Annotated in this window: 60 protein-coding genes and 1 pseudogene (2 of these 61 cut by a window edge); 31 read left to right on the plus strand and 30 right to left on the minus strand. The window is 73.3% G+C overall.

What is annotated here, in order from left to right; genetic code table 11:
• On the minus strand, positions 1-106 hold the 5' end (the start) of the coding sequence (locus tag ACFHW0_RS13170; RefSeq protein ID WP_416607564.1) for a Ppx/GppA phosphatase family protein. It extends 839 nt beyond the left edge of the window; 106 of the gene's 945 nt are visible here — the first part of the coding sequence; the start codon lies at positions 104-106; its stop codon lies beyond the left edge, outside the window.
• A gap of 74 nt (positions 107-180) precedes the next feature.
• Between ACFHW0_RS13170 and ACFHW0_RS13175 the strand changes: the two genes are divergently transcribed.
• On the plus strand, positions 181-990 hold the full coding sequence (locus ACFHW0_RS13175; protein ID WP_416607565.1) for a hypothetical protein: 810 nt from the start codon (positions 181-183) through the stop codon (positions 988-990).
• Between the two features lie 56 nt (positions 991-1046).
• On the opposite strand, the gene ACFHW0_RS13180 is transcribed toward ACFHW0_RS13175, so the two are convergent.
• Positions 1047-1730: a response regulator transcription factor gene (locus tag ACFHW0_RS13180; RefSeq protein WP_088998216.1), complete on the minus strand. Its 684-nt coding sequence runs from the start codon at positions 1728-1730 to the stop codon at positions 1047-1049.
• A 23-nt stretch (positions 1731-1753) separates the two neighbouring features.
• Positions 1754-3040, minus strand: a complete 1287-nt coding sequence (locus ACFHW0_RS13185; protein WP_416607566.1) for a sensor histidine kinase — start codon at positions 3038-3040, stop codon at positions 1754-1756.
• Positions 3041-3239: 199 nt separating this feature from the next.
• Between ACFHW0_RS13185 and phoU the strand changes: the two genes are divergently transcribed.
• Positions 3240-3893 carry a phosphate signaling complex protein PhoU gene (gene phoU, locus ACFHW0_RS13190; RefSeq protein ID WP_416607567.1) on the plus strand — a complete coding sequence of 218 codons (654 nt, stop codon included), beginning with the start codon at positions 3240-3242 and terminating at the stop codon, positions 3891-3893.
• A gap of 60 nt (positions 3894-3953) precedes the next feature.
• On the opposite strand, the gene ACFHW0_RS13195 is transcribed toward phoU, so the two are convergent.
• Positions 3954-4721 carry a phosphoglyceromutase gene (locus ACFHW0_RS13195; RefSeq protein WP_416607568.1) on the minus strand — a complete coding sequence of 256 codons (768 nt, stop codon included), beginning with the start codon at positions 4719-4721 and terminating at the stop codon, positions 3954-3956.
• A gap of 150 nt (positions 4722-4871) precedes the next feature.
• Between ACFHW0_RS13195 and ACFHW0_RS13200 the strand changes: the two are divergent.
• Together ACFHW0_RS13200 and ACFHW0_RS13205 are read left to right on the plus strand one after the other, a co-directional pair.
• Positions 4872-6179 (plus strand): annotated as a pseudogene (locus ACFHW0_RS13200) (MDR family MFS transporter); the annotation flags it as partial.
• 227 nt (positions 6180-6406) lie between these two features.
• The gene (locus ACFHW0_RS13205; RefSeq protein ID WP_416607569.1) at positions 6407-7882 is read left to right on the plus strand and encodes an MFS transporter; all 1476 of its coding nucleotides are present in this window, start codon (positions 6407-6409) and stop codon (positions 7880-7882) included.
• A 558-nt stretch (positions 7883-8440) separates the two neighbouring features.
• Here ACFHW0_RS13205 and ACFHW0_RS13210 read toward each other — a convergent pair.
• The 3 genes from ACFHW0_RS13210 to mshA all read right to left on the minus strand — a co-directional run bounded on the left by ACFHW0_RS13210 (position 8441) and on the right by mshA (position 11681).
• Complete coding sequence (locus ACFHW0_RS13210; protein ID WP_416607721.1) at positions 8441-9304, minus strand: hypothetical protein; 864 nt, start codon at positions 9302-9304, stop codon at positions 8441-8443.
• A gap of 303 nt (positions 9305-9607) precedes the next feature.
• Positions 9608-10135: a YbjN domain-containing protein gene (locus ACFHW0_RS13215; protein ID WP_416607570.1), complete on the minus strand. Its 528-nt coding sequence runs from the start codon at positions 10133-10135 to the stop codon at positions 9608-9610.
• 181 nt (positions 10136-10316) lie between these two features.
• Positions 10317-11681, minus strand: a complete 1365-nt coding sequence (mshA, locus tag ACFHW0_RS13220; RefSeq protein ID WP_416607571.1) for a D-inositol-3-phosphate glycosyltransferase — start codon at positions 11679-11681, stop codon at positions 10317-10319.
• 181 nt (positions 11682-11862) lie between these two features.
• Between mshA and ACFHW0_RS13225 the strand changes: the two genes are divergently transcribed.
• Together ACFHW0_RS13225 and ACFHW0_RS13230 are read left to right on the plus strand one after the other, a co-directional pair.
• Positions 11863-12624, plus strand: a complete 762-nt coding sequence (locus tag ACFHW0_RS13225) for an SDR family NAD(P)-dependent oxidoreductase (protein WP_416607572.1) — start codon at positions 11863-11865, stop codon at positions 12622-12624.
• Positions 12625-12646: 22 nt separating this feature from the next.
• Positions 12647-13450: a class I SAM-dependent methyltransferase gene (locus ACFHW0_RS13230; RefSeq protein ID WP_416607573.1), complete on the plus strand. Its 804-nt coding sequence runs from the start codon at positions 12647-12649 to the stop codon at positions 13448-13450.
• Between the two features lie 165 nt (positions 13451-13615).
• On the opposite strand, the gene ACFHW0_RS13235 is transcribed toward ACFHW0_RS13230, so the two are convergent.
• A complete protein-coding gene (locus ACFHW0_RS13235) occupies positions 13616-14707 on the minus strand; it encodes a UDP-N-acetylmuramate dehydrogenase (protein ID WP_416607574.1) in 1092 nt (363 codons plus the stop codon).
• Between the two features lie 70 nt (positions 14708-14777).
• On the opposite strand from ACFHW0_RS13235, the gene ACFHW0_RS13240 reads away from it, so the two are divergent.
• From ACFHW0_RS13240 to ACFHW0_RS13275, 8 genes are all read left to right on the plus strand, one after another.
• Positions 14778-15539 carry a maleylpyruvate isomerase family mycothiol-dependent enzyme gene (locus ACFHW0_RS13240; RefSeq protein ID WP_416607575.1) on the plus strand — a complete coding sequence of 254 codons (762 nt, stop codon included), beginning with the start codon at positions 14778-14780 and terminating at the stop codon, positions 15537-15539.
• A gap of 239 nt (positions 15540-15778) precedes the next feature.
• Entirely contained in the window at positions 15779-17080 is a 1302-nt protein-coding gene (locus ACFHW0_RS13245) for an ABC transporter substrate-binding protein (RefSeq protein ID WP_416607576.1), read from the plus strand.
• Between the two features lie 76 nt (positions 17081-17156).
• Positions 17157-18167, plus strand: a complete 1011-nt coding sequence (locus tag ACFHW0_RS13250) for a carbohydrate ABC transporter permease (protein ID WP_416607577.1) — start codon at positions 17157-17159, stop codon at positions 18165-18167.
• Entirely contained in the window at positions 18164-18997 is an 834-nt protein-coding gene (locus ACFHW0_RS13255; RefSeq protein WP_416607578.1) for a carbohydrate ABC transporter permease, read from the plus strand. The genes ACFHW0_RS13250 and ACFHW0_RS13255 overlap by 4 nt, the downstream gene beginning before the upstream one ends.
• Positions 18994-20364 carry a GH1 family beta-glucosidase gene (locus tag ACFHW0_RS13260; protein WP_416607579.1) on the plus strand — a complete coding sequence of 457 codons (1371 nt, stop codon included), beginning with the start codon at positions 18994-18996 and terminating at the stop codon, positions 20362-20364. Before ACFHW0_RS13255 ends, ACFHW0_RS13260 begins: the two co-directional genes overlap by 4 nt.
• Before the next feature lie 17 nt (positions 20365-20381).
• Positions 20382-21386 (plus strand): LacI family DNA-binding transcriptional regulator, encoded by a 1005-nt coding sequence (locus ACFHW0_RS13265; RefSeq protein WP_416607580.1) that lies wholly within the window; start codon positions 20382-20384, stop codon positions 21384-21386.
• A 56-nt stretch (positions 21387-21442) separates the two neighbouring features.
• A complete protein-coding gene (locus tag ACFHW0_RS13270; protein ID WP_416607581.1) occupies positions 21443-21856 on the plus strand; it encodes a RidA family protein in 414 nt (137 codons plus the stop codon).
• A gap of 1 nt (position 21857) precedes the next feature.
• Positions 21858-22754 carry a GNAT family N-acetyltransferase gene (locus ACFHW0_RS13275; RefSeq protein ID WP_416607582.1) on the plus strand — a complete coding sequence of 299 codons (897 nt, stop codon included), beginning with the start codon at positions 21858-21860 and terminating at the stop codon, positions 22752-22754.
• Positions 22755-22816: 62 nt separating this feature from the next.
• Here the strand turns inward: ACFHW0_RS13275 and ACFHW0_RS13280 are convergent, their stop codons facing one another.
• Genes ACFHW0_RS13280 through ACFHW0_RS13290 form a run of 3 tightly spaced genes read right to left on the minus strand, consistent with a single transcriptional unit; the run spans position 22817 to position 25021 of the window.
• Positions 22817-23650, minus strand: coding sequence for an EI24 domain-containing protein (locus tag ACFHW0_RS13280; RefSeq protein ID WP_416607583.1), 834 nt, complete (start codon positions 23648-23650; stop codon positions 22817-22819).
• Between the two features lie 38 nt (positions 23651-23688).
• Positions 23689-24492: a MerR family transcriptional regulator gene (locus ACFHW0_RS13285; protein ID WP_416607584.1), complete on the minus strand. Its 804-nt coding sequence runs from the start codon at positions 24490-24492 to the stop codon at positions 23689-23691.
• On the minus strand, positions 24485-25021 hold the full coding sequence (locus ACFHW0_RS13290; RefSeq protein WP_416607585.1) for a VOC family protein: 537 nt from the start codon (positions 25019-25021) through the stop codon (positions 24485-24487). Before ACFHW0_RS13290 ends, ACFHW0_RS13285 begins: the two co-directional genes overlap by 8 nt.
• A gap of 132 nt (positions 25022-25153) precedes the next feature.
• On the opposite strand from ACFHW0_RS13290, the gene ACFHW0_RS13295 reads away from it, so the two are divergent.
• Positions 25154-26155 (plus strand): helix-turn-helix transcriptional regulator, encoded by a 1002-nt coding sequence (locus tag ACFHW0_RS13295; RefSeq protein ID WP_416607586.1) that lies wholly within the window; start codon positions 25154-25156, stop codon positions 26153-26155.
• Here the strand turns inward: ACFHW0_RS13295 and ACFHW0_RS13300 are convergent.
• Positions 26146-27060, minus strand: coding sequence for an SDR family oxidoreductase (locus ACFHW0_RS13300; protein WP_416607587.1), 915 nt, complete (start codon positions 27058-27060; stop codon positions 26146-26148). The two genes, ACFHW0_RS13295 and ACFHW0_RS13300, sit on opposite strands and share 10 nt — an antisense overlap.
• A 76-nt stretch (positions 27061-27136) precedes the next feature.
• Between ACFHW0_RS13300 and ACFHW0_RS13305 the strand changes: the two genes are divergently transcribed.
• A complete protein-coding gene (locus ACFHW0_RS13305) occupies positions 27137-27832 on the plus strand; it encodes a DNA polymerase beta superfamily protein (protein ID WP_416607722.1) in 696 nt (231 codons plus the stop codon).
• Between the two features lie 40 nt (positions 27833-27872).
• Here the strand turns inward: ACFHW0_RS13305 and ACFHW0_RS13310 are convergent, their stop codons facing one another.
• Positions 27873-28322, minus strand: a complete 450-nt coding sequence (locus tag ACFHW0_RS13310; RefSeq protein ID WP_416607588.1) for a VOC family protein — start codon at positions 28320-28322, stop codon at positions 27873-27875.
• Between the two features lie 65 nt (positions 28323-28387).
• On the opposite strand from ACFHW0_RS13310, the gene ACFHW0_RS13315 reads away from it, so the two are divergent.
• A complete protein-coding gene (locus ACFHW0_RS13315) occupies positions 28388-29011 on the plus strand; it encodes a CGNR zinc finger domain-containing protein (protein ID WP_416607589.1) in 624 nt (207 codons plus the stop codon).
• 157 nt (positions 29012-29168) lie between these two features.
• Positions 29169-30071 carry a GNAT family N-acetyltransferase gene (locus ACFHW0_RS13320; RefSeq protein WP_416607590.1) on the plus strand — a complete coding sequence of 301 codons (903 nt, stop codon included), beginning with the start codon at positions 29169-29171 and terminating at the stop codon, positions 30069-30071.
• Positions 30072-30117: 46 nt separating this feature from the next.
• On the opposite strand, the gene ACFHW0_RS13325 is transcribed toward ACFHW0_RS13320, so the two are convergent.
• The 5 genes from ACFHW0_RS13325 to ACFHW0_RS13345 form a co-directional block, all read right to left on the minus strand.
• Positions 30118-30855, minus strand: coding sequence for an alanyl-tRNA editing protein (locus ACFHW0_RS13325; protein ID WP_416607591.1), 738 nt, complete (start codon positions 30853-30855; stop codon positions 30118-30120).
• Positions 30856-30866: 11 nt separating this feature from the next.
• Entirely contained in the window at positions 30867-31754 is an 888-nt protein-coding gene (locus tag ACFHW0_RS13330) for an alpha/beta fold hydrolase (RefSeq protein ID WP_416607592.1), read from the minus strand.
• The gene (locus ACFHW0_RS13335) at positions 31751-32065 is read right to left on the minus strand and encodes a DUF2516 family protein (RefSeq protein ID WP_121400023.1); all 315 of its coding nucleotides are present in this window, start codon (positions 32063-32065) and stop codon (positions 31751-31753) included. Before ACFHW0_RS13335 ends, ACFHW0_RS13330 begins: the two co-directional genes overlap by 4 nt.
• A gap of 70 nt (positions 32066-32135) precedes the next feature.
• The gene (locus ACFHW0_RS13340; RefSeq protein ID WP_416607593.1) at positions 32136-32927 is read right to left on the minus strand and encodes a hypothetical protein; all 792 of its coding nucleotides are present in this window, start codon (positions 32925-32927) and stop codon (positions 32136-32138) included.
• Entirely contained in the window at positions 32924-33547 is a 624-nt protein-coding gene (locus ACFHW0_RS13345; protein WP_416607594.1) for a helix-turn-helix domain-containing protein, read from the minus strand. The genes ACFHW0_RS13340 and ACFHW0_RS13345 overlap by 4 nt, the downstream gene beginning before the upstream one ends.
• A 237-nt stretch (positions 33548-33784) precedes the next feature.
• On the opposite strand from ACFHW0_RS13345, the gene ACFHW0_RS13350 reads away from it, so the two are divergent.
• Complete coding sequence (locus tag ACFHW0_RS13350; protein WP_416607595.1) at positions 33785-34582, plus strand: alpha/beta fold hydrolase; 798 nt, start codon at positions 33785-33787, stop codon at positions 34580-34582.
• Positions 34583-34649: 67 nt separating this feature from the next.
• Here the strand turns inward: ACFHW0_RS13350 and ACFHW0_RS13355 are convergent, their stop codons facing one another.
• The 4 genes from ACFHW0_RS13355 to ACFHW0_RS13370 form a co-directional block, all read right to left on the minus strand.
• Positions 34650-35609, minus strand: coding sequence for an asparaginase (locus tag ACFHW0_RS13355; protein WP_416607596.1), 960 nt, complete (start codon positions 35607-35609; stop codon positions 34650-34652).
• A 96-nt stretch (positions 35610-35705) separates the two neighbouring features.
• Complete coding sequence (locus ACFHW0_RS13360) at positions 35706-36548, minus strand: 3-keto-5-aminohexanoate cleavage protein (protein WP_416607597.1); 843 nt, start codon at positions 36546-36548, stop codon at positions 35706-35708.
• A 92-nt stretch (positions 36549-36640) separates the two neighbouring features.
• Positions 36641-37753: a YgfZ/GcvT domain-containing protein gene (locus ACFHW0_RS13365; RefSeq protein WP_416607598.1), complete on the minus strand. Its 1113-nt coding sequence runs from the start codon at positions 37751-37753 to the stop codon at positions 36641-36643.
• The gene (locus ACFHW0_RS13370; protein WP_416607599.1) at positions 37750-38178 is read right to left on the minus strand and encodes a Fur family transcriptional regulator; all 429 of its coding nucleotides are present in this window, start codon (positions 38176-38178) and stop codon (positions 37750-37752) included. The genes ACFHW0_RS13365 and ACFHW0_RS13370 overlap by 4 nt, the downstream gene beginning before the upstream one ends.
• A gap of 69 nt (positions 38179-38247) precedes the next feature.
• Here ACFHW0_RS13370 and ACFHW0_RS13375 point away from each other — a divergent pair, with 69 nt between their 5' ends.
• Complete coding sequence (locus ACFHW0_RS13375) at positions 38248-39093, plus strand: aminotransferase class IV (RefSeq protein ID WP_416607600.1); 846 nt, start codon at positions 38248-38250, stop codon at positions 39091-39093.
• 12 nt (positions 39094-39105) lie between these two features.
• Here the strand turns inward: ACFHW0_RS13375 and ACFHW0_RS13380 are convergent, their stop codons facing one another.
• Positions 39106-39699 carry an FABP family protein gene (locus tag ACFHW0_RS13380; RefSeq protein ID WP_416607601.1) on the minus strand — a complete coding sequence of 198 codons (594 nt, stop codon included), beginning with the start codon at positions 39697-39699 and terminating at the stop codon, positions 39106-39108.
• A complete protein-coding gene (mtfM, locus tag ACFHW0_RS13385) occupies positions 39696-39800 on the minus strand; it encodes a small membrane protein MtfM (RefSeq protein WP_267897534.1) in 105 nt (34 codons plus the stop codon). The genes ACFHW0_RS13380 and mtfM overlap by 4 nt, the downstream gene beginning before the upstream one ends.
• Positions 39801-39812: 12 nt before the next feature.
• Between mtfM and ACFHW0_RS13390 the strand changes: the two genes are divergently transcribed.
• Genes ACFHW0_RS13390 through ACFHW0_RS13400 form a run of 3 tightly spaced genes read left to right on the plus strand, consistent with a single transcriptional unit; the run spans position 39813 to position 42677 of the window.
• The gene (locus ACFHW0_RS13390; protein WP_416607602.1) at positions 39813-40187 is read left to right on the plus strand and encodes a DsrE family protein; all 375 of its coding nucleotides are present in this window, start codon (positions 39813-39815) and stop codon (positions 40185-40187) included.
• 55 nt (positions 40188-40242) lie between these two features.
• Positions 40243-40623, plus strand: a complete 381-nt coding sequence (locus tag ACFHW0_RS13395; protein WP_416607603.1) for an SCP2 sterol-binding domain-containing protein — start codon at positions 40243-40245, stop codon at positions 40621-40623.
• Complete coding sequence (locus ACFHW0_RS13400) at positions 40620-42677, plus strand: glycogen debranching N-terminal domain-containing protein (protein ID WP_416607604.1); 2058 nt, start codon at positions 40620-40622, stop codon at positions 42675-42677. The genes ACFHW0_RS13395 and ACFHW0_RS13400 overlap by 4 nt, the downstream gene beginning before the upstream one ends.
• A gap of 12 nt (positions 42678-42689) precedes the next feature.
• Here ACFHW0_RS13400 and ACFHW0_RS13405 read toward each other — a convergent pair whose 3' ends face one another.
• From ACFHW0_RS13405 to ACFHW0_RS13430, 6 genes are all read right to left on the minus strand, one after another.
• Positions 42690-43553: a hypothetical protein gene (locus ACFHW0_RS13405; RefSeq protein ID WP_416607605.1), complete on the minus strand. Its 864-nt coding sequence runs from the start codon at positions 43551-43553 to the stop codon at positions 42690-42692.
• A 97-nt stretch (positions 43554-43650) separates the two neighbouring features.
• Positions 43651-43974, minus strand: a complete 324-nt coding sequence (locus ACFHW0_RS13410; RefSeq protein ID WP_132230747.1) for a DUF1416 domain-containing protein — start codon at positions 43972-43974, stop codon at positions 43651-43653.
• A gap of 3 nt (positions 43975-43977) precedes the next feature.
• On the minus strand, positions 43978-44826 hold the full coding sequence (locus tag ACFHW0_RS13415; RefSeq protein ID WP_132230746.1) for a sulfurtransferase: 849 nt from the start codon (positions 44824-44826) through the stop codon (positions 43978-43980).
• Between the two features lie 205 nt (positions 44827-45031).
• Positions 45032-45109, minus strand: a complete 78-nt coding sequence (locus ACFHW0_RS13420) for an Ms5788A family Cys-rich leader peptide (RefSeq protein WP_311202345.1) — start codon at positions 45107-45109, stop codon at positions 45032-45034.
• A 91-nt stretch (positions 45110-45200) separates the two neighbouring features.
• Positions 45201-45989 (minus strand): DUF2993 domain-containing protein, encoded by a 789-nt coding sequence (locus tag ACFHW0_RS13425; RefSeq protein WP_121400039.1) that lies wholly within the window; start codon positions 45987-45989, stop codon positions 45201-45203.
• A gap of 82 nt (positions 45990-46071) precedes the next feature.
• Positions 46072-47133 carry a hypothetical protein gene (locus ACFHW0_RS13430; protein ID WP_416607606.1) on the minus strand — a complete coding sequence of 354 codons (1062 nt, stop codon included), beginning with the start codon at positions 47131-47133 and terminating at the stop codon, positions 46072-46074.
• A gap of 246 nt (positions 47134-47379) precedes the next feature.
• On the opposite strand from ACFHW0_RS13430, the gene ACFHW0_RS13435 reads away from it, so the two are divergent.
• From ACFHW0_RS13435 to ACFHW0_RS13470, 8 genes are all read left to right on the plus strand, one after another.
• Positions 47380-48099, plus strand: coding sequence for a winged helix-turn-helix transcriptional regulator (locus ACFHW0_RS13435; protein WP_199729523.1), 720 nt, complete (start codon positions 47380-47382; stop codon positions 48097-48099).
• A 170-nt stretch (positions 48100-48269) separates the two neighbouring features.
• The gene (locus tag ACFHW0_RS13440; RefSeq protein ID WP_416607607.1) at positions 48270-49136 is read left to right on the plus strand and encodes a polysaccharide deacetylase family protein; all 867 of its coding nucleotides are present in this window, start codon (positions 48270-48272) and stop codon (positions 49134-49136) included.
• 111 nt (positions 49137-49247) lie between these two features.
• Positions 49248-50174 (plus strand): mycothiol synthase, encoded by a 927-nt coding sequence (gene mshD / locus ACFHW0_RS13445; protein WP_416607608.1) that lies wholly within the window; start codon positions 49248-49250, stop codon positions 50172-50174.
• 273 nt (positions 50175-50447) lie between these two features.
• The gene (gene pstS, locus ACFHW0_RS13450; protein ID WP_416607609.1) at positions 50448-51551 is read left to right on the plus strand and encodes a phosphate ABC transporter substrate-binding protein PstS; all 1104 of its coding nucleotides are present in this window, start codon (positions 50448-50450) and stop codon (positions 51549-51551) included.
• A gap of 51 nt (positions 51552-51602) precedes the next feature.
• Positions 51603-52694 (plus strand): phosphate ABC transporter permease subunit PstC, encoded by a 1092-nt coding sequence (pstC, locus tag ACFHW0_RS13455; protein ID WP_416607610.1) that lies wholly within the window; start codon positions 51603-51605, stop codon positions 52692-52694.
• Positions 52691-53779 (plus strand): phosphate ABC transporter permease PstA, encoded by a 1089-nt coding sequence (pstA, locus tag ACFHW0_RS13460; protein ID WP_416607611.1) that lies wholly within the window; start codon positions 52691-52693, stop codon positions 53777-53779. Before pstC ends, pstA begins: the two co-directional genes overlap by 4 nt.
• A 20-nt stretch (positions 53780-53799) precedes the next feature.
• Positions 53800-54576: a phosphate ABC transporter ATP-binding protein PstB gene (gene pstB / locus ACFHW0_RS13465; RefSeq protein ID WP_121400045.1), complete on the plus strand. Its 777-nt coding sequence runs from the start codon at positions 53800-53802 to the stop codon at positions 54574-54576.
• 144 nt (positions 54577-54720) lie between these two features.
• Positions 54721-55122, plus strand: the 5' portion of a protein-coding gene (locus tag ACFHW0_RS13470) for a VOC family protein (protein WP_416607612.1). It continues 12 nt past the right edge of the window; the window shows 402 of its 414 coding nt (coding positions 1-402); its start codon is at positions 54721-54723; its stop codon lies off the right edge, out of view.

The raw sequence follows: 55122 nt of genomic DNA on the forward strand, positions 1-55122 counted from the left end.
GCACGACCTTCTCCGAGTGCGCCGGCCAGGGGTGCGCCCCGTGATGGGCGTCGACCACCAGCAGGTGCACCGTGTTGGAACCGACGTCGAGAACACCCAGTCGCATGCTGAAGACACTAGGGCCACTCGGTTTGCGCGGCTCGGCGGACCGGTGGGGGCACCGGGCGTACGCTGGGCCGGGTGACAGGCCAGATCGAACTCCGTGTGCTGGTGGACGACCCGGACGACCCCCGCAGCCGCGAGGTCCCCCTGGACTTTCCCCGGGAGTGGATCGAGTTCGCCGACCCGGCGGACGACAACCATCTCATCCGGGCCGACCTGACGTGGCTGCTCTCCCGTTGGACGTGCATCTTCGGCCGGGGCTGCCACGGCATCGTCGCCGATCGGGCCGCCGACGGCTGCTGCTCGCACGGCGCGTTCTTCACCGACTCCGAGGACGAGCAGCGGGTCCGGGCCGCGGTCAAGCGGCTGACCCCGTCGACGTGGCAGCACTTCCGGCGCGGGTTCAAGAACTGGACCGAGAACGACACCATCGACGGCAAGAACTCCGCCCGCCGCACCGCCACGCAGGGCGACGACGGGCCGTGCGTCTTCCTCAACGACGCCGACTTCCCGGCCGGCGGCGGCTGCGCCCTGCACGCGCAGGCGCTGCGCGACGGGGTGCACCCGCTGGAATACAAGCCCGACGTCTGCTGGCAGCTGCCGATCCGCCGCGACCAGGAGTGGGTCAAGCGGCCGGACAACACGAAGGTGCTGGTCTCCACGCTCTCCGAGTTCGACCGGCGGGGCTGGGGCGCCGGCGGGCACGACCTGGACTGGTGGTGCACCTCCTCCACCGACGCGCACGTCGGCAGCGAGCCGATGTACGTCTCCTACGGCCCGGAGCTGACCGCGCTCGTCGGCACCCCCGCGTACGCGAAGCTGGCCGAGGTGTGCGGGGCGCGCAGGCGCCAGGGCATGGTCGCCCCGCACCCCGCCGACGGCGCCTGACCGACCGACGACGACGGGGCCCGCGCGCGGCGCGGGCCCCGTCGTGCGTACGCCGGTCAGGGCTCGAACTTGTAGCCCAGACCCCGCACGGTGACGATGAAGCGCGGCGCGGACGGCTCCGGCTCGACCTTGGAGCGCAGCCGCTTGACGTGCACGTCGAGGGTCTTGGTGTCGCCGACGTAGTCGGCCCCCCAGACCCGGTCGATGAGCTGACCCCGGGTGAGCACCCGGCCGGCGTTGCGCAGCAGCAGCTCCAGCAGCTCGAACTCCTTGAGCGGGAGCTGGACGGGGGCGCCGTCGACGGTCACCACGTGCCGTTCGATGTCCATCCGGACCGGGCCGGCGGCCAGCGTCGGCCCGCCCGACTCGGCGGCCTCGGCACTCTGCCGCCGCAGCACTGCCCGGATCCGCGCGACCAGCTCCCGCGGCGAGTACGGCTTGGTCACGTAGTCGTCGGCGCCGATCTCCAGGCCGACGACCTTGTCGATCTCACTGTCCCGGGCGGTGACCATGATGATCGGCACGTGCGAGCGCTGCCGCAGCTGCCGGCACACCTCGGTGCCGGACATCTCGGGCAGCATCAGGTCGAGCAGCACGATGTCGGCGCCGGTCCGGTCGAACTCGGTGAGGGCGGAGGTTCCCGTCGCGGCGACGGACACCTCGAAACCCTCCTTGCGGAGCATGTACGACAGGGCGTCGGAGAACGACTCCTCGTCCTCGACCACCAGAACGCGGCTCAACGGGACTTCCTTTCCATGTGCTGTCAGGCCTGCCGGAGCTCGGCCGGACCGGCCTCGATCCCAGCGGACGGCGGTGTCGCCAGGACCTCGTCGGGGGGACGGGTGGGCAGCCGGAGGGTGAACGTCGATCCACCACCAAGAGTGCTCGACACCTGCACCCTTCCGCCATGGTTGCCGGCGATGTGTTTCACGATGGCCAACCCGAGGCCGGTGCCGCCGGTGGACCGGGACCGGGCCTGGTCGGCCCGGTAGAACCGCTCGAAGATCCGGTCGACGTCGGTCGGGGCGATCCCGATGCCCTGGTCGGCGACGGAGATCTCCACGTGTTCGTCGGTGGCGCGGGCGGTGATCCGGACCGTGGTGTCCTCGCCCGAGTAGTTGACGGCGTTCTCCACCAGGTTGGACACGGCCGTGGCGAGCTGGGTGTCGCTGCCGTGGACGGTCAGGCCCCGCTCGGCGTCGACGGTCACCTCGATCCGGCGGGCGGCGGCGGAGGTGCGGGTCCGGTCGATCACCTCGGCGATCACCCAGTCGATCGCGACCGGCTCCGGGGGCGGCTGCGGCTCGGCGCCCTGGAGGCGGGTCAGCTCCAGCAGCTCCTGCACCAGGCGGCCCAGCCGGGTCGACTCGTGCTGGATGCGCTCGGCGAACCGGCGGGCGGCGACGAGGTCCTCGGAGAGGTCGGGCGCGCCCGCCCCGGCCGGCTCGGTGGCGTCCAGCAGCGCCTCGGCGAGGAGTTGCAGGGCCCCGATGGGGGTCTTCAGCTCGTGGCTGACGTTGGCGACGAAGTCGCGGCGGACCCGGGCCAGCCGGTGCGACTCGGTCACGTCCGAGGCCTCGACGGCGATGAAGCCCGCCCCGATCCCCATCGCCCGCAGGTGCACCCCGAGCGGGTTCACCCCGGCGTTGTCGCGACCCCGCGGCAGGTCCAGCTCGATCTCGCGCCGCACGCCGGTGCGCCGCACCTGCCCGGCGAGCGTACGGATCAGCGGGTGGGCGGCGATCGAGCCCTGGGTGGGGCCGGTGCGGAGCAGCCCCATCGCGCGGGCGGCCGGGTTGACCAGGACGGGCAGGTCGTCGGGGTCGAGCACGACCACGCCGGCCCGTAGGGAGTCGATGGTCCGGCGGCCGATGCCGGACTGCGGATCCTCGGCTATCGGGAGCCTCCCCCAGGTGTTGGGGAAGCCGGACCGGCTCCCCGCCCGCGTGGCGCGCCCGCCCGGCGCCGGGACGAACCGGGGCAGCAGCACCCCGGCGATCAGTCCGACCGCCAGCCCCACGGCCACCGCGACCGCCACCGCCCATTCCACCCGGCGATCGTAGGGTCATTGTTAACCCGGGAACCCCTACAAATGGGATGAATCACCTTCACTTCCGGCAAAGTTCACTCCCGCGTCCGGCGTCGTTCACCGAGGTTCACTTCCGGTCCGCCCGTCCGACCTACCGTGGGCGGCACACCTGCTCCCCGCCGACCCCCGGGCCGGCGACCACCGACCACAGGACGTGACAATGCGCGACGAGTTCCGGGCTGACCTGCAGATCGTCAGTCAACTGCTGGTAGACATGGCGGAAGGGGTCCGGGCCGCGATGCGGCAGGCCACCCACGCCCTGCTCACCGCGGACCGCCGGGCGGCCGAAACGGTGATCGAGCGGGACGCCGAGATCGACGAGCTCTACCGGCACGTCGAGGAGCGGGTCTGCGACCTGCTCGCCCGGCAGGCCCCGGTCGCCTCCGACCTGCGCGCGATGATCACCGCGCTGCACGTCGCGGCCGACCTGGAGCGGATGGGCGACCTGGCCGACCACGTCGCCAAGACCGCCCTGCGCCGGCACCCCTCGCCGGCCGTTCCGGCGGAGCTGCGGCCGACCTTCACCGACATGGCCGCCATCGCCGACCGGATGGCCATCAAGATCGGCTCGGTGCTCGCCAAGCCCGACGCCGACCTCGCCGCCGAGCTCGACGGCGACGACGACGCCATGGACGACCTGCACCGCAGCCTGTTCGGGCTGCTGCTCGGCGAGGACTGGCCGTACGGGGTGGAGACCGCCATCGACGCCACCCTGCTCGGCCGCTTCTACGAGCGCTTCGCCGACCACGCCGTCAACGCCGGCGAACACGTGGTCTACCTGATCACCGGGCAGACCACGCCCACGGCGAGCTGAGACGCACGGAAGGGTCCCTCCCCGGGCGGACGCCGGGAGGGACCTTTCCTCGTGCTCGGGTCAGCGACCCTGGTTGGCCACGGCGGCGGCGGCCGCCTTGGCGGCGGCCGGGTCCAGGTACGTGCCACCCAGCGTGAGCGGGCGCAGCTGCGGGTCCAGGTCGTAGCGCAGCGGGATGCCCGTGGGGATGTTCAGCTTGGCGATCGCGGAGTCGGAGATCTGGTCCAGGTGCTTGACCAGGGCGCGCAACGAGTTGCCGTGCGCCGCCACCAGCACCGTACGGCCGGCCAGGATGTCCGGCACGATCGAGTCGTACCAGTACGGCAGCATCCGCCCGACGACGTCCTTGAGGCACTCGGTGCGGGGCATCAGCTCGCTCGGCAGCAGCGCGTAACGCGGGTCGCCGACCTGCGAGAACTCGTCGTCGTCCGCGATCGGCGGCGGCGGGGTGTCGTACGAGCGGCGCCAGAGCATGAACTGCTCCTCGCCGTACTCCTCCAGGGTCTGCTTCTTGTTCTTGCCCTGGAGGGCGCCGTAGTGCCGCTCGTTGAGCCGCCACGACCGGCGCACGGCGATCCAGTGCCGGTCGGCGGCGTTGAGCGCCAGCTCGGCGGTGCGGATCGCGCGGCGCATCACGCTGGTGTGCACCACGTCCGGCAGCAGGTCGTGCTCGCGCAGCAGTTCGCCGCCGCGGCGCGCCTCGTTCTCGCCCTTCTCGGTCAGGTCGACGTCGACCCAGCCGGTGAAGAGGTTCTTGGCGTTCCAGTCGCTCTCGCCGTGCCGCAGCAGGACCAGCGTCCCGACGGTGGGCCCCTCGCTAGCAGTCATGCCGATCATCCTGCCGCACGCCGTCGGGCGACGCGCGGGCGGTGGTCGTGACGACCACCACGTGGAAAAGGCGCTGCCCGGACATCCGGCCTGGCACTAGGTTGTAAGGCGCAATAATCAGGGCGGTCATTACGAGGCGGGGGCGCCGGCGTGCGGACGATGCGGGGTTGGTTCCGGGACACCACCGGCGGCCTGCCGGTCACCTTCTGGTACCTGTGGGCGGGCACCCTGATCAACCGGCTCGGCTCGTTCGTCCTGGTCTTCCTGGCCATCTACCTGACGCAGGAGCGCGGCTTCTCCGCGTCGCAGGCGGGGCTGGTGCTCGGCCTGTGGGGCGTCGGCGGCGCGCTCGGCACCACCGCGGGCGGCACGCTGAGCGACCGCTGGGGCCGCCGACCCACCCTGCTCACCGCGCATCTCGGCGCGGCGGCCATGATGCTCGCCCTCGGCTTCGCCCGGGAACTGTGGGCCGTGGCGCTCGGCGCCCTGCTGCTCGGCATGTTCGCCGAGGCGGCCCGGCCCGCGTTCGGCGCGATGGTGATCGACGTGGTGCCGGAGAAGGACCGGCTGCGGGCCTTCTCGCTGAACTACTGGGCGATCAACCTCGGCTTCGCCAGCGCGGCGATCCTCGCCGGCCTCGCCGCCGAGGCCGGCTTCCTGCTGCTCTTCGTGGTCGACGCGACCACCACCGTGATCACCGCGCTGATCATCTTCGCAAAGGTCGGCGAGACCCGGCGGGCCCCGGCCGGCGGGGGTGGTCACAAGGGCGCCGGTGCTCCGGTCGGGGCGCTGCGCACCATCCTGCGCGACCGGGTCTTCCTCGGTTTCGTGACGCTCAACCTGTTCGCCGCGCTGGTCTTCCTCCAGCACATCTCGATGCTGCCGATCGCCATGGGCGACTCCGGCCTCAGCCCCACCACCTACGGCTCCGTCATCGCGCTCAACGGGGTGCTGATCGTGGTCGGCCAACTCTTCGTACCCCGGCTGATCAGGGGCCGGAGCCGGTCGCACGTGCTCGCCCTGGCGTCGGTGGTGATGGGCGTCGGGTTCGGGCTCACCGCCTTCGCCGACACGGCCTGGTTCTACGGCCTGACCGTGCTGATCTGGACGGTCGGCGAGATGCTCAACTCGCCGTCCAACGCCACCCTGATCGCCGAGCTCTCCCCAGCCGAGCTGCGCGGCCGCTACCAGGGCGTCTTCTCGCTCTCCTGGCAGGGGGCCGCCGCGGTCGCGCCGGTCCTCGGCGGCCTGGTCCGGGAGCAGGCCGGCAACGCCCAACTCTGGTTCGGCTGCGCCGCCATCGGCGGGCTGATGGCGATCGCCCACCTGGTCTCCGGCCCGACCCGGGAACGGCGGGCCACGCTGCTGCGGGCGGCCACCGGTCCCGTCGTGCCGGTGGTGGCGATCCGGCCACCCGCCCCGCAGGCGGCCGAGGCGGCGGCGACGGCCCCCGCCGAGCCGGTCGGTCCGGTGCCGGGCGACGGCCTGCCGGACAAGGGCCCGGAGCGGGCGGCCTCCACCGAGCCGGTCGGCCCGGCCCGGGGCGACGGCCTGCCGGACAAGGGCCCGGGGCGGGCGACGGAGCCGACGGGAGCGCGGTGACCAGCGACACGCTGGCGCGGCAGCCCCCGGCTTCCTACGGTCGAGGGCGCTTCGGTTAGGAAACTGAACTGTCGGGAGGACGGGTGCGGGCCCTGCGCCGCTGGCTGGACGACACTGCGGGCGGGCTCCCCGCCACCTTCTGGTACCTCTGGGCCGGCCTGCTGATCAACCGGGCCGGCGCCTTCGCGATGCTCTTCCTGTCGCTCTACCTGACCGGGGCGCGGGGCGCGAGCGAGGCGCTCACCGGAACGATCGTCGGGGCGTACGGGCTGGGCGGGGCGGGCGGGGTGCTGCTCGGCGGGGTGCTGGCCGACCGGTGGGGGCGGCGGTCCACCCTGCTCGCCGCCCACCTGGCCACCGCCACACTGATGGTCGGGCTGGCCTTCAGCCGGCACCTGGTGATGATCGCGGCACTCGCCGCGCTGGTCGGGGTGGCACACTCGATGCCCAGCCCCGCCTTCGTCGCGGCGATCGTCGACGTGGTGCCCAAACGGCGGCGCTCCCGGGCCTTCAACCTCCAGTTCTGGGCGTTCAACCTGGGCATGGCCGTCGCCTCGCTGCTGGCCGGCCTGCTCGCCGAGGCGAGCTTCGTCGCGCTCTTCCTGGTCGACGCCGCCGCCACCGTGCTCGCGGCGGCGGTCATCGCCTGGAAGGTCCCGGAGACGCTCCCCCGCCGCGCCGCCTCCACGCCGGCACCGATCTTGGACACTTCCCGTTCCGACCGGACGGAAGGTGTCCAAGATCTTCGTCCGGCACCGGACGGCGGCGGCGGAGCGGCGCCGCGGCGGACGGAGGCCGCGCGGCAGGCGGAGGGCGCGCGGCAGGCGGAGGTCGCACGGCGGGCGCAGGTCGGGCGGCAGACGGAGGGCGGGCGGCAGACGGAGGCGGGACGGGGGCGGCAGCCGGGGCTGCACACGGCGTTGACCGACCGCACGTTCCTCACCTTCGTGGGCCTGACCTTCGTGTTGGCCGTACTGACCATGCAGACGTCGACGATCATGCCCCTCGCGATGCGGTCGGACGGCCTGCGACCGTCGGCGTACGGCGCGGTGGTGGCGCTCGGCGGAGTCCTGATCGTGCTCGGGCAGCTCTTCGTCCCCCGGCTGATCGAACGGCACCGCAAGGACCGCGTCCTGGCCGTCTCCACCGCGCTGCTGGCGCTCGGCTTCGCCACCCTCGCGTTCGCCGACGACGTGGCCGTCTACCTGGCCGCTGCGGTGGTCTGGACGGTCGGCCAGATGCTCGCCGCGCCGCCCAACGCGCAGATCAACGCCGACCTCGCCCCGCTCGAGCTTCGGGCCCGCTACCAGTCGGTGTTCTACCTGGCCTTCCCGGCGGCGTCGTTCGTGGCACCCACTTTGGGCGGGGTCAGCCTGCAGTACCTCGGGGACCGGCACTGGCTCATCGTCGGCGGGCTCGGACTGCTGGCCGCCGGCTGCCACCTGCTCGCCGGCCCACCCCGCGAACGCCGCGTCGCCGCTCTCCGCCAGCTCTCCACCCCCCTCCCACCTCCACCACCCACCCCGACCCCAACCCCGTCCCCGTCCCCCGTGCGGTGATCATGAGGTTGGCGGCGTCCGGAGAGATCGACATCGCCGTCAACCCCATGATCAACGGAGGCCGTGAGCGGCCGAGGGAGGCAGGCGGGCGGGTGGGGCCGGGGGAGGAGGCCCGACGGGCGACGGCGGTCGGGCAGCGCCCAGGCACAGGGTGCGGGGCGGGGGCGGGGTGGTCGAGGAAGACAGCAGAACGCCCATCGCGACTCGTGATCGCGATGGGCGTTCGCACCGTATGACCGGCGGCGGCGGGCGAAGCCCACCCCCGTAGGCGTCGCCCGCTCGCGCCGCCGGTCCAAACAGGTGGCCACCGTCCCCCAACGGTGTTGTTCCACCCGTCCCCTGCGCCTCACTCGGTGCACGGATCTGATCGATCCACCGCTCCCCCGAACGGTTCCAAGCGTGGCGCGGTGCAATAAAGTTAGTTCGCCCGGGATTACGAAGACAACCTGGTTGGGCTGTCTCGCCGGTCACAGCTCCGGTGTCCCACCGGAACTGCCGCCACCTCGGGCCTCGGTGTTGGCCAACAGCGCTTACCCGTGGGCCATTCCCCCAAACACGTCAGGCGTCCTCACGGTCGGGCGATTCCGTACGGAAGAAGTTGCTCGGCCGGCCGTCGCGGAGCTGCTCCTGGTAGATCAGGTTCAGCTTCCGCTCGTCGAAGGTCCGGAACCACTCGTCCCAGGTGATCTCGCGTACCCGGCTGCTCTCGCGGTAACCGGGCATGTTGAAGGTGAGCACACCGGCCCGCCCCTCCCGCTCGGTGCCCGCGATCGTGGCCGGCTCGGCGCCGCGCTCCCGCGCCCAGTTCCGGATCACGTCGTGGTTGGTGGTCACCAGGCTGCGGCCGGGGCGCTCCGGCCGGTCGGCGGTGGACGAGATGAGCTGCGAGGAACGCACCGACCGCGAGGTGCTCCGCCCGGTCCGGACGCCGGTCGCCGTACCGCCGGTCGCCGTGCTCGCCCGCGACGACGCCGACGCGCGGGGCGCCGTGGACTTCCGGGCCGCCGACGTGGTCTTCTTCGCCGGGGCCGCCTTCGCGGCGGCCTTCCTGGCCGGAGCCTTCTTCGCCGCCGCCGCTGTCTTCTTCGCCGCCGGAGCCTTCTTCGCCGCCGCCTTCTTCGCCGGGGCGGCCTTCTTCGCGGCCTGCGCCCGGCCCGGGGCGGCCTTGTTCGCCGCCCGGCCCGACGCCGCCTTCTTCGTGGCGGCGGCCCGTCCGGCGGACGCCCGCGTCCCCGTCGCCCGACCGGCGGGCCCGGTGCTGCGACGCGCGGCACCGCCCGAGGGACGCTCCGCCCGCAGGGTCTTCGCCAGGGTCTTCACCAGTTCCGGCTTGCGCAGGGCGGAGATGCCGGAGACCCCGCGCTTGCGCAGCTGTCCCCGGATCTCGTCCACCTTCATCCGGGAGATCTCGGACTCGGAGATCGTCGGGGTGTTCGGGGTCTGGTTGCCCGGCTGCCGTTTCGTCCTGGTCGCAGTCCCGCCGCGACCTGAGCTGTTCCGCTGAGCCATGGGACGCTCACGCTCCTCGACAGTTGGTCCTCGGCGCGCGGCGGGTCCCAGTGCCGCACCGCGCGGTGCGGCATACCCGTCAGGACCGGTCCGAACCTCCGACCGGGGCACGCGTGCCCGAGGCGTCGTCCGCGGCACCCCCGGTCGGCCCAGCGAAGCCCAACTGCCCGGCCGCGCCCGGACTGCCCGACCGCCCGGCTGCCCCGCCGCGCCCGACTACCCGGCCGCGCCCGACTGCCCGGCCGCGCCCGGGGAGGGCTCGAAGAGGTGGGCGAACGCCGCGAGATTGGCGGTGGACTCACCCCGCTTGACCCGCCACTCCCACTCCCGCCGGATGGAGCTGCCGAAGCCGATCTCCAGCATCGTGTCGAAGGACTCGTCGGCGTACGTCAGCACCGCGCCCAGCAGCCGGTCCAGCTCGTCGGCGTCGATCCCGGCCGGGTTGACGCGACCGGTCAGATAGATGTCGCCGACCGCGTCGATGGAGAACGACACGCCGTACATGCGGGCGTTGCGCTGCAACAGCCAGGCCCACAGCTCCTCGCGCCGCTCGTCCGGCTGGCGCATCACGAACGCCTCGATCCGCAGCGCGTGCTCCCCGAGGATGAGGTTGCAGACCGTCTTCAGCTTGTGGGTGCCCGGCAGCGTGACCGCGTACGAGCCGGGGCCGGTCGACTCCCAGGCCAGCTCCCGCTCGTCGCAGACCGACTCGATCAGGGCCGCAAGATCACTCTTCCCGCTCATCGGATCCACTCTACGGCCGCCACCGACCCGGCACAGGACGACGACCGCCGGCACGACAGCAGGCCGGCGGATCGGCACGACAGCAGGCCGGCGGATCGGCGCGACAGCAGGCCGGCGGATCGGCGCGACAGCAGGGTGGCGGATCGGCGCGACAGCAGGGTGGCGGCCGGCGCGCGAACGGTCACCAGGAGCAGGACATCGCGGGACCGCAGGCCAGCTCGGAGGCGAGCCGGGCCCGGTGCGCGGCGATGGCCTCGCCGTAGACGGTGAGCAGCCCGGAGGCGGTGCGGTGCCAGGAGAAGTTGCGGGCGTGCCGGGCGGCGCCCCGGGCCAGTTCGGCGCGGTGGAGCCGGTCCGGCAGCAGGCGCTCGAGCGTACGGGCCCAGTCGGCCGGGTCGTGGCCGTCGATCAGCACGCCGCTGACCTGGTCCCGCACGGCGGTCACCAGGCCGCCGACGGCGGCGGCCACCACCGGCGTACCGCAGGCCTGTGCCTCCAGCGCGACCAGGCCGAAGGACTCGTTGTACGACGGCACCGCGACCAGGTCGGCGGCCCGGTACAGGGCGGGCAGGTCGTCGCCGGTCTGCGGAGGCAGGAAACACACCCGGTCGGCGACGCCGAGCGTGCCGGCCAGCTCCATCAGGGCGGTCGGCCGGTCCAGACCGCTGCCGCTGGGGCCCCCGCAGATCACCACGGTCACCTCGTCGGCGAGCACCGGGTCGCGCTCGCGCAGCGCGGCCACCGCGCGGATGAGCACGTCCGGGGCCTTCAGCGGCTGGATGCGGCCGACGAAGGCCACCACGTACCCGGTGGCGGGCAGCCCGAGCCGGCGGCGGGCCTCGACGGCGACGTGGTCGCGGTCGCCCGGGGCCGGGCGGAACCGGTCCAGGTCGACGCCGGGCTCGACCACGGCGACGCGGGCCGGATCGGCGTCGTACCGGTCGATCAGGTCCCGGGCCTCGACCGCCGTGTTCGCGACCAGCCGGTCGGCCTCGGTGACCACCTGTTCCTCGCCGATGACGCGGGCCTTCGGCTCGGGCCGGTCCCCGGCGGCGAGCTGGGCGTTCTTGACCTTCGCCAGGGTGTGCGCGGTGTGCACCAGCGGCACGCCCCAGCGCTCCTTGGCCAACCAGCCGACCTGGCCCGAGAGCCAGTAGTGGGAGTGGATCAGGTCGTAGTGGCCCGGGGGCCGGGACGCCTCGGCGCGCAGCACGCCGGCGGTGAAGGCGCAGAGCTGCCCCGGCAGCTCCTCCTTGGTGAGCCCTTCGAGGGGGCCGGAGGTGACGTGCCGGACGTGCACCCCGGGCGCCGTCTCGACCACCGGGGGCAGGTCGCCGGAGGTGGCCCGGGTGAAGATCTCCACCTCGACGCCCGCCTCGGCCAGCCGCCGGGCGACCTCCAGGATGTAGACGTTCATGCCGCCGGCGTCTCCGGTGCCCGGCTGGTGCAGGGGCGAGGTGTGCACCGAGAGCGTCGCGATCCGCCGGGGGCGGGGCCACGGGCGCGCACCGCGCTGACGACCCACACCGGTGTGCAACTCCGCCACGTCCGCTCCCTTTGTCACGGTTTATGCCGTCCGCACGCCCGGCGCCCTTCGGACAACGTCTCCGGCCGATGTCATCTTCCCCATCGGGCATTCGTAATGCGCCGGGACGGCGCCCGGGCGTGACGGACCTCATCACCACGCCGCCGACGCCCGCCAAGGGGGCCCGGGGGAGAATGGCCGGATGACCTCTGTCGCCGTCGTCACCGGAGCGTCCAGCGGGATCGGGGCGGCCACCGCCCGCCGGCTCGCCGCCGAGGGATTCCACGTCCTCGCCGCCGCGCGGCGTACCGACCGGTTGGCCGCCCTGGTGGCCGAGATCGAGGCCGCGGGGGGCGCGGCCACCGCCGTGGCCTGCGACGTGACCTCCGACGAGTCGGTGGCCGGCCTGGCCGCGGCGGCGGCGGCCCTGGGCCCGGTCACCCTCCTGGTCAACAACGCCGGCGGCGCGCGCGGCCTGGACCCGGTCGAGTCCGGGTCGGTCGGTGACTGGCAGTGGATGTACGACGTCAACGTGCTCGGCACGCTGCGCGTCACCCAGGCGCTGCTGCCCGCGCTCGAGGCGTCCGGGGCCGGCACCATCGTGGTCGTCTCCTCGACCGCCGGCTTCACCGTGTACGAGGGCGGGGGCGGCTACGCCGCCGCGAAGCACGCGCAGACGGCGATCGCCGGCACGCTGCGGCTCGAACTCTGCGGCCGGCCGGTGCGCGTGATCGAGATCGACCCCGGCATGGTCCGGACCGACGAGTTCGGGCTGGTCCGCTTCGATGGTGACGCCGAGAAGGCGGCGGCGGTCTACGCCGGGGTCGCCGAGCCGCTGGTCGCCGAGGACGTCGCCGACTGCATCGCCTGGTGCGCGACGCGCCCGCAGCACGTCAACGTGGACCGCCTCGTCGTACGCCCGCTGGCGCAGGCCGCCCAGCACAAGGTGCACCGGGTCGGCTGAGCCGGCCCGGACGGTCGCGGAGATGGCGGGCACGGTGCGGCACCGGCCGCTCGGCGTGGTGACCCGGGGCACGACGAACCCGAACCGGCTCCGCCGGGTGGACAACTGGATCGTCGAGACCTGCGGGGAGGCGCTGCGCGAGGCGGCCGACCCGCTGGTGGTGGACCTCGGCTACGGTGCCAGCCCGGTGACCGCCGTCGAGCTGCGCGCCCGGCTCGCCACCGCGGTCCGACCCGACGTGCGGGTCGTCGGGCTGGAGATCGATCCGGTACGCGTCGCCGCCGCCCAGCCGTCCGCCGACCCGCCCCGGCTAACCTTCGCCCGGGGCGGGTTCGAGCTGGCCGGGCTGCGGCCCGCCCTGGTCCGCGCGTTCAACGTCCTGCGCCAGTACGACGAGCGCGAGGTCGCCGACGCCTGGCGCACCATCACCGCCGGGCTGGCCCCGGGCGGGCTGCTGGTCGAGGGCACCTGCGACGAGTTGGGGCGGCTCGGCGGCTGGCTGCTGATCGACGCCGACGGCCCCCGTACGCTCACCCTCGCCGCGAAGCTCACCACCCTGGACACCCCGGCGGAGCTGGCCGAACGGCTGCCCAAGGCACTGATCCACCGCAACGTGCCCGGCGAGCGGATCCACGACCTGATCCGCGCGCTCGACGACGCCTGGCACGCCGCCGCCGGCTACGCCCCGTACGGCCCGCGCCAACGCTGGCTGCGCGCGGTGTCCGCGATCCGCGAGGCAGGCTGGCCGATCCTGGACGGCCCCCGCCGCTGGCGCCACGGCGAACTCACCCTCCCCTGGCCCAAAACCGCCCCCACCCCACCCTGACCCACCACCCCCACCCCACCCGCCCGCCCCCGCCCCGCCCCGCGCTGTCGATCATGCAGTTGTGGTGGCCGTTTCGTGGCGTTACGAGGCTTTTGCACCCCACCACAACTGCATGATCGACGCGCACAAGGACGGGCGGGCGGGAGGGGGACGGGGGGCGGGGGGTTAGATGGTGCAGTTGATGAGGATGGGTTCGGGGTGGAGGGTCACGCCGAAGCGGTCGTGGACGCCGTCACGGATCTCCCGGGCCAGCTCGACCAGGGACGCGGTGCTGGCGGTGCCGCTGCGGTTGGTCAGGGCGAGGGTGTGCTTGCTGGAGATGGCGACGCCCTCCGGCCCCGGGTGGCCCTTGCCGAAGCCGGCCTTGTCGATCAGCCAGGCCGCGCTGACCTTCACCACGTCACCCGCGCCGGGCCAGGCGGGCGGCTCGCCGATGTCGGCGGCACGCTCCCGCAGCAGCTCGTACGCGGCGACGTCCAGCACCGGGTTGGTGAAGAACGAGCCGACCGAGCGGGTGTCCGGGTCGGCCGCGTCGAGCACCATGCCCTTGCCGGCGCGCAGCCGCAGGACGGCGGCCCGGGCGTCGGCCAGCGGCACCCGGTCCCCCACCTGCACGCCGAGCGCCCGGGCCAGTTCCGCGTAGCGCACGGGGCCGGACAGCGGCGAGCGGGCGAGCCGGAAGTCGACGGAGAGCACCACCCAGCGGTCGCTGTACTTGAAGATGCTGGAGCGGTACGCGAAGCCGCAGTCGGCGGCGGCGATCCGCCCGACGGTCCCCTCCACCCGGTCGTGGACCACGACGCCGGTGATGGTCTCGGCGACCTCCTGGCCGTACGCGCCGACGTTCTGGATCGGGGTGGCGCCGGTCGAGCCGGGGATGCCGGAGAGGCACTCCAGCCCGGACCAGCCGTTGGCGACGGTGGTGGCGACCAGCTCGTCCCAGGGCTCGCCGGCCTCGACGCGTACGGTGAGGGTGTCGGCGTCCTCGGCGACCACCCGCAGGCCCCGGGAGCGCACCAGGACGACGGTGCCGGGGAAGCCGGCGTCCCCGATCACGACGTTGCTGCCCCCGGCGAGCAGCAGGACCTGCTCGTCGCGGCCGGCCGCCTCCCGCACGGCCCGCACGATCCCGTCGGCGTCGTTGCCTTCGACGACGCGGCCGGCCGGGCCGCCCAGGCGTAAGGTGGTGTATCGCGCCAGGTCGCACGTCGTGGCGGGTTCGGTCCCGGTTGTCGGCTGGGCGTAGACGTCTGACACGCCTTTCACCCTAGGCTGAGGGGTAGCCGCGGCGCCCACTGGTGGCCCGGTCACCCCCGGGAGGATGGCGATGAGCAGACTGCATGGCACGAAGGACTTCTGGTTGGGAGCGCTCCGGGCGGAGGGCCCGGCGTTCGCCGCAGCCGTGGCCGAGGCGCCGCCGGAGACACCGGTGCTGTCCTGTCCCGGCTGGACCGTCGCCGACCTGACACTGCACCTCACCTCGATCTACCGCTGGGTGCACTCGTTCGCGGGCACGGGCGCGGCCACCCCGTCGCCCGGCGGGTCGAAGCCGGTCGAGCCGGAGCCGGGCGTCGCCCCGCTCCAGCTCTGGCAGCAGGCGTACGACCGGATGATGACCCTCTTCGACGGCCTGGACCCGGAGGCCCCGGCGTGGAACTGGGCGCCGCAGCCGAAGCGGGCGGGCTTCTGGCCGCGCCGGATGGCGCACGAGACCGCGGTGCACCGGTGGGACGCCCAGCTCGCCATCGCGGCGGGCGAGCCGGTCGAGGCGAAGCTCGCCGCCGACGGGGTGAGCGAGATCCTGGACACCTGGCTGCCTGCCGGCCGGCGCCGCACCGCCGGCCAGTGGCGCGGGGTGGTGCAGATCTCCGCCGTCGACGCCGGGCAGGAGTGGTTCCTGCGGCTGCGCGGCGAGGGCGTGGCCCTGCTCGACACGGCCACCATCTTCGATCACGACGACCACCACGCCCGGGCGCAGGTCAGCGGCACCGCGAGCGACCTGCTGCTGGCGCTCTGGGGCCGGGTCGGCCTCGACACGCTGGACGTGGCCGGCGACCGCACCCTGCTGGAGGGCCTCCGCGTCGGCTGATCCACCGCCGCGCGGAGCCGGGCCCCGAGGGCTCCGCGCAGTCCCACCGCACGTACGACGAGAGTGGCCGCCCGGCACAGGCGGCCACTCTCTTCGCGTCCGACCCCATCGGCAATCGGCTGAGAGCGCTCTCTTGACACCGGCGGGACCAACCACCACCCTGTCGTGAGAGCGCTCTCTCAGCCCTGCTCCACCACCTGCCTCACCACCTCAGACGACCTGAGAGGGGTCCGACCAATATGGGTGTCTTTCCGCGCCGCCGCCTGGCGGCGGTGGCCCTCGTCGCCGCCACCGCGCTGTTCGCCACCGCCGGCTGCGCCGGCGACGAACCCGCCGAGGACGGCAAGATCACGTTGACCGTGGACGTGTTCAGCCAGTTCGGCTACGAAGAGCTCTACAAGGAATACATGGCCAGCCACCCGAACGTGAAGATCGTCGAGCGTGGCACGGGCACCAACCTCGACGACTACTCGCCGAAGCTGACCCAGTGGCTCGCCGCCGGCAAGGGTGCGGGCGACGTCGTCGCCATCGAAGAGGGGTTGATGGTCGAGTACAAGGCCAACCCCGACAACTTCGTCAACCTGCTCGACCACGGCGGGGCCGAACTCCAGGGCAACTTCCTGGAGTGGAAGTGGAAGGGCGGGATGACCCAGGACGGCAAGCTGATCGGCCTGGGCACCGACGTCGGCGGCATGGCCATGTGCTACCGCAAGGACCTGTTCGCCAAGGCCGGCCTGCCCACCGACCGCGAGGCGGTGTCGAAGCTCTGGCCGACCTGGCAGGAGTACATCAAGGTCGGCGAGCAGTTCAAGGCGAAGAACACCGGCGCCGCGTTCCTGGACGCCGCGACCAACATCTTCAACACGATCGTGCTCCAGACGGCCGGCAACGCGCAGGGCTACCACTACTACGACACCAGCGGAAACCTGGTGGTGGACAGCAACCCGGCGGTCCGGCAGGCCTGGGACACCACCATGGACATCATCGACTCCGGCCTCTCCGGCAAGTACGGCTCCTGGTCCGAGGAGTGGGTGTCGGCCTTCAAGCAGGCCAAGTTCGCCACCATCGCCTGCCCGGCCTGGATGACCGGCGTCATCGAGGGCAACGCCGGCGCCGAGGCCAAGGGCAAGTGGGACATCGCCCGGGTGCCCGGCAACGGCGGCAACTGGGGCGGGTCGTGGCTCGCCGTGCCGACCCAGAGCAAGCACCGCGCCGAGGCGATCGAGCTGGCGAAGTTCCTGACCAGCGCCAAGGGTCAGATCGGGGCGTTCAAGGCCAAGGGCCCGCTGCCCTCCTCGCCGCAGGCGCTGGCCGACCCCGCGATCGTCGACGCCAAGAACGCGTACTTCTCCGACGCCCCCGTCGGGCAGATCTTCGGCGAGGGCGCCAAGACGCTGAAGCCCGTCTACATGGGGCCGAAGAACCAGGCCGTCCGCACCGAGGTCGAGAACGCCGTCCGGACGGTGGAGCTGGGTCAGCGCAAGCCCGAACAGGGCTGGACGGACGCGGTCAACAACGCGAAGAAGGCCGCCGCCAAGTAGCCCGAGCCGGGGATGCGGGCGGGAGGGCGCCGGGGGCGCCGGTCCCGCCCGCACCCGGGAAAGGAGTGGTCCGGGCATGACCGTCCAGCTCGACCCGCGCCCGCCGGTCGCACCGGCGCCCCGCACCGGTCGGCGTCCACCGACGATGCGGTTCAGCCGCCTCGACACGAAGTACTCGCCCTACCTGTTCATCGCCCCGTTCTTCGTGCTCTTCGGGGTGTTCGGGGCGTACCCGCTGATCTACACCTTCTGGGTCTCCCTGCACGACTGGGACCTGCTCGGCAGCAACCACCCGTTCGTCGGGCTGGAGAACTACAGCCGGCTGCTGGAGGACGCCGACTTCTGGCACGCCGTGGTCAACACCCTCGGCATCTTCGTCATCTCCACCGTCCCGCAACTGCTGGCCGCCCTCTGGCTGGCCAACCTGCTCAACCGGCAACTGCGGGCCCGGACGACGTTCCGGATGGCGGTGCTGATCCCCAACATCACGTCGACGGCGGCGGTCGCGATCGTCTTCGGTGTCCTCTTCGGCCGCGAGTTCGGCATGGTCAACTGGCTGCTCGACCTGGTCGGGATCGACGCGATCGAGTGGAAGTCCAACCGGTTCGCGTCCTGGGTGGCCATCTCCACCATGGTCGACTGGCGGTGGACCGGCTACAACGCGCTGATCTTCCTGGCCGCGATGCAGGCCATCCCGCGCGACCTCTACGAGTCGGCCGCCATCGACGGGGCCGGCCGGGCCCGCCAGTTCTGGTCGATCACCGTCCCGCTGCTCAAGCCGACGATCATCTTCACCGTCATCATCTCCACCATCGGCGGCCTCCAGCTCTTCACCGAGCCCCGGCTGTTCCACTCCGGCACCAACCCGATCCGGGGCGGAACGCTACGGGAGTCGCAGACCGTGACCATGTACATGTTCGAGAACGCCTTCGCGCCCCACTACAACTTCGGGTACGGCTCGGCGGTGGCGTGGCTGCTCTTCGCGCTGATCGCGGTCGTCGCGGCGATCAACGTGCTGCTCCTGCGCCGGCTCGGCGGCACGAAGGCCCCGAAGGCGGACGCGGAGTCGAAGGAGGGAGCGCGATGAACCGCCTCTGGGCCGCCAGCCGGCTCACCTACGCCGCGCTGATCGCCGCCGGGATCATGTCGATCTTCCCGATCTACTGGATGTTCGTGGTGGCGAGCCGCTCCAACGACGCGATGGGCCAGCTGCCACCCCCGGTCACCCCCGGCGGCAACTTCGGCGCGAACGTGTCCCGGCTGCTGGACAACACCGACGCGTACTTCGTCGCCGGCCTGGTCAACTCGGCGATCGTCGCGACCACGGTCACCGTCTCGGTGGTCTTCTTCTCCACGCTGGCCGGGTTCGCCTTCGCCAAGCTGCGGTTCCGGGGGCGCAACGCGCTGCTCATGGTGATCATCGCGACGATGATGGTGCCCACCCAGCTCGGCGTCATCCCGCTCTACCTGCTGATGACGAAGCTGAACTGGAACGACCGGCTGCCGGCGGTGATCGTGCCGGCCCTGGTCACCGGCTTCGGGGTGTTCATGATGCGGCAGTACGCGGGCCAGGCGGTCAGCAACGAGCTGATCGAGGCGGCCCGGGTGGACGGCTGCAACACCGCGCGGATCTACTGGAACGTCGTGCTGCCGGCGCTGCGTCCGGCCGCCGCCGTGCTGGGACTGCTCACGTTCATGACGACCTGGAACGACTTCCTCTGGCCGTACGCTGTCCTCAACGACCCGGAGAACCCCACCGTGCAACTGGCCCTGCGCACCCTGTCCGACGGGTACTACACGGACATGTCGCAGGTGTTCACGGGGACGGCCATCGCGACCCTCCCGCTGTTGCTGGTCTTCGTCCTGTTCGGCCGCCAGATCATCGGCGGCATCATGGAAGGTGCGGTCAAGGCGTGAGCACTCTGCGATTCCCCGACAACTTCGTCTGGGGTGCGGCCACCGCCGCGTACCAGATCGAGGGCGCGGCCACCGACGACGGTCGCGGCCCGTCGATCTGGGACACCTTCAGCCGTACGCCGGGCAAGGTCCACCACGGCCACACCGGCGACGTTGCCTGCGACCACTACCACCGGTACGCCGACGACGTGGCGCTGATGGCGGAGCTGGGGCTGCGGGCGTACCGCTTCTCGGTGGCCTGGCCCCGGATCCAGCCGGACGGCACCGGCCCGGTCAACACGCGCGGCCTGGACTTCTACGACCGGCTGACCGACGCGCTGCTGGCCCGGGGCATCGACCCGATCGTCACGCTCTACCACTGGGACCTGCCGCAGGCCCTCCAGGACCGGGGCGGCTGGACCAACCGCGAGACCGCCGAGCACTTCGCCACGTACGCCACGGCGGTGCACACCCGGCTCGGCGACCGGATCCGCACCTGGACCACGCTCAACGAGCCGTGGTGCTCGGCCTACCTCGGCTACGGCAACGGGGTGCACGCCCCCGGCGAGCAGGACCCGGGCGCGGCCTTCACCGCCGTGCACCATCTGCTGCTCGGGCACGGCCTGGCGGCCCGCGCGCTGCGCGCGGCCGGCGCGCAGACCGTCGGGATCACGGTCAACCCGGCCGACGTGCGCGCGGCCGACGCGGACAGCGCCGCGGACGCGGCGGCGGTGCGCCTGGTCGACGGCCTGCACAACCGGATCTTCCTCGACCCCCTGCTGCGGGCGGCCTACCCGGACGACGTGCTGGAACACGTGGCCCGCATCGTCGAGCCGACGTTCGTCCGCGACGGCGACGAGAAGCTGATCGCCGCCCCGATCGACCTGCTCGGCATCAACTACTACGCCCCCACCTACGTCGCCGGACGGCCGGACGGCGCGGGCGGCAGCGCCTGGCCGGGCACCGAGGGCGCGGTGGAGTTCCTCCCGCCGACCGGGCCGCTGACCGACATGGGGTGGATGATCGAACCGGCCGGGCTGACCCGGCTGCTGGAACGCATCGCCAGGGACTACCCCGGCGTGCCGCTGATGGTCACCGAGAACGGCGCGGCGTTCCCCGACAAGGCCGACGCCGACGGCGCCGGGCAGGTGGCGGACGCGGACCGCATCGCCTACCTCGACGGGCACCTGCGCGCGGTGCACGAGGCGATCTCCCGGGGAGTGGACCTCCGGGGCTATCTCGTATGGTCGTTGCTGGACAACTTCGAGTGGGCCGAGGGCTACCGTCGACGGTTCGGCATCATCCACGTCGACTACCTGACGCAGCGACGCACACCGAAGTCCAGCGCCCGGTGGTACCAGGAGGTGATCTCCCGGAACGGGCTGTGACGAGGGTGGTAACGGGGATGACGACGGCGCAGCGGCCGACACTGGAGGCGGTGGCCCGGCGGGCGGGCGTCTCGCGGGCAACCGTGTCCCGGGTGGTGAACGGCTCCACGACGGTCGCCGAGCCCATCCGGGACGCGGTCCGCCGGGCGGTGGCCGAGCTGGGGTACGTGCCGAACCTGGCCGCCCGCAGCCTGGTCACCCAGCGGACCGACTCGATCGCCCTGGTGCTGCCGGAGGCCGCCACCCGGGTCTTCTCCGACGACCAGGTCTTCCCCGGGATCATCCGGGGCGCGGCGCAGGAGCTGGAGGCGGCCGACAAGCAGCTCGTGCTGATGCTGGCCGGCTCGCCCGCCGGGCACGACCGGGTCGAGCGCTACACCACCGGCCGACACGTCGACGGGGTGCTCTTCGCCTCGCTGCACGGCGAGGACCCGCTGCCCGGCCGGCTCGCCCGGCTGGGCATCCCGGTCGTGTGCAGCGGTCGCCCGCTCGACGGCGCCGACGTGCCCTACGTCGACGTCGACCACGTCGGCGGGGTGGCCACGGCGGTGCGGCACCTGCTCGACGGCGGACGCCGCCGGATCGCCACCATCGCCGGCCCGCAGGACATGGTGGCCGGCATCGAGCGCCTCGCCGGCTACCGGAACACGGTCGCCGAGGCCGGCCTGCCGGAGCTGGTGGCGACCGGCGACTTCACCCGCGAGTCCGGGGCGACGGCGATGCGGCAGCTCCTCGCCGAGCACCCCGACCTGGACGCCGTCTTCGCCGCCTCCGACCTGATGGCGCACGCCGCCCTGCGGACGCTGCGCGAGGCGGGGCGGCGGGTGCCCGACGACGTGGCGGTGATCGGCTTCGACGACATCGAGACGGCCGCGTACACCGAGCCGCCGCTGACCACCGTCCGCCAGCCGATCGTGCAGCTGGGCCGGCAGATGACCCGGCTGCTGCTGCGGCTGGCCGCCGGCGAGGCCATCGAGCCCGTGGTGCTCCCCACCGAGCTGATCGTCCGCGAGTCCGCCTGACCAACCGGCGGATAACCGGTCGAGCCGCGCGGGGGTCCGGCGGTAGCGTCACCGCCGTGGCCCCACCGACCCGGCTGATCCGCGTACCCGCCCTCTCCGACGTCGCCGAGTACGCGTACGCGGCCACGGTCGAGCCGCCCGCCCGGCTGGTGTTCACCGCCGGCGCCTGCCCGCTCGACGCCGAGGGGCGGACCGTCGCGCCCGGCGACCCCGTCGGCCAGGCCCGGCAGGTGATGACGAACCTGGAGACCGCCCTCGCGGCGGCCGGGGCCCGGCTCACCGACGTCGTCAAGACCACCGTGTACGTGGCGTCGTCGCGCCAGGCCGACCTGGTGGCCGTGTGGGAGGTGGTGCGGGACGCGTTCGGCGACCACGACCCGCCCAGCACCCTGCTCGGGGTGGCCGTGCTCGGCTACTCCGACCAGCTCGTCGAGGTCGAAGCCGTCGCCGTCGTACGCGAGGAGAACTGACGTGCGGATCCGGACCGCCCGCCCCGACGACGCGCCCGCCGTGGTGGCGATGCGCGCGCTCGTGCACCCCTACCTGGTGCGCGGCGTCGAGTCGACCCGACGCATGATCGCCCAGCCCCCGCCCGACGAGGAATGGACCGCGTACGTCGTCGAGGTGGACGACACGGTCATCGGCTGGGCGTCGGCCTACCGCAACGCCCAGACCTCCGAGCCCGACGTCGGGGAGATCTCCACCCTGCACGTGCACCCCGAGCACCGGGGCCGCGGCGCCGGCACCGCGTTGCTCACCGCCGCGCTGGGGCACCTGCGCGACATCGGGATGCGCCGGGTGCGTACCTGGGCGCTGCCGGAGTCGCTGCCGTTCGCCCGCCGGCACGGCTTCACGCCGAGCCGGGAGCTGCGCTACTCGGCGCTGGACCTGCGGCCGGCGCCGCCGATGCCGGAGTCGCCGCCGGGCGTACGGCTGCTTGCGCTGACCGACGTCGAGCCGCGTCGGGTCTACCTGGCCGAGGTGGCGGCGGCGGCCGACGAGCCGGAGGACGTGCCCGCCGACGCGATCAGCTACGAGAGCTGGCGCTCCGAGATCTGGGACAGCCCGGGCCTGGACCGCGCGGCCAGCACCGCGGCCGAGATCGGCGACGAGGTGGTGTCCTTCAGCCTCGTCCAGCGCGACGGCGACCGGATGTGGTCGGACTACACCGGCACGCTGCCGGCGCACCGGGGACGCGGGCTCGCCCGACTGGTCAAGACGGCGGCACTGCACCGCGCCGCCGCCGACGGGGTACGCGTCGCCTACACCTCGAACGACGAGGCGAACGCGCCGATGCTCGCGGTCAACGTCGGGCTAGGCTACCGCCCGGTCGGCTCGAGCTGGTCCTGCCTGCGCGACCTTTCCTGACGGGTCCCGGTCAGCGGCCCCTTCGTGGGGTTCCAGGCGGCGACCTTCCTGACCGGTCCCGGTCAGCCGGCCGCGTGGCCGGGCCCGGGCGGCGCAGGCACGGCTCGCTCCTCCGTGATGGACTGGCCGAGGGAGCGGCGGGCCAGCAGGGCGGCTCCGGCGACGGCGGCCGGCATGACGATCACCGCGCCGAGCGGGATCAGGAAGCAGACGAAGACCGCCACCCCGAAGCCGAGCGTGGTCGGCCGGTCCGCCTTGAGGTGTGCCCGCCGGTCCGGCAGCCGCATCCCGCGCCGGTAGAAGGGTGCCCCGACGAGTTCCACGGCGAGCAGCCAGCCGCCGACCGCCGCCCCGATCACCGGCACCACGGTCTGGCCGACCACCGGGATGAAGCCGGCGGCGAAGAGCGGGATGCCGAAGAGGACCGACAGGCCCACCAGCCGCAGCGAGTCGGCGATGCTACGCCGCAGCGACGGCCAGAACGGCACGTCGACCGCGTTGGGGGTGCCGCCGAGGCGCTCCTCGACCCGTTCGGAGATCTTCTCGTAGAACGGGTCGCCGATGATCAGGGTGACGGCGGTGAAGCTGACCACCGCGAGCAGGCCACCGAGGCCGAGGAAGGCCAGCCCGGCGACCACGCGGACGAGGCTGCGCGAGGTGGTCGACCAGTCGTCGGCGAACGGGGTGACCAGCGCGGCCAGGTCGTCGACGAAGTACGCCAGGGTGGCGAACGCGGTCACGAAGATCGCGCCCGAGATCAACGCCGGAATGACGCCCAGCAGCATCAGCCCGGGACTGCGGACGTAGAGGCCGAGGCCGCGCAGGAGCAGGCCCACGCCGGTGAAGAACCGGCCGGCGGCACCGGTCACTGGCGCGGCGATGCGGGGTGCGTTCACGACCGCAGAGCCTAGTTGTACCGCTCCGGACCCGCGCGCTACTGCCAGGTGGCGGTGTCGGGGTCGATGTCGTGGGCGCGTGCGTTGGCGTCGATGCTCTGCCGGAACCACGTGGCGAGGCCGGCGCGGATGCCGTCGTAGTGGGCGGCGAACCCGGGGTCGGCCTCGTACATGCGCCCGAGACAGACCTGCATCTGCCTGGTGAGGGGAAAGTACGAGGTGAACACCGCACGGTGCCGCTCGACGAGTCGGTTGGCCTGCGGGCTGCCAGGGGTGACACCGGCGTCCATCGCGTCGGCGAGGGCACGGTCGAGGTCGGCGACCGCGTCGGCGACGGCCTGCCACTCCTCCGGGCTGCGGAAGGCCGAGCGTTCGGCGTACTGCTGCCACTGCGTCGTGTCTCCGTAGCGCTGGCGGGCCTGGGCGGGCGAGTCCGGGTCCCACCGGGGGCCGAAGATCGCGGCCTGCTGCCCGGCGGTCAGCAGCAGGCCGCGTTCGTGGGCGGCGATCATCCGATCCAGGCCGACGCTGAGCTGCTGGAGGCGGTCGATCCGTTGGGCGATCTGGGTGCGCTGCGCGCGCAGCGCGCCGGGCACGTCCGCCGTCGAGTCGTCCAGGATGGCCCGGATCCCGTCCAGGCCGAGGCCGAGTTCCCGGTAGACGACGATGCGGTGCAGGCGTTCCAGGTCCCCGGCGGTGTAGAGCCGGTATCCGCCGGTCGTGCGCAGCGACGGTCGCGCCAGGCCGATGTCGTCCCAGTGGTGCAGCGCGCGGACCGTCACGCCCAGACGCGTCGAGACCTGGCCGACGGTCAGGCCGTCGGCGTCGGTGGCGTCAGGCATGCTCCTCATTGTCGCCGCGACCGGCGCCCGGTGGGGTGATCCCGATGGCTTCAAGGTTCCGCGCCTCCTGACTGGCCGGATCGAAGGGCTTCGCCGCGGTGAAGACGATCCGTGCGTTCTCGGGGGTGATCACCTCCACGTCGCGGGTGTTCCAGGGGGTGTCCCGTGGGCCGTCGACCGAGTCCGGGCGCAACGCGCGGCAGGCCTCGACGAGGGAATCGACCTGGTTGAGCACGCCCGAGAAGCTGAAGCTCATCGCCGGTGCCTGCGCCGGAACGCTCTCTGCCGAGCGGAGGAGCACGTCCTGGAACGCCCACCGGCGCAGGTGCACGAGCGTGCCGGGGATGCTGAACAGCTCGAAGAACCCGAGACCACGAGTCCAGAAGTCCACCGATGCCGCCAGGTCGGTCGTGGGGATCGTCACGAACGCGGGCATTCCGTAGATGCCCCGGAACGGCAACGGCGCGACCGCGTCCGCTCCGGGGGTGGGCACGGGACTCATCTCGAAAGCGTCGTAGTAGTCACTCATGCACCCCACCCTCCGGCCTCACGCACCGTGAGGGTCAAGCCGGATCCGTGACCATCTCGACAGGGGACCGGACGACGCCGGAGAGGCGGGCCACCGGCTGGGGCGGCCGAGCGGGCACGGCAGGATGGACGGGTGCGGGCGGCCCGGTTGATCTCGTTGGTTCTGCTGCTCCAGGCGCGCGAGACGATGACCGCGGCGGAGCTGGCGCGGGAGCTGGAGGTCTCCGAGCGGACCGTCTACCGGGACGTGCTGGCGCTCTCCGCCGCCGGGGTGCCCGTCTACGCCGACCGGGGCCGCACCGGCGGCTACCGGCTGCTCGGCGGCTACCGGACCCGGCTGACCGGGCTGACCCGGGACGAGGCGGAGGCGCTCTTCCTGACCGGGCTGCCCGGACCGGCGGGCGACATGGGGCTCGCCGACGCCGTCGCCTCGGCCGAGCTGAAGGTGCTGGCCGCGCTGCCGCCCACGCTCCGGGACGCCCCGGCCCGCACCGGGCAGCGGTTCCACCTGGACGTGCCGGGCTGGTTCCGGGAGGTGGGGCCGCCGCCGTGGCTGACCGAGCTGGCCGGCGCGGTCTGGCGGGACCGCGTGGTCGAGCTGCGCTACCGGCGCGGCGACCGCGAGGTGACGCGCACCGTGCGGCCGTACGGGCTGGTGCTGAAGAACGGCGTCTGGTATCTGGTGGGCCGCGTCGGCGACGACCTGCGCACCTACCGGGTGGACCGGGTCACCGGCGTGCGGGTGGACCCGGAGACCTTCGACCGGGACGAGGGCTTCGACCTGGCCGGGTACTGGCGGGAACAGGCCGAGGCGTTCCACCGGGACGTGCTGCGGGAGCGGGCCACCGTCCGGCTCAGCCCCGCCGGCCTGCGCCAGCTCCGGCACGTGGCGGACGCCCCCTTCGCGTACGCCGAGGCCGTCGCCGCCGCCGGCGGCCCCGACGGGCAGGGCTGGGTGGTGACCCGGCTGCCCGTCGAGTCCGTCGACGTCGCGTACCACCAGCTGCTCGGGCTCGGCCCGGAGGTGGAGGTGCTCGACCCGCCGGAGTTGCGGGCGCGGCTGGCCGAGGCGGCCGAGCGGACGGCCCGCCGCTACGCCCGCCCGGGCCCCGACCCCGATCCGGGTCAGCGGTAGCCGGTGTCGTCGGCCGGCAGGCCGGGCTCCACCACCTCCGTGTTGTAGCGCGCCCAGTGCGGCCGGGTGCCGTCCAGGTCGGTGAAGCCGTACACCTGGGCCAGCCCTCCGCTGTCGAGCGACTCGCCGTTCCAGCGGGCCCGGTCCGGGTCGGCGGCCAGGGCGGCCACCGCGCGCCCGACGAAGGCCGGCGTCTCCGACATGACGAAGTGCGGTTCCTTGGCGGCGCCGTCGCGCCAGTTCTCCTCGGTGACGCCGTAGTGCTCCAGCATCGCCTCGGACCGCAGCCAGCCCGGGGTGAGCGCGACGGCGGTGCAGCCGTGCGGTTTCAGCTCGTGCGCCCAGCTGAAGGCGAGCCGGTTCACGGAGACCTTGGCCAGGTCGTAGAAGACCGAGAGGCGGTAGTTGGCCTCGTTGTGCTCCCGCGTGCCGTCGCCGACCTCCACCACCAGGCCGCCGGGACGGCGGATCATCAGCGGCAGGGCGAAGTGGGCGGTGACGATGTGCGTGTCGATCGCCAGGCGCAGGCTGCGGAAGCCGGCCTCCAGCGGTTGCTCCCAGACCGGCTTCTCCCAGGTGGTCAGGGGGTCGCCGCCCCAGATGTCGTTGACCAGCACGTCGAGCCGGCCCTGCTCGGCGTCGATCCGGGCGACCAGGTCGCGGACCTGCTCGGGTACGAGATGGTCGACCCGGACCGCGATGCCGGTGCCGCCGGCGGCGGTGACCAGTTCGGCGGTCTCCTCGATGGTCTCCGGGCGGTCCATCTCGGAGCGGCCGGCCCGGCTGCTGCGGCCGGTGGCGTAGACCGTGGCACCGGCGGCGCCGAGCTGGACCGCGATCTGCCGGCCGGCGCCCCGGGTCGCCCCGGCGACGAGCGCGATCTTTCCTGTCAGCGGTTTCGTCATGCGGCGAGCCTGTCAGCGATACCTGACAGCCGAAGTCCGGTTTCGCGAAGCCGTGTCGTCCGTCATGCTCGCCGGCATGCACCTGCTGCTCTCCGGGATCGTCGGCTCGGTCGCGTACGGTCTGGCCGGGCCGGGCTCCGACGTCGACCGGATCGGCGTCTTCGCCGCGCCCACCGTCGCGTTCCACGGCCTGCACCCGCCCCGCGAGTCGGTGGTGACCACCGAGCCCGACGTCACCCTGCACGAGGCGGCGAAGTGGTGCCGCCTGGCGATGAGCGGCAACCCGACCGCCACCGAGCTGGCCTGGTTGCCGGAGGACTGCTACGAGACCCGTACGGAGTTCGGCGACCGGTTGGTCGCCATCCGCTCGGCGTTTCTCAGCGCGCCCCGCGTCCGCGACGCCTACCTGGGCTACGCCGGCCAGCAGTTCCGCAAGCTGGAGTCCCGGGGCGACGGCACGTTCTCGGCCGACACCCGGCGGCGCACCGCCAAGCACGCCCGGCACCTGGCCCGGCTGGTGCACCAGGGCCGGCTGCTCTACGCCACCGGCGTGCTGGAGATCCGGCTCGCCGACCCGGAGTGGTTCCGCAGCTTCGGCGAGCGGGTGGCCGGCGGCGCGTTGGACGAGGCCCGGGCGCTGATCGCCGACGCGGAGCGGGACTTCGACCGCGTCCGCACCCCGCTGCCGGACCGCCCGGACGAGGCGACCGTGGAGCGCTGGCTGCTCGACGTGCGCGCCGCCCACCTGCCACCGGTTCCCTCCACGCCCTGACCTCCCCGGGCCGCTCCTGGAGGGGCCGTGCGGGGGTGGGTCACTGCACGTCGAACTCGTTGCCCTCCGGGTCGGCCATGGTGGTGTGCACGCTGCCGAAGTCGGCCACCTCGCGCAGCACGGTGGCGCCGAGCCCCTCCAGCCGCCGCACCGTTGCCTCCCGCTCGGCGGGGCCGACGTGCAGGTCGACGTGGAGCCGGTTCTTGACCTGCTTGCGCTCGGGAACCTGGTGGAACAGCAGCCGGCGGCCCAGCCCGGTGCCGCTGGCCTGGTCGACCGGGTCGTCGGGGTGCCGGACGGCGGCCAACTGCCGCCACGCCTTGCGCCCGTCGATGTCGAGGTACGCCTCCGGCCCGATTGCGCCGCCGCCGAGCAGGCGCTCGATCAGCCCGCTGTTGTCCTCGATCTCGTAGCCGAGAGCCGCCGCCCAGAACCGGGCCTGCGCGTTCGGGTCGGCGCAGTCCACGACGAGCTTCCACTCCACGACCATGGCGTCCTCCTCGATGTCCGGCGACCGCCCTCACGATCGTCTAGGTAACCAGTTATAGTGGTTACATGACCGACGGCGCAAGCGGACTCGCCCTGACCAGCCCCGAAGGGACCCGCTACCTCTTCGACCCCGGTGCGCTCTGCCTGGAGCTCCTCACCACCGGCGGCCCGGGCGCGCTGGCCCGCTACGAGGTACTGCACCGGCCCCGCGACCTCGCCGACTGGCTGGCGCTGTCCCGGCTGCGCCTCGACCCCGCCCGGATCGAGGTGGCCGCCGACGAACTGGTGGCCGCCCGCCGGCTACGGGACGCGCTGTGGCGGCTGGTCTGCGTACGCACCGGGGCCCGGCCGCCGGCCGGCGATCCGGCCACCTTCGACGCGACGCCCGACGACCTCGCCACCCTCAACCGGGCGGCGGCCGACGTACCGCTGGCGCCGCAACTCGCCCCCGACGGGGCGCGCGCCTGGGCGCTGCCGGCCACCGGCGGACAGCCGCTGGCCAGCATCGCCCGGGATGCGGTGGACCTGTTCACCGGCCCGTACCGCGACCGCATCCGCGAGTGCGCCACGCACGACTGCTACCTCGTCTTCGTGGACACCTCGCGCCCCGGTCGGCGACGCTGGTGCGCGATGGAGCGCTGCGGCAACCGGCACAAGGTCCGCTCGCTGCGCGCCCGCCGCGCGGAGTAAACCCGTTGCCCGGCGGCCGCGGTCCCCTGTTAGGGTTCCGGCACGCCCTCGTCGAGGAAAGGGAGGTGAGCGCCGTGTCCACGACATCGCTGTGCTCCCGCCCGGCCACGAGGGCACCACGGTTCTGAGCCGGGGGCACGAAACCCGGAAGGACCTCATGACCGACCTGGTCATCCGCCCGCTCACCGCGGGCGAGGAAGCACTGTTCGACTCCCTGCCCCGCACCAGGCTGGTGGGGCGGGCCGCCTTCGGCGACAACTACTCCGACATGGCCGCCGACGGTCAGTACCGTCCCGAGTGGAGCTGGGTCGCCCTGCGCGCCGGCACCGTGGTGGCCCGCGCCGCCTGGTGGGGTGGGCCGGACGACGAGTCTCCGCTGGCCCTCGACTGGCTCGACTTCACCGACCACGAGGCCGCGGTCCGGCTGCTGCGTACCGCGCCGCTACGGGCCGAGTACTCCCTCTCGCTGCCATCCGGCTGGCGGGACGACCCGGCCGTCCGGGCGGAGGCGCAGGCCCGGATCGACGCGGCGACCGCCGCCGGCATGTCCCCGCTGGTCGCGCGGTACCGGTACCGGTGGACGCCGGAGCAGGGGCTGCCCGCCCGGCCCGGCCGGTTGGAGTTCCGCCCGGAACCCGACGACGCCGTGATCCTCGACGTGCTGCGCCGCATCGGCGAGGGAAGTCTCGACGCCCACACCCGCCGCGCCGCCGCCGAGCACGGGCCGGATGCGGCGGCGCGGGAGGAGCTGGACCTGTTGCGCTGGCTGCCGAGCCCGCGCGACTGGTGGCGGCTGGCCTGGACGCCAGCCGGTGAACTGGTCGGCGTCACCGTGCCGGCCCGCAACCACAGCGATCCGGTCGTCGGCTTCGTCGGCGTGGTGCCCGAGCAGCGCGGGCACGGCTACGCGTACGACCTGCTGGTCGAGGCCACCCACCTGCTCGTCGAGGCGGGAGCGGCCGAGATCGTGGCGGCCACCGACCAGACGAACCACCCGATGGCCGCCGCCTTCGCCCGGGCGGGCTACCCGATCGAGCGGGAACGCCTCGACCTCGTGTGACGGCCCGGCTCCCGGCGTCGACGACCGGCGCCGGGAGCCACCCGGTTCAGTCCGCCAGCCGTACGCGGACCCGACGGTTGGCCCGCCCCTTGCTCTCCACCTTGACCACCTGCACCTTGCCGATCTGCGCGGTGGAGGCGACGTGCGTGCCGCCGTCGGCCTGGACGTCCAGCCCGACGATGTCGACGATCCGCACCTCCTGCTCCTCCGGCGGGATCAGGTTCGACTGGGTACGGATGATGTCGGGCAGGGCGAGCGCCTCCGCCCGGGGCAGCACCCGCACGGCCACCGCCCGGTCGGCGGCCACCTCGGCGTTGACCAGTTCCTCGATGCGGCTCTTGAAGTCCGACGGCACCTCGGGCAGGTTGAAGTCCATCCTGGCCTCGCCCGGCTCCATGTTGCCGCCCGTGACGAGCGCGCCGAAGTCGCGGAACACCACCCCGCAGAGCACATGCAGCCCGGAGTGGGTCCGCATCAGCCGGGTGCGCCGGTCGTCCTCGACCGCGCCGGTGACCGCCGTTCCCGCCGGCGGCAGCGGGTCGCCCTCGGCCGGGACCAGCCAGAGGTCGTCGCCCTTGCGGGTGCCGACGATCCGGGTCTGCACCCCCTGCCAGAGCAGTACGCCGTGGTCCGGCGGCTGTCCGCCGCCGCCCGGATAGAACGCCGACCGGTCCAGCACGATGCCCTGCTCGGGATCGGCGTGCAGCACCGTGCACTCCCACTCCCGCAGCGTCGGATCGGCGAGGTCCAGCCGGTGCGTACGACCGTGGTGTGTGACGCCCATGTCAGGGCACGTTACTCGTTGAGGAAGGCGGATATCCGGCTTCGCAGGTCGGCGCGTTCCGTCCAGAGGACGCCGGGCCGGTCGTACACGTGCAGGGTGGCCCGGGGCAGCGCGGCCGCGAGCTGCTCGGCGACCTCGACCGGGTGCAGATCGTCGCCGACGCAGCCGATCACCAGGGCCGGCGCGGCGACCGCGGCCAGCTGGCCGGCGTCGTCCAGGGGTGCCTGCTCGGGCAGGCTCGCCAGACCCGGGGCGAGCCCGTCGCGCAGGAGCTGGTCGAGGCGCTGGCGCAGGTAGGCCCAGCCGGCCGGGGTGTTGCGTACGGCGGACGGCAGCTCGGCCTGGACCACGTCGGCCACGGCGGAGGCGTCGCCACTCTCCACGGCCTCGAACAGCGCGGTCAGCCGGGCCCGGGCGACCTCGCCGCGCGGCCGGTCGAGCACCGCGGGCAGGAAGACGACGAGCCGCTCGAAGCGTTCGGGGCTCTCGGCGAGCAGCCGGCAGAGCGCGCCGGCACCGAGGCTGGCGCCGAAGGCCCGGGTGGCGCCGCCGAGGTCGGCGACCGCGCGCAGGTCACGGGCGAGGTCGAGGTAGCTCCACGGGCCGGGCGGCGCGTCGGAGCGGCCGTGCCCGCGGAACTGGAAGAACAGCTTGCGGCCCGTCACGCCGCTGCCGAACGGCCGGGTGGTGGCGATGCCGTTGCCCAGCCCGTGGGCGAACACCGTGACCGGGTCACCCGTGCCGGTGACGAGCTGCTCCAGGCGTACGCCGTGCGGCGTGGCGACCAGCTCGGTGTCCGGCTCCGGCAGGGCCGGCCGGCCGGTACGCGGGGCGCCCGGGCCCGGCCCCCAGGTGCGGGGCCCGCCGTCCGGCGGCGGAGGCCAGCGGAAACCCCTCACCAGAACCCTTTGCCGTCGCTCAGGTCGCGCAGCCCCACCCGGACGTCGAGCAGGTAGATCAGGCCGGCGGCGATGCCGATGAGCCCGAAGAGACTGATCGGGCCGAAGCCGAGCAGGGTCAGCACCAGGCAGACGGCGAGGATGCCGATCCAGCCGCCCTTGGGCAGGGTGCCGATGGCGGAGAAGGCGTCGGAACGCTGGGTGATGGCGTGCACCAGGGCGATGCCCTGCACGATCAACGCGAAGACGAGCAGGATCAGCTCGACCACGTAGCGAACATCGAAGGCGAAAAGCGGCGCGGCGTAGGCCATGCCGGCAAGCTTATGCCGGTGACCCCGGATACGTCCGACAGGACGCATCCGGGGTCACCGGCGGAACGAACTACTCGGCGGCCGGGCGGGTCCGCTTGGTGGCCCGGGGCAGCTTCGCCGACGGGGTGGCGGCCGGCTTCGCGGCGGCCTTGGTGGCCCGGGTCGTCGCCTTCTTCGCGGCGGCCGGCTTGGCCTCCAGCACCTCGGCCACGTCGGCCGGGGTCGGCACCTCTTCGGTGACGGCCGAGGTCGGCACCTCTTCGGTGACGGCCGGGGTCGGCGCGTCGGCGGTGACGGAGCGCACGGTAGCCGGCTTCGCGAGGGCCTCGGCCGGCTCGGTCCCGGCCTCGGTCGCCTCGATGTCGGCGTTCACCGTCTCGGCGGCCTCCAGCACGCCGGCCCCGACGACCCGCTCACCCCGGGCGACCAGCGCGACGTACGCGGCCTGCGCCCGCTCCTGCGCGGCCTGGGCGCCGGCGACCACCACGGCGGCGTTGCGGGTCGCCACCGCCCGGAGCCGGTCCAGGTCCGCGACCTCACGCAGCCGCTCCAGGTCGGCGACCTCGCGCAGCTTGTTCAGGTCGGCGGCCTCGCGGAGGCGCTTCAGGTCCAGCTCGGTGGGGACGGCCTTCTCGCGCAGGCTGCCGGCGGTCAGGTTCGCCGTACGCAGCGTGTCGTTGGCCTTCTGGCGCAGCTCGACGCCGGTGACGACGGCCTTGCCACCCAGGTCGGCGACGACCTTGGTGCCGAGGTCGGTCACCACGGCGGGGAGCTTGCGCAGCTGCTGGAGGGCGAGCTCGCCCGCGCCCGCGGCGGCGTAGATCGGGGCCGGGATGCGGTTGGTCTTCGGCTGGGTCATCACTTCTCCTCTTCGGCCGCGTCGGCGGCCTTTCGGGCCGCGTCGCGGGCGGCCTTCTTCTCGGGGGTGTCGGTCGGGGCGGGGGCGGGGCCGGCCTCGGTGACGGCGACCGACTCCAGAACGGCCTCGGTCGGGGTGCCCTCCGGTGTGGTGGGGCCCGTGGCGGCGAGGTTGGCCAGGTCGGGCGCCGCCTCGACGGGATCGGGCGTGCCCGCGCCAGGGGTGGCGTCGGCCCCGGCGGTGGGCGTCGCGCCGGTGGCCGCCGCGGTCGCCTCGGCGAGCCGCGCGTTCTCCCGGCGGAACGTCTCGTAGATCTGGGTGAGCGACTGCTTCTGCGCCATCGTCAGGTCGGGGTCGACGGAGATGGCCGCGAGCACGCCCTGGCCCTCCTTGTCGTCGAGCAGCCCGGCCCGCAGGTACATCGCCGGGGTGGAGACGCGCAGCGCGCTGGCCAGTTGCTGGAGCACCTCCGCGCTCGGCTTGCGCAGGCCGCGCTCGATCTGACTGAGGTACGGGTTGCTGACCCCCGCCTGCTCGGCGAGCTGTCGGAGCGAGATCTTCGCGTTGCGGCGCAGGTCGCGAATGAACCCGCCGACGTCGGGAAGGTCCTTACCAGTGGCCATGGCCCGACGCTAACGCGCCGCGCTAGCTCCTGCAAGCAAAGTGCTAGCCAGAGTTAGCGAGGTCTCATCCGCAGCCGCCCCCATGGTCAGGAGTCCGGGCGTCCGGGCCCGCCGCCCGGCGGCGGTGCGGACCGCGCACCGCCGCGTCGACGCGCGGCGATGCCCCGACGGAAGGCGCCGCACGCCCTCACCTCCTCGTGGTTGCGTCCCGGGTCGCCCGGTGCGTACCTTTCCGCGGTGACCAAGATCGAGGTGAACGGCGCCCTGCTCGCGTACGACGACACCGGCAGCGGCACACCCGTCGTCCTGCTGCACGCCGGCATCGCCGACCGCCGGATGTGGCGGGAGCAGGTCGGCCCGCTGGCCGCGCGGCACCGGGTGATCGCCCTCGACCTGCGCGGCTACGGGGACTCCGAGCTGCCGCCTACCCCGTTCGCCCACCACGACGACGTGGCCGGACTGCTCGACGCGCTCGACATCCCCCGGGCCGCCCTGGTCGGCTGCTCGTTCGGCGGCGCCGTCGCCATCGACACCGCGCTGGCCCACCCGGAGCGGGTGAGCGCGCTCGCCCTCCTCGGCACCGCCGCCTCGGGCCACGAATGGTCGGACGAGGCGAACGACCTCTGGGAGAGCCTGGTGGGCGAGGTCGACCCGGAGGACTTCGCCGCCAGCGCCGCCGGCGAGGTGCGCTTCTGGGTGGTGGGCCCGGGCCGCGAGCCCGCCGACGTCGACCCGGAGCTGCTCGCCTTCGCCCGCGAGATGGACCAGCGGGCGCTCGCCGCCGAGTTGGCGCTCAGCGCGGTCGACGTCGCCGAACTCGACCCGCCCGCGATCGCCCGCCTCGGCGAGCTGCGGATGCCCGTCCTGGTCGGCGCCGGCGCGGCCGACGTGCCCGACATCAGCCGCCTCGCCGACCGGATCGCCGCCGCGGCGCCCGACGCTGTCCGCCTGCCCGACGTGCCCGACGCCGGGCACCTGCTGCCGCTGGAGCGCCCCGCCCCGGTCAACGCCGCCCTGTTCGACTTCCTCCCCTGACACCGGCCGCCCGACGCCCCGGCCGAACGGGCACCCACCGGCGCCCACGGCCCCCGGGCGGGGGTGGCTACCAGAGGGGCCGGACGGCGCCGACCGGCAGGCCGCCGCCGAAGAGCGGCAGCTCGGCGTACTCGGTCAGCACCGGCGCGTCCAGCCCGAGGCGACGCAGGGCGGAGACCAGCACCGGCATCCGGGCGCGACCCGCGCCGTCGTCGATCTTGAGGGCGACCGCGCCGGCCCCGGGCACCGCCGCCGCGAGGACCCCCTCGGCGCCGATCTTGGCGAGCAGCCCGGGCACGCCCCGCATGAGCCGGCTGTCCTCGGCCCGGGTCCCGCCGACCAGGTCCGGATGGGCGCGCATCGCGTCGGCCACCGTCCGCGGCACGGAGCCGGGCTCCGCCGAGACGAGCCGGAGGTACGCCCCGGCGAGGCCGGTCAGCGAGACGGCGAGCACCGGGGCGCCGCAGCCGTCCACCCCGACCGCCGCAGCCGGCTCGCCCGTGAACTCCTCCACCGCGTCCCGCAGCCGCTGCTGCAACGGGTGCTCCGGGCGCCAGTACCCGTCGAGCGGCCAGCCGGCGGCCAGGCAGGTCAGCAGCATCCCGCTGTGCTTGCCGGAGCAGTTCATCTGCGTACGGGTGGGGCCGCCGCCGGCCCGCAGGACGGCCGTCCGCGCCTCGTCGCCCACGGGCAGGTCCGGCGGGCAGTGCAGGGCCGACTCGTCCAGCCCGGCGCGGGCGAGCAGCGCCCCGACCCGGGCCAGGTGGAACTCCTCCCCGGCGTGGCTGGCCGAGACCAGCGCCACGTCGGCGGGGTTGGCCAGCGTCAGCCCGGCGCGGAGCATCCCGACCGTCTGCATCGGCTTGTTGGACGAGCGCGGGAAGACCGGGGAGGTCACGTCCCCGGCGCCGGCCACCGTCTGCCCCGAGGCGTCGAGCACCACCACCGAGCCCCGGTGCACGCCCTCGACGAACCCCGACCGGACCACCTCGGCGAGCGGCGCGCCGCCCTCGTACGTCTTTCCCACAGGGTGGACGGTACCGGCACCTCCGGCAGCGGTCGGCGGGCGGGTGAGCAGGTCGTCGACGACCCGGTGTACAGCAGTGCCGGCCCGGGTTGCCGCTTACCGCCCGGCGGCCGGCACGCCGAGCAGTTCGCGCGCCTCGGCGGTGGTCAGCGGCGGCCGCTGGGCGAGCTGGGCGAAGCCGACCGCCCGGGCGACGAGCTGCATGTTGGACTCGACCGGGCGGCCCTTGGCGTAGGTCACCGTGTCCTCCATGCCGACCCGCAGGTGCCCACCCGCCGAGAGCGAGGCCAGCATGACCGGGATGGTGCTGCGGCCGATGCCGGTGGCCGAGAAGGTGGTGCCCTCGGGCAGGTCGCGCAGCGCCTGATGGGCGGCGACCAGGGCCGGGGTGGTGCCCGGCATGCCGCCCGGTACGCCCATCACGAAGTCGACGTGCACGTGCCCGCCGGCCGGCAGGCCGTACTTGCCGAGCAGCCGTTGCAGGGCCGTCAGGTGGCCGAGGTCGAAGATCTCGTACTCGGGCACGATGCCGCGCTCCTGCATGCGGGTGTGCAGGTCGACGATGAACTCCCACCGGTTGAGGAAGACGTCGTCGCCGAAGTTGAGGGTGCCCATCGTGCAGGAGGCCATGTCCGGCCCGGCGTCGAGCACGGCGAGCCGGTCGGCCTCCGGGTCGGTCACCGCGCCGCCCGAGGAGAGCTGCACGATCAGGTCGGTGGCCTCCCGCAGCGCCGCCACGGTCTCCCGCAGCCGGCCCTGGTCCAGGGTGGGCCTGGCCTCGCCGTCGCGGATGTGGACGTGGATCACGGCGGCGCCGAGCGCCTCGCACTCCTTGGCGGTCAGCAGCAGCTCGTCGAGCGTCACCGGCAGCGCCGGCACCTCGGCCTTGGCCGACTCCGCGCCGGTGGGGGCAACCGTGATCAACGTCCCTGTCGTCATGCCCGGATCCTAGACCGAGGCCAGCGAGCCAGTCGACCGGAACTTTTCCGGCCTCAGCCCAGCTAAACAGAGATTCTTTCGCCGACGGGCGGTCAGGCCGGATCGATCGCGGCGGCGGTCTCCCCCACCAGGAGGCGGGCGTCGTCGGCCACGTTGCGCTTGACCACGGCCAGCGCGACCTGGCCCAGCTCGTGGTGGTGCACGGCCGTGCCGACGAAGCCGACCGCCCGGCCGTCGAGGGTCACCGGCGTGCCGGCGACCGGCGGCTGGTCGGTGGTCACCCCGTCCAGGTGCAGCAGTACGAGCCGACGCGGCGGCCGGCCCATGTTGTGCACCCGGGCCACGGTCTCCTGGCCCCGGTAGCAGCCCTTGTCCAGATGCACGGCCGGGGCGACCAGGTCCACCTCGGCCGGGATGGTCCGGTGGTCGGTGTCCACCCCGACCCGGGGCCGTCGGGCGGCCACCCGCACCGCCTCGTACGCCCACAGCCCGGCGACCGGCACCCCGTTGCCCCGCAGCTGGGTGACCACCTGCTCCATCGCGGCCCGGGGCACCAGCAGGTCGACGCCGAGCGGGCCCCGGCGGGCCCAGCCGCCCACGGGCAGCGGGCGCACGTCGTACAGCGCGGTCGGCCGTGGCGGCAGCTCGCCGGAGCGGAACTTCGGACCCGGCACCGCGACCACGTCGGGCGCGGCCAGCCCGGTCACGCCGAGCGTCTCCACCGCGGCGGGCGCCTCCGGCCCGACCAGGGAGAGCAGCGCGTGCTCGGGCGTCACGTCGCGCGGCTCGACCTTGCTGAAGAACCGCATCCGCTCCAGGTACGCCAGCAGGGCCGTGGTGGCGCCCGGCTCGGTGTCGAGCCAGGTGGTGATGCCGTCCTCGGCGACCATCGCGTGTTGCTCGACGTGCCCGTGCGGGGAGAGCACCAGCAGCTCGGTGCCCTGGCCGGCGCCGAGCTGCGCGAGGTGCTGGCTGGTGAGGGTGTGCAGCCAGCCGATCCGCTCCTCGCCCGGCACCGCGACGACGCCCCGGTGCGACCGGTCGACCAGGCCGACCGCCGTGTCGAGGGTGCGCTGCTCGCGCATCGGGTCGCCGTAGTGCGCCGCCACGCCCCGCACGCCGGCCGCCGCGTGCGCCGGCTCGGGCTGGTCCCGGCTGGCCTCGTCGATGCTCTCGACGCTCACCGCACCCGCGATGTCGATCATTTCCGGTCCCCGTTCTCGCAGCGGACGCAGACGCCGAAGAACGAGACGTGGCCGATGTCCACCCAGAACCCCCGCTGGCTCGCCAACTGGTCGGCCAGCGGGCGCAGCAGCTCCGGATCGATCTCGTCGATCGCGCCGCAGTCCCGGCAGACAAGGTGGACGTGCTGGTCCTCGCCGGCCGCGTGGTAGGTCGGCGAGCCGTGCGAGAGGTGGGTGTGGGTGACCAGGCCGAGCCGTTCCAGCAGCTCCAGCGTGCGGTAGATGGTGGTGATGTTGACCCCTGCGGCCACCTCCCGGACGGCTGTGTGCACCTGCTCCGGGGTGGCGTGCCCCAGCTCCAGCACGGCCTGGAGAATCAACTGCCGTTGCGCCGTCAGCCGTAGCCCACGGGCGCGGAGCATTTCCGCGAGGGAGGATTCGGACACCGTCCGATCATAGTTCGCCGCGCCCGCGCGCCGCCGGTGTCGACCGGTCCGCCGCTAGGCTCGGCGGTCATGGTGGCGTCGAGGATCGCCGTGCCGGGGCGCGGGCTGGTGCCGCCCGGGGAGCCGGTGCTGCGCGGCGACGACCGGGGCGTGCTGCACGGCGACGGGCTCTTCGAGACGATGCACCTGCGCCACGGGCGGCCGTGGCTGCCCGACGCGCACCTGGCCCGGCTCGCCCGGGCGGCGGCGGCCGTCGAGCTGACGCTGCCCGCCGCCGACGTGCTGGCCGAGCTGCTGGACGCCGTCCGCGCCGGCTGGCCCGCCGAGGTGGAGGGGGCGCTGCGGCTGGTCTGCACCCGGGGCCCGGAGGGCGGCCCGTCCACCGGCTACGCCATGCTGGGTGAGGTGCCGGCGGCGGTCCGGGCGGCACGCCGGGACGGGATCACCGTGGCGACCCTGCCGCTCGGCGTCGCGGCGCGGGCCCGCGCCGAACTCGACTGGCTGCCGGCCGGGGTCAAGTCCACCTCGTACGCGGTGAGCACCGCCGCCCGCCGCTGGGCCGCCCGTGCCGGCGTGGACGACGCGCTCTGGGTCTCCTCCGACGAGTACGCGCTGGAGGGGCCCACGGCCAGCCTGGTCTGGCTGACCGGTGACACCCTCCGCACGGTGCCCGCCGCCGAGACCGGCATCCTGCCGGGCGTGACCGCCGCCTGGCTCCTCGCGCACGCCCACGAGCTGGGTCTGCGCGCCGAGGAGCGCCTGGTCACCCCGGCCGAGCTGCGTACCGCCGACGGCGTCTGGCTCAGCTCGTCCGTCCGTGGCCTCGCGGAGATCCGCACCCTGGACGCCGTCCCGCTGCGCCGCTGCGCGCGTACCCCCGCCCTCCAGGCGCTCCTGGGCTTTCCCCGCCCGTGACGCCGGGGAGGGTCAGCCGGCCACCCGGGTGAGGCGGGCGGAGAGGTGGGGGGAGAGGGAATGGCCCACGGCCGCCATCTCCTGGGCGTAGAGCAGGGCGCCCTCGACGATGCCGAAGAGGCGGTGACCGGCGGTGACCTCCTTGGCGGTCGCCGTGCGGACCACCGCGTCGGTGACGAACTCGATCTGCGTGCCCTTGCGCTTGCCGATGTGCAGCTCCATCACCCCGGTCGGCACGGTCATCAGCGCTTCCAGCTCGTCGGTGACCCGGTCGCCGTCCAGCACCGGCCGCCACCAGCCGACCTCGCGACCCGCCGGGCGGACCGGGCGGCTCTGCTCGTCGAGGAGCCAGGCGCGGGACTCGTAGAACAGGAACGGCCGGCCGTCGTGGCTGATCCGGATCTCCTGCGCGAAGTCGAAGTCCTCGATGGTGGGGAAGCCGCCCCGTCCCCGGCCGCGCCACACCCCGACGTACGGCAGCAGGCCGTCCAGCGTGGGGTGCAGCTTCGGGCCGACGCGCAGGTCGTGGCTCTCCTCGTAGGGGTACGGGTCGACCGGCGGCGCGTTCAGCCACGGCGGTGGCTGCAGGGGGTTCTCGTCGCTCACCAGCGTCCTCTCGATATGCGTACGGCCAGGTAGACCAGGCCACCGGCGAGCGCGCCCAGGCCGGCGACCAGCAGGCTGACGAACCCGATCTCGGTAACCATCGTGACCATCCTATGCTGGGCCCCATGGCCCGCACTCTCGTCGTCAAGGCCACCGCCGGCGCGGACGCCCCGGAGCGGTGCGCGCAGGCATTCACCGTCGCCGCCACCGCGGCCGCCGCCAACCTGCACGTGTCGCTCTGGCTGACCGGGGAGTCGACCTGGTTCGCGCTGCCCGGCCGCGCCCAGGAGTTCGAGTTGCCGCACTCGGCCCCGCTCGCCGAGCTGCTGCACGTGATCCTGACCACCGGCACGGTGACCGCCTGCACGCAGTGCGCGGCGCGGCGGGACATCGGGCCGGACGACGTGCTGCCGGGCGTCCGCATCGCCGGTGCCGCGGTCTTCGTCGAGGAGGCGACGGCCGAAGGGGCCCAGGCCCTGGTCTACTGAGCGCCGCCCCGCCGATACCGGCCCGACGGGTCGGGCAAATGCCTACGATTCGGGTGTGACCGAGGCGACGGAGCGATTCTTCGAATCACTGCCGGCGCGCGCCCCGGACGTGCTGGTCAGTCCGGTCAGCGGGACGATGCAGATCGACCTCGCGGAGGGCGGCCAGACGGTGCACTGGCTGGTCCACCTACGTCCGGGCGAGGTCGAGGTGAGCCGCAACCGGGGGCCCGCCGACGCGATCTGGTACACCAGCGCGGATTTGTTCGACCGGCTCGTCACCGGCCGGGCCCAGGCGATCTCGTCGGTGCTGCGCAACGAGAGCAGCTTCAGCGGCGACGTCGTGCTCTTCCTGCTGTTCCACCGGTTCTTCCCCGACCCGCCCGGCACCCGGGACCCCCGCGCCGTCGCCCGCGAACAGGCCGGGCGGCTGCGGTGAAGCAACTGGTCAGCATCCTGGACGGCAACACCTTCCTGGTCAGCGACAACCGCGGTGACATCGAGCCGTCCCTCGACTTCCCGACGGGGCTCTTCTCGTTCGACACCCGGCACCTCTCCACCTGGCTGCTGACCCTCGACGGCGAACGGCTGCACGCCCTCTCCGTCGACACCGCGGAGTCCTTCCACACCCGCTTCTTCCTCGTCCCCGGCGAGCCGACGCACTACCTGGACGCGAAGGTCTCGATGATCCGGAGCCGGGCCATCGGCAGCAGCTTCGAGGAGGAACTGACGCTGCTGAACCACTCCGGGGAGGAGATGGAGTTCGTCGTCCACCTCGACATGGCCGCCGACTTCGCGGACCTGTTCGAGATCAAGCACGTCCGGCGCAAGAGGGGCCACACCACCGCCACCGTCGGCGAGAACGAGCTGCGCCTGGCCTACCGCCGGGAGGGGTTCCACCGCGAGACGGTCATCAGCACCAGCGCGCCCGCGCACATCGAGGTCTCCGGCATGACCTACCGGATCCGGATCGGCCCGCGCGGCGAGTGGACGACCCGGCTGCACGTGTCGACCGTCGTCTACGGCGCGCGCGGCGAGGACATCCGGGCCAACCTGCCGCAGTACGGGGGCAGCCGCGGCCCGGACGCGATCCGGGCCGAGCAGGACGAGCTCATCGCCCGGGCACCGAAGCTCGGCTGCGACTGCCAGCCGCTGGCCGGGGCGTACCGGCAGAGCCTCAACGACCTGGCGGCGCTGCGCTACGAGTCGATCACCCTCGGCGTACGCCTGGTGGCCGCCGGCCTGCCGTGGTTCATGACCCTGTTCGGCCGGGACAGCATCATCACCTCGCTCCAGCTGGTGCCCTTCCTGCCGGAGCTGATCCCGCCGACCCTCATGATGCTGGCCGGCCTCCAGGGGCACCGGATCGACGACTTCCGGGACGAGGAGCCGGGCAAGATCCTGCACGAGCTGCGCTACGGCGAGACGGCGGGCTTCGAGGAACAGCCCCACTCGCCGTACTACGGCTCGGCCGACTCGACGCCGCTGTTCGTCATCCTGCTCGACGAGTACGAGCGGTGGACCGGCGACGACAAGCTGGTCCGGGGCCTGGAGGCACAGGCCCGGGCCGCCCTCGCCTGGATCGACACGTACGGGGACCTGCTCGGCACCGGCCACCTCTGGTACCAGACCCGCAACCCGGACACCGGGTTGGCGAACCAGTGCTGGAAGGACTCCTGGGACGCGATCTCGTACCGCGACGGCCGGTTCCCCGGCTTCCCCCGCGCCACCTGCGAACTTCAGGGCTACGCGTACGACGCGAAGATCCGCGGGGCCCGACTGGCCCGGAAGTTCTGGGGCGACCCCACGTACGCCGACCGGCTGGAGCGGGAGGCGGCCGAGCTGAAGATGCGGTTCAACCGGGACTTCTGGATTCCGGAGCGGGAGTACTACGCGCTCGCCCTGGACGCCGACGGCCGGCAGGTGGACGCCCTCACCTCCAACATCGGGCACCTGCTGTGGAGCGGCATCGTCGACGAGTCGCGGGCCGGCCGGATCGCCGAGCACCTGCTGGGGCCGCGGCTCTACTCCGGTTGGGGCGTCCGGACCCTCGCCGACGACCAGGGGCGGTACAACCCCGTCGGCTACCACGTCGGGACGGTCTGGCCGTTCGACAACTCGATCATCGCCTGGGGGCTGTGGCGGTACGGCTTCCGCAAGGAGGCCGGGCAGATCTGCGACGCGATGCTGGCCGCGTCCCGGTACTTCGACGGGCGGCTGCCCGAGGCCTTCGCCGGCTACGAGCGGGCCCTCACCGACTACCCGGTGGAGTACCCCACCGCGTGCAGCCCGCAGGCCTGGTCGGCGGGCACGCCGCTGCTGCTGCTCCGGGTGATGCTGGGGCTGGAGCCGCAGGGCGACCACCTGATCATCGATCCCGCCGTGCCGGAGGGGATGGGACGGGTCGAGCTGCTCGACATCCCCGGCCGCTGGGGCCAGGTCGACGCCCTGGGCCGCAGCCGCACCCCGCACGACCACCCGCGCAGCCGCTGACCCGCTCGCTCCTCAGGCGGGGCAGCCGGTGTTGACCGAGACGACGACCTGGTCGCCCGAGAGGTCGGCGACGACGGTGACCGGGCCACGGCGGTAGGCGTACGCCTGCGAGTCGTCCAGCACCGGGAGGCGGGTGACAGGGGCCAGGGCGGCGGCCGGGGATGCGGGGGCCGGAACGCCGACGGAGCGCACGGAGCGGGCGGTGCCACCGCCGCCGGGGCAGGGCGCGGTGACCACCCGTTCAGGGGCTTGACCGGCCGGAGCCCCGAGGGCCCGGAGCGCCTCCCCGAGGGCGTCCCCCTCCGCACCGGCGGCATCGGCCGCGGGTACGTCGTAGCCGTCGCCCACCGGCCGGCAGCCGGTGTCGACGGTCAGCCGGACCCGGCCGTCACCCGCGATCCCGCCGGAGACGGTGACGAACTCGCCCGCGTCGCCGCGCAACCGGGCGCCGTCCTCCGCCGTCAGCCGGACCCCGGCCCGCCAGTCCGCCGGCAGCCGGTCGGCGACCCGCTCCAGCAGCGTCGCCTCCCCGCCGGCCGCGACGAAGACGTCCACCCCACGCGACAGCTCCGCGCCGTCGGCGAACGGGGTGACGCGGCAGCCCCGGTCGACCTCGGGCGGAGTCAGCACGGCGGTGTCGCCGGCCGCCGCGACCAGCGCGCCTATCGCGCGGTCGACGACGGAACCGGCCTCGGTCAGGGTGCGCTGCTCCCGGACCGTCGGCGGATCGTTGCGCACCGACGTCCAGGTCAGCACCGCCAGCAGCACCGCCCACGCCACCGTGGCGGCGAGCAGCCAGCGCCACCGCCGCCCGGAGGACGTCGGCCGACCGGGACCGGTAGGCGGGGCCTGCCCCGCCGCTTCCACGCCGTTCACGGGGGTCATCGTGTCACGCCGGTCGGCCTGACCCGGAGACGGTCGTGGCCCGCCACCTGGGAAGGCGACGGGCCACGGGCCGATCAGAGCGTGGGGGTCAGGAGGCGACCGTGACGGCGACCTCGTTGATGCCCCGGGCGGCGGTCACGGCGGTGTCACCGTTGCCGTGCCGGGAGAGCGCCCGCAGGGTCCAGGCACCCGGCGCGGCGAAGAACCGGAACTGGCCGGCCGGCGAGGTCACCACCTCGGCGGTGAACTCGCCGGTCGAGTCGAGCAGCCGGACGTACGCGCCCGGAACGGCCTCGCCCGCGTCGGACCGGACGACGCCGGTGATCACGGTTTCCTTCTCCAGGTCCAGGCTCGCGGGCAGCGGGGCGGCCTGGTCGGGGGCTGCGCAGCCGGCAGCGGTGGGTGCGGTCATGGCTCAGGCCTCCCCGGGCTCGTCGCCGAGCGCGACCGGCACGCCGACCAGCGAGCCGTACTCGGTCCAGGATCCGTCGTAGTTCTTCACGTTGCGGTGGCCGAGCAGCTCCTGGAGCACGAACCACGAGTGCGAGGAACGCTCGCCGATCCGGCAGTACGCGATGGTCTCGCGGCTGTCGTCCAGCCCGGCGTCGGCGTAGATCTTGCGCAGCTCGTCGTCGGACTTGAAGGTGCCGTCCTCGTTGGCCGCCTTGGACCACGGCACGCTGATCGCCGTGGGGATGTGCCCGGCCCGCTGCGCCTGCTCCTGCGGCAGGTGGGCGGGGGCGAGCAGCCGGCCGGCGAACTCGTCGGGGCTGCGTACGTCGACCAGGTTCTTGGTGCCGATGGCGGCCACGACCTCGTCGCGGAAGGCCCGGATCGAGGTGTCCGGCTCCTGCGCCACGTACTGCGTCGCCGGGCGGGTCACCGCGTCGCGGACCAGTGGACGGGCGTCGAGCTCCCACTTCTTGCGACCGCCGTCGAGCAGCTTCACGTCGCGGTGGCCGTAGAGCTTGAAGTACCAGTACGCGTACGCGGCGAACCAGTTGTTGTTGCCGCCGTAGAGGATGACGGTGTCGTCGTTGCTGATGCCCCGCTCGGAGAGCAGCGCCTCGAACTGGCTCTTGTTGACGAAGTCCCGGCGCACCTGGTCCTGGAGGTCGGTCTTCCAGTCCAGCTTGATGGCGCCGGCGATGTGGCCGGTGTCGTAGGCCGAGGTGTCCTCGTCGACCTCGACGAAGACGACGCCCGGGGCGTCGAGGTTCTTCTCGGCCCATTCGGCCGAGACGAGTGCGGTGTCGCGACTCATCAGATCACTCCCTGGTGAGGATGAATGGTGAACCAGCACGAGGGCATCGAAAGTCATGACGATCGCACCACGCGCGGGATCCACCGTATGGACGGATCACGGGTTCGTGCGACGGCGCCGCTGCCGGGCGTTGAAAGAGAGCACGGGAGAAGAAAAAAGCCCCTGCGTGCCGGTGGCCGCTAGGCGGCCGAGGACAGCCCCGCCGTCAGATGACGGGGCGACACAGGCAGGTGGCCACGCGGCACAGGTCGACCGCGCGCCGTTTGGTGAGGAGCGTCCCCATGAGCAGGGAGCCTACCAGCCGGGCGCGGGGACACCAGCGGGCCGACCAGCATCCGGGACGCGCTGCGGCGCCCGCCTCCGCGCCCGTCGGATCAGCCGGCGGCGGAGTTGATCGGCACGTTCCTCGCGTCCGCGGTGACGGCCAGCCCCTCGGGCAGCGGCCGGACCTCCCGGACGGCGAGCTGGAACGGCAGCTCGGGCAGGGGCACGTCGATGGAGATGCTGCGGGCGTAGTTGTTCAGCAGGGTCCGGGCCAGCGGCAGGTTCGGCAGGCCGTCGGCGTTCAGGTCGTTGAAGCGCAGCGCCACCTGCCCCTCCTTGCCGACCGTGATCTCGGCGGTGCCGGTCACGGTGAGCCGCTGGCCGAGGATGTCGACCGGGGCGGTGACGGCCAGCCGGCCGTTCTGCTCGCCGAGGGTCAGCCCCGGCCGGTCGAGCAGCTTGGCGAGGCTGTCGTAGCTGATGGTGCCCGTCCCGTCGACCGTCTCGGCGACCACGTCGCCCTGCCCCGAACGGATGGTGTCGAGCGAGGCGCGCACGTTGCGGGCGTCCACGTCGAGCTTCGGCAGCGCGACCGCGTCGCCCCGCACCGAACCCTGCACGTCGCGCAGCGCGATGGAGATGCGCTCGTAGCGGCCGTCGAGCACCTGGGTGAGGAACGGGACCCCGCCGACCTCCACCTCCGGCGGCGAGGACTGTGCCCCCTGCTTGGCGATCTCCTGCCGGACCTGGTCGGCGATGGCCCGCTCGGCCACCCCGACGGCGATCCGGTCGGCCACCACGATCAGGCCGCCCAGGACCAGCAGCAGCACGACGAGGGTGATGAGCACCTTGCGCCCGCGTCGCCGGGGCCGCTCCTCGTACGTGTCGTCGTGCGCCACGCCGCCTCCTGTCGTCAGTGCCGGGGGTGCCGCGGAGCGGCCCACCGGTGGTACCCGATCGGGGAAAAGCTCAATCGCCGCGTCAGAGAACGAGCTTGCACATGGCGTACGCGGCCGGCGCGGCCAGGGCGAAGCCACCGAGTGGCCCCTGCATGTGCCGGGCCACCCACATGGTCGGCGGCTCGCCCGCCATCAGCCGGCCCGCCTCGGCGTACCCGACGGCGAGGTCGGCCAGCACGGCGGTGACCGCCGCGACCAGCCCGATGATCGCGGCGCGGGTCGGGGTGAAGGGCGTCACCAGATAGCTGCCGAGAAGGGCGCTGACCAGCGTGCCGACCATCGCGCCGGCGACCACGCCGGCCGCGCCCCGGGGCACCTGGGGGGCCAGCCGCGGCCACGGCGCGAACGCGTCGGTCAGCCGGGCGACGGTGAGCGCGACCGCGCTGGCGGTGAGGCACACCGTGATGGCCTGGGTGCCCGCCGGGATCCGGCTGAGCACGATCAGGGTGGCGAAGGCGACGACGCCGACCACGATCAGCAGGGTGCTGCCGAGCGAGTCGGTCACCCGCACCCGGTCGACCCGCCGGACGAGCTGGCCGAGCACCCCGAGGGCGAAGCCGCCCGCCGCGACGTAGCCCAGCGGCGCCAGGCCGGCGACCTCCGCCTGCACGGCCGCGGTGTCGGCCGCCACCGCGGCGCCGACGCTGACCGCGGCCACCAGCAGCAGCGCGGGCGGCCGCATGGCCATCGTCCAGGCCAGTACGAAGAGCAACTGCACGCCGAAGATGACGAACGCGAAGGGCAGCCGGTGCCCCGGGCCGGAGGTCTGCGCCCCGAGCACCAGACCGACCCCGAGCAGCGCGGCGAACCCGGCGACGGTCAGCGCGAGCGGGCGGCGCACCTCGACCGGCTCGACCGGTTCCTCGTCCGGCTCGTCGTCCGGTTCGTCGTCGGGCCGGCGGGCGGGCTCGCCGGCCCGCCGGGCGCGACGCGGGCCGCTGCGCTCCCGGCGCTCGCCGTCGTCGTCGGGGGCCGGCCCGGTGCGCGGCGCCGGCGGCTGGCCACGGGACGGGCCGGACGGCCCGGGGCGGGGCCCGTCGGGCCACTGGTCGCGGCCGGTCTCGGGCGAGCTGGAGGGAAACACGCCCCGATCGTGCCAGACCCGCCGGCCGGCGCGGGGGTCACGGTTTCGGCAACGTTAAAACCTGGGGCACGATCAGGGGCAAGCCGGGCAAACGGGAAAGGACGCGAAGGTGCGACCGGGGCGATCGGTTACGCTCAAGCCGTTACCCGCCCCGTCAGCGACGCCGGGACCCACGCAAGTTCATCAGCGTCACACCCCGCCACGGAGTGCGCTGGTCGCGCGCGGCCGACGGCCGCCGGGACGGAGGTGATCGTGGAGATCCTGCTGCTGGTGACCGCGCGCGCAGGCGAACCATCCGCAGTGCTGCCGGCGCTCGACCTGCTGCCGCACTCGGTCCGCACCGCGCCACGCGACGTCCGCACCCTGGTCGCGGGCCCCAGTCCGGACGCGGTGCTGGTCGACGCCCGCTCCGAGCTGAGCGAGGCACGGGCGACCTGCCGGATGCTGCACGCCACCGGGCTCGGGGTGCCGCTGGTCGCGGTGGTCACCGAGGCCGGCCTGATCGCGCTCAACGCCGACTGGGGCGTCGACGACGTCATCCTCGCCGCCGCCGGCCCGGCCGAGGTGGAGGCCCGGCTGCGGCTCGCCGTCGGGCGGCTGAGCAACGCCACCTCCGGGGCCGGCGGCTCGATCCGCGCCGGCGAGCTGACGATCGACCCGGACACCTACGCCGCGAAGCTCAAGGGCCGGCCGCTCGACCTCACCTACAAGGAGTTCGAGCTGCTGAAGTTCCTGGCCCAGCACCCGGGCCGGGTGTTCACCCGGGACCAGCTCCTGCGCGAGGTGTGGGGCTACGACTACTTCGGCGGCACCCGCACCGTCGACGTGCACGTCCGGCGGCTGCGCGCCAAGCTCGGCTCCGAGTACGAGTCGATGATCGGCACGGTGCGGCAGGTGGGTTACAAGTTCGTCGTACCGCCCTCGCGGTCCCTGCCGGAGAGCGAGCACGTGCCCCTGCCGGTCTGAACTTCCCCGTTCCTTCGCGGGCGGTTTCGCATATGCCCCTTTTGCACACCTCGTCGGTTCTATTCTGACTGCCGGGTTTGCGACGAAAAGGGGGCGACGGGGTGCGCATCGACCACGGGGGCGGCGACGGATCGACACGAACGGGCCCACTGATCCGGGATCCCTCGGCAGTGCGCACCATCGGCCTCGTCACGGTGGTGGTCGCCGCGCTGCTCGGTTCCGCGTACGCCCTCGGGCGCAGCCTGGTCCCCGACCCGCCGACGTCCCGGTCCAACGTGCCCACCAGCGCCACCGGCCCGCACTACGCCGACCAGCCCCCGACGGAGGAGGCTCCGCGCCACACCCCGGCGGGCGAGCCGAGCACCAGCCCCGCGGAGGCCGGGCAGGACGGCGGCGCCAGCCCCGACGGCACGCCCTCGCCGGGACCGGCCGACGGGCCGTTCGGCACGCAGACCACCAGCGGTACCTCGCTGGTCGCGCTGACCTTCGACGACGGGCCGGACCCGCTGTACACGCCGCAGGTGCTCGCCCTGCTCCGCGCGCACCAGGTGCGGGCCACCTTCTGCGTGGTCGGCGAGAACGCGCAGCGCCACCCGGATCTGATCCGGGCCATCGTGGCCGACGGGCACGCCCTGTGCAACCACAGCTGGAACCACGACGTCAACCTCGGCCGGCGGTCGCCGGCCGTCATCCGGGCGGACCTGCTGCGCACCAGCGAGGCGATCCGGGCGGCGGTGCCCGACGTGCCGATCGCGTACTACCGGCAGCCCGGCGGCGCGTGGACGGGCCAGGTGGTGTCGGTGTCCCACGAGCTCGGCATGACGCCGCTGCACTGGACCGTGGACCCGGAGGACTGGGAGGTGCCGGGAGCCGGCCGGATCGCGGCGACGGTCGTGGCGGGTGTCGTACCCGGGTCGGTCGTGCTGCTGCACGACGCCGGCGGCAACCGGCAGGGCACCGTGGACGCCCTGCACCGCATCCTGCCCGAGCTGACCAGCCGGTTCGAGGTGGAGGCGCTGCCCCACGGGGCGACGTGAGCCGGCCGGCGGACGGCCCGACCACGGGCGTCCGGCGCGGGCGACCCCCACACCGCCCGGCGGCCGACCGAGCGCGACGGCGCCGGGCATCGACCGGACTACGGTGACGTCATGAGCAACCCCGAAGCGAACAGCGTCCGGGTGACCCGGGCCGACCGCCTCAGCCCCACGGAGATCGCCGACGTGACGACCCTGGCACGGGTCGCCGGCGACGCGGACGGGGCAGACCCGTTCGACGAGCACGTCCTGCTCCGGCTGCGCGACCCGGACGCGCCCGCGGTGCACCTGACCGCCCGGGCGGACGACGGCACACTGACCGGGTACGCGCACCTGGACACCACCGACCCCGGCGCGGGAATCGGGGTGGAGTTGGTGGTGCACCCGGCGCACCGGCGGCGCGGGACGGGCCGGGCACTGGCCCGGGGCGTCCTGGCGGCGGCCGACGGCCCGCTGCGGGCCTGGGCGCACGGCGACCACCCCTCGGCCGCCGCGCTCGGCGTCGACCTGGGCCTGCGCCGGGCCCGGGTGCTCTGGCAGCTGCGCCGGCCGCTGACCGCCCCGATCCCCGACCATCCGTTGCCGGACGGGGTGACGCTGCGCGCGTTCCGGCCCGGCGCCGACGACGAGGAGTGGCTGGCGCTCAACGCGCGGGCCTTCGCCGAGCACCCGGAACAGGGTCGCTGGTCCCCCGCCGACCTGCGGGTACGCCTCGCCGAGCCGTGGTTCGACCCGGAGGGCTTCCTGCTCGCCGTCGACGGGTCCACCGGCCGGCTGCTCGGCTTCCACTGGACGAAGGTCCACGAGCGACCCGGCTCGGCCCGGATCGGCGAGGTCTACGTCCTCGGCGTGGACCCGTCGGCCCACCGCGGCGGGCTGGGACGGGCGTTGACCGCGGCCGGCCTGGCGTACCTGCGGGACCGGCGGGACCTGGACCGGGTCATGCTCTACGTCGACGAGTCGAACGCCGCCGCGGTGGCGCTCTACGAACGGCTCGGCTTCGCCCGCTGGTCGGCGCACGTCAACTACCAGTCAGCCTGACGTCGGCGCGGGCCCGGGCCACGACGACCCGGGCCCGCGCCGCGCGCCGCCCGGGAAAATCCCCATACTTCCGACAGCGGCACCCGGGTTCACTTAACGGACAACTCGCCCTCAGCGAGCGGTCACCTGCCCTGCCGCACCTGTTCACTCCACGTTCACTTCCGACCGGCGAACCGGCTACCTGGCGCTCCTAACTTTTAAGTCAGCCGGTGAGCGCCGGTACCCCGGGCCCAAATCCGGGGGCGAAGTCAGACGTGAAGGGAAACCTCTCAGGTGAAGCTCCAGCGGCACGGCACCCTCGCCTGCCTCGCTCTTACCGCGACGCTCGCTCTCAGCGCATGCGGCTCGGACAACAACGAGCCCGCGAGCAGCGCCTCCGCCTCCGGGTCGGCCGCCGCCGACTGCGCCACCGGCACGCTGAACGCCCAGGGCTCGTCGGCGCAGAAGAACGCGATGGACGAGTGGATCAAGGCGTACCAGCAGAAGTGCTCCGGAGCGAAGATCAACTATGAGCCCTCCGGCTCGGGCGCCGGCATCCAGGCCTTCATCGCCGGCACCGCCGACTTCGCCGGCTCGGACTCCGCCCTCAAGGAGGAGGAGCAGCCGCAGGCCAACGCCAAGTGCGTCGGCGGCGCCGCGATCAACCTGCCGATGGTGATCGGCCCGGTCGCCATCGCCTACAACGTCAGCGGCGTGGACAACCTCCAGCTCAAGCCGGCCACCCTGGCGAAGATCTTCGCCGGCAAGGTGACCAAGTGGGACGACCCGGCGATCAAGGCCGACAACCCGGACGCCAAGCTGCCGTCGACCACCATCAACGCGGTGCACCGCTCGGACTCCTCCGGCACCACCGACAACTTCACCGACTTTCTCACCAAGACCGCCGCGGCCGACTGGACCTTCGGCAAGGCCAAGGAGTGGAAGGCCCCGGGCGGCACCGGCGCGGCGAAGTCCGACGGCATGGCCAGCGCCATCAAGGGCCAGGACGGCACCATCGGTTACGTCGAGTGGTCGTACGCCGAGAACGGCGGCCTGAAGACCGCGAAGGTCGGCAACGGCGCGGGCGAGTTCGCCGAGCTGACCGCCGAGTCGGCCGGCAAGACCATCGCCGGCGCCGAGGTGGTCGGCCAGGGCGACGACCTCAAGATGAAGATCGACTACAACACCAAGGAGGCCGGGGCCTACCCGATCGTCCTGGTGACCTACGAGATCGTCTGCACCAAGGGCCTCGCCGCCGACAAGCTCCCGCTGGTCAAGGGCTTCCTCGGCCACGCCGCGAGCACCGCCGGCCAGGCCGACCTGACCGAGCTGGGCTACGCCCCGCTGCCCGAGACGGTCCGCGCCAAGGTCGAGGCCGCGGTCAAGAACCTCGCCTGAGCCGCCGCACCGACACCGACACCACCACCTCAACCCGAAGCGAGCGAGCAGATGGGTGAAACCCCTCACCGCTCGGCCCACGCCGGCACCGGCGGGACGCGCGTGACCGAAGGTCACGACCGGCCCGCCGGTGCCTCGGCGCGTCCGGCCGAGGCACCAGTCAGCACCCGTACGCCGGGCGGAGCCGGCCTGGGCGGCGGCGGCGCGCTGCCCCGGGCCCGGGCGTTCGGCGCCGAACGGGCCTTCCGCGCCCTCACCCTCGCCGCCGGCACCGCCGTCCTCGTCGTCATCGCGGCGATCGCGGTCTTCCTCGTCGCCAAGGCGGTGCCGGCGCTGCGGGCCAACACCGAGAGCTTCTGGAGCTTCGAGGGCTGGTTCCCGAACGACGCGGAGCCCAAGTTCGGCATCGGGGCGCTCGCCTTCGGCACCGTGCTCAGCTCCGCGCTGGCCCTGCTCATCGCGGTGCCGGTGGCCCTGGGCATCGCGCTCTACCTGTCCCACTACGCGCCGCGCCGGCTCGGCACCACGCTGGGCTTCCTGATCGACCTGCTGGCCGCGGTGCCCAGCGTGGTCTTCGGCCTCTGGGGCCGCGACGTCTTCATCAACCCGGTGCGGGACTTCTCCGCCTGGCTGAACACGCACTTCGGTTGGATCCCGATCTTCGGCGGCGACGGCCCGTTCGGGAAGTCCATCATGCTGGGCGCCCTGGTCCTGGCGATCATGGTGCTGCCGATCATCACCTCGCTCTCCCGCGAGGTGTTCACGCAGACCCCGACCGCGAACGAGGAGGCGGCCCTCGCCCTCGGCGCGACCCGCTGGGAGATGATCCGCACCGCGGTGCTGCCGTACGGCCGCCCCGGCATCGTCGCCGCGGTGATGCTCGGCCTGGGCCGGGCGCTCGGCGAGACCATCGCCCTGGCGATGACCCTCGGCATCACCTTCAACATCTCGTTCAACCTCATCGAGAGCGGCGGCAACACCATCGCCGCCAACATCGCCAACACGTTCGGCGAGGCGAACGACACGGGACGGGGCGCGCTGATCGCCTCGGGCCTCGTGCTCTTCGCCATCACGCTGATCGTCAACATCACGGCGCGGGCGATCATCCACCGCCGCCGGGAGTTCACGGAGTCGGCCGCATGACAACCACCGTCACGTCGCACCGCACCCGTCCGCCGGCCCAGCCGCCCACGCTGCGGGCCCGGCGCCTGCCTAGGTACGCCGCGCCGGCCATCGGGGCAGCCGCCCTGCTGGTCGCCGCCGCGTTCGTGTACGGCACCGGCACCGGCGGCCCGGTGCTGGTCGTGGTGGTCGCCGCGCTGCTCTACCTGGCCGGCCTGTTCGCCGCCGCCAACAAGGTCGAGGGGCGGCGGTCGGCCCGCAACCGCAGTTGGAGCGCGCTGATCCACTCCGCGTTCGTGCTGGCCGTCCTGCCGCTGGCCTCGGTGGTCTGGACGCTGGTCAGCAAGGGCGCCGAGCGCCTGGACGCCGACTTCTTCCTCACCTCGATGAACAACATCGGCGCGCGGGACCCGAACGGCGGCGCGTACCACGCGATCGTCGGCACGCTCCAGCAGGTCGGCATCGCCGCCCTGATCACCGTCCCGCTCGGCATCCTCTGCGCGATCTACATCGTCGAGTACGGTCGGGGCCGGTTCGCCGCCGCGATCCGGTTCTTCGTCGACGTGATGACGGGCATCCCGTCCATCGTCGCCGGCCTGTTCGTGCTGGCGTTCTGGGTGCTGATCGTCTCGCCGTGGTTCAACGACGGGCGGCCCAGCTTCTCCGGCTTCGCCGCCGCGCTCGCGCTGAGCGTGCTGATGCTGCCCACCGTGGTCCGCTCCACCGAGGAGATGCTGCGTCTCGTCCCGGCGCCGCTGCGCGAGGGGGCGTACGCCCTCGGCGTGCCGAAGTGGAAGACCATCCTGCGGGTCGTACTGCCGACCGCCCTGCCGGGCATCGTCACCGGCGTCATGCTCGCCATCGCCCGCGCGGCCGGCGAGACCGCCCCGGTGCTGCTCGTCGCCGGCGGCGGCGCGGCGATCAACTTCAACCCGTTCGAGAACAACCAGTCGTCGCTGGCCCTCTTCGTCTACCAGCAGGCCGGCGACGCGTCCCGGTACGCGCCGGCGCGGGCGTGGACGGCGGCACTCACCCTGGTCGCCCTCGTGCTGATCCTGACCGTCGCGGCGAAGCTGCTGGCCCGTCGCAACCGGCTCGGCCGATGAACCCCGGAGGTACCACCACCATGGCCAAGCGCATCGAAGCCTCGAACGTCACCGCCTACTACGGCGCCTTCAAGGCCATCGAGAACATCAACCTGACGGTCGAGCCGAAGACGGTGACCGCCCTGATCGGCCCGTCCGGCTGCGGCAAGTCCACCTTCCTGCGGTCGATCAACCGGATGCACGAGGTGCTCCCCGGTGCCCGGGTCGAGGGCAGCCTCACCATCGACGACCAGGACATCTACGACCGGGACGTGGACGTCACCGCCGTCCGGCGCATGATCGGCATGGTCTTCCAGCGGCCGAACCCGTTCCCCACCATGAGCATCTTCGAGAACGTGGTGGCCGGGCTGCGGCTCAACGGCGTGCGCAGGAAGTCGATCCTGGAGGAGGCGGCCGAGCGGGCGCTCCGCTCGGCCAACCTCTGGGACGAGGTGAAGGACCGGCTGGGCAAGCCCGGCGCCGGCCTCTCCGGCGGTCAGCAGCAGCGGCTCTGCATCGCCCGGACCATCGCCGTCGAGCCGCAGGTGGTGCTGATGGACGAGCCCTGCTCGGCGCTCGACCCGATCTCCACGCTGGCCATCGAGGACCTCATGTTCCAGCTCAAGGACAAGTTCACCATCATCATCGTCACGCACAACATGCAGCAGGCCGCCCGCGTCTCGGACCGGACCGCCTTCTTCTCGATCGAGAAGACCGGCGACCCGGGCCGCCTCATCGAGTACGACAACACGCAGAAGATCTTCAGCAACCCCGGGGTGAAGAAGACCGAGGACTACATCACCGGCCGCTTCGGCTGAGCCGCGAGGCAGTGGCCCCTTCTCCCGCTCTCCCTGCGGGAAAGGGGCCCTTCCCTTCCCGCGCCCGGGCGGCGGCAAGCCCGGCAGCACCCCAGGATCTGCTCTAGAGTCGGGAAACGCCTACGGTCGATGCGGAGGACGGGCATGTCTGAATACCCCCGGTTGCTGCACACCGTGCTCGACAGCACGAACCCACGAGAGCTCGCCGAGTTCTACCGGCAGCTGCTCGGGCTGCAGTACCGACCCGGTGACGAACCACCGACGGACGGGACGGCCGACGACCGGGACTGGCTCGTGCTCAGAGACTCCGACGGAGCGGCCAAGCTCGCCTTCCAACTTGTCGATCGCCTGCCCCGGACCACCTGGCCCCGGCACGACGTGCCGATGCAGTTGCACCTCGATTTCACGGTCCCGGACGCGGCCGAGCTGGAGAGGCAGCGTGAGCGGGCCGAGGCCCTGGGCGCGGAACTCCTGCTCGACCGGACCGACGACCCCGACGAGCCGTTGTACGTGTTCGCGGACCGGTCCGGTCACCCGTTCTGCATC

The organism is Micromonospora sp. LOL_025 (genome assembly GCF_048060285.1).
Classification (GTDB): Bacteria; Actinomycetota; Actinomycetes; order Mycobacteriales; family Micromonosporaceae; genus Micromonospora.

Bases quoted from the DNA above. Each gene is read 5' to 3' on its own strand.
- ACFHW0_RS13300 (WP_416607587.1), bottom strand. From the start codon at position 27,060: ATGACGAAACCGCTGACAGGAAAGATCGCGCTCGTCGCCGGGGCGACC.
- ACFHW0_RS13360 (WP_416607597.1), bottom strand. From the start codon at position 36,548: ATGACGACAGGGACGTTGATCACGGTTGCCCCCACCGGCGCGGAGTCG.
- ACFHW0_RS13310 (WP_416607588.1), bottom strand. From the start codon at position 28,322: ATGGTCGTGGAGTGGAAGCTCGTCGTGGACTGCGCCGACCCGAACGCG.
- ACFHW0_RS13285 (WP_416607584.1), bottom strand. From the start codon at position 24,492: ATGCCTGACGCCACCGACGCCGACGGCCTGACCGTCGGCCAGGTCTCG.
- ACFHW0_RS13195 (WP_416607568.1), bottom strand. From the start codon at position 4,721: ATGACTGCTAGCGAGGGGCCCACCGTCGGGACGCTGGTCCTGCTGCGG.
- ACFHW0_RS13335 (WP_121400023.1), bottom strand. From the start codon at position 32,065: ATGGCCTACGCCGCGCCGCTTTTCGCCTTCGATGTTCGCTACGTGGTC.
- ACFHW0_RS13410 (WP_132230747.1), bottom strand. From the start codon at position 43,974: ATGACCGCACCCACCGCTGCCGGCTGCGCAGCCCCCGACCAGGCCGCC.
- ACFHW0_RS13240 (WP_416607575.1), top strand. From the start codon at position 14,778: ATGAGCAGACTGCATGGCACGAAGGACTTCTGGTTGGGAGCGCTCCGG.
- ACFHW0_RS13375 (WP_416607600.1), top strand. From the start codon at position 38,248: ATGGTGGCGTCGAGGATCGCCGTGCCGGGGCGCGGGCTGGTGCCGCCC.
- ACFHW0_RS13230 (WP_416607573.1), top strand. From the start codon at position 12,647: ATGGCGGGCACGGTGCGGCACCGGCCGCTCGGCGTGGTGACCCGGGGC.
- ACFHW0_RS13345 (WP_416607594.1), bottom strand. From the start codon at position 33,547: ATGGCCACTGGTAAGGACCTTCCCGACGTCGGCGGGTTCATTCGCGAC.
- ACFHW0_RS13255 (WP_416607578.1), top strand. From the start codon at position 18,164: ATGAACCGCCTCTGGGCCGCCAGCCGGCTCACCTACGCCGCGCTGATC.
- ACFHW0_RS13365 (WP_416607598.1), bottom strand. From the start codon at position 37,753: ATGATCGACATCGCGGGTGCGGTGAGCGTCGAGAGCATCGACGAGGCC.
- ACFHW0_RS13325 (WP_416607591.1), bottom strand. From the start codon at position 30,855: ATGGGCGTCACACACCACGGTCGTACGCACCGGCTGGACCTCGCCGAT.
- ACFHW0_RS13225 (WP_416607572.1), top strand. From the start codon at position 11,863: ATGACCTCTGTCGCCGTCGTCACCGGAGCGTCCAGCGGGATCGGGGCG.
- pstC (WP_416607610.1), top strand. From the start codon at position 51,603: ATGGGTGAAACCCCTCACCGCTCGGCCCACGCCGGCACCGGCGGGACG.
- pstB (WP_121400045.1), top strand. From the start codon at position 53,800: ATGGCCAAGCGCATCGAAGCCTCGAACGTCACCGCCTACTACGGCGCC.
- ACFHW0_RS13320 (WP_416607590.1), top strand. From the start codon at position 29,169: ATGACCGACCTGGTCATCCGCCCGCTCACCGCGGGCGAGGAAGCACTG.
- mtfM (WP_267897534.1), bottom strand. From the start codon at position 39,800: ATGGTTACCGAGATCGGGTTCGTCAGCCTGCTGGTCGCCGGCCTGGGC.
- ACFHW0_RS13245 (WP_416607576.1), top strand. From the start codon at position 15,779: ATGGGTGTCTTTCCGCGCCGCCGCCTGGCGGCGGTGGCCCTCGTCGCC.
- ACFHW0_RS13305 (WP_416607722.1), top strand. From the start codon at position 27,137: ATGCACCTGCTGCTCTCCGGGATCGTCGGCTCGGTCGCGTACGGTCTG.
- ACFHW0_RS13290 (WP_416607585.1), bottom strand. From the start codon at position 25,021: ATGAGTGACTACTACGACGCTTTCGAGATGAGTCCCGTGCCCACCCCC.
- ACFHW0_RS13420 (WP_311202345.1), bottom strand. From the start codon at position 45,109: ATGGGGACGCTCCTCACCAAACGGCGCGCGGTCGACCTGTGCCGCGTG.
- ACFHW0_RS13250 (WP_416607577.1), top strand. From the start codon at position 17,157: ATGACCGTCCAGCTCGACCCGCGCCCGCCGGTCGCACCGGCGCCCCGC.
- ACFHW0_RS13215 (WP_416607570.1), bottom strand. From the start codon at position 10,135: ATGAGCGGGAAGAGTGATCTTGCGGCCCTGATCGAGTCGGTCTGCGAC.
- phoU (WP_416607567.1), top strand. From the start codon at position 3,240: ATGCGCGACGAGTTCCGGGCTGACCTGCAGATCGTCAGTCAACTGCTG.
- ACFHW0_RS13315 (WP_416607589.1), top strand. From the start codon at position 28,388: ATGACCGACGGCGCAAGCGGACTCGCCCTGACCAGCCCCGAAGGGACC.
- mshD (WP_416607608.1), top strand. From the start codon at position 49,248: ATGAGCAACCCCGAAGCGAACAGCGTCCGGGTGACCCGGGCCGACCGC.
- pstA (WP_416607611.1), top strand. From the start codon at position 52,691: ATGACAACCACCGTCACGTCGCACCGCACCCGTCCGCCGGCCCAGCCG.
- ACFHW0_RS13415 (WP_132230746.1), bottom strand. From the start codon at position 44,826: ATGAGTCGCGACACCGCACTCGTCTCGGCCGAATGGGCCGAGAAGAAC.
- ACFHW0_RS13265 (WP_416607580.1), top strand. From the start codon at position 20,382: ATGACGACGGCGCAGCGGCCGACACTGGAGGCGGTGGCCCGGCGGGCG.
- ACFHW0_RS13390 (WP_416607602.1), top strand. From the start codon at position 39,813: ATGCTGGGCCCCATGGCCCGCACTCTCGTCGTCAAGGCCACCGCCGGC.